This window comes from Micromonospora sp. NPDC049282 (assembly GCF_043197045.1).
Lineage (GTDB): Bacteria > Actinomycetota > Actinomycetes > Mycobacteriales > Micromonosporaceae > Micromonospora.
On sequence record NZ_JBICSL010000029.1, the window covers coordinates 1 to 57,671 of the forward strand.

Sequence of the window (57,671 nt, forward strand, 5' to 3'; positions counted from 1 at the left end):
CATCGACTGGTCGCCATCAATGGCGAATCTGCCGCAAGGCCACCAACCGGACGCAACGTATAGATCAGATCAAGTTACTGCGGACCGCCCTCTGAGACCTCGAAGATCGACCCCTGACCGGTGGGTTAATTCCGCTGGTCAGGGGTCGACTCGCAGCGTGCAGCTCGTCCATGACGTCTTGACGACACGTCCCCGCCTTCGCCTCGATGGGGTTCGCCGGCGTTGCGTTGAACGTCCTCTTCTGCCGCTGACAAAGCGCGGCGTCCGCGAGCGCGCTCGTCACCACCGATCCCACTGTCGTCGGGTCGCTTGCTTCGTGGGCCTCATCGATCAGGAACCGGTACCCGAACTTCGGGTCATCGCGGTGGGCGTCGACCAGGGCGTTCGCGCGGTAGGCGGCGACGAGTTCGGCGTCGCGGACGGGCCGGGCGAGCCACCGGTGATCGCGGGCGCCCGCAGGGCCAACCAGTTCGGTTGAGGCCACCTACACCCGTGATCAGGGTGTGCGTCACGTGATCGCTGCCCTCGACTTAGCCACCGGGCGCCTGCATTACCGCATCCGTGACCGCAAACGCTGGCGCGAGTTCCTGAGCTTCCTCAAGACTCTGCGTCGCCGCTGGCCCGAGCAGCGGCTCTATCTGGTCGTGGACAACTTCTCCCCACCCAAGCACCCCGAGGTCCGTGTTTGGTGCGCGGCCAACCGGGTGGAGCTGGTGTTCCTGCCGACCTACGCCTCCTGGTTGAACTGGATCGAGGCCGAGTTCGCCGCGGTGCGGTACTTCGCCCTCAACGGCACCGACCACCGCAGCCACGCCGAGCAGGATGCCGCCGTCGGCGACTACATCCGCTGGCGCAACCACCGCGTCGAACCGAAATCCGGATTCGCCACCGGCTCCAAGATCCGCCACCCGGATTACCCGTTCAAGGCTGCATGACGAGACACTGGCCAAGGAGGTTTTCGCTCCTTGGTGGTCACGCTGCCGGGTACGTCACGTGTTCGTCTGCGTCGACCGATGGCATCGCGCCCCACTGGCCCAGTTCGTGCCGTCGTGGCTCGGCGTCTCCGATCAGGTGCCACACCGTCCAGCTCTGGGCCGCGAGGGTGTTGGCGATGAGCAGTCGGTGGCAGCGCCACGGCATTGGCTCGCCGCACATGACCGCGACGCGGTGGTTTTCGGCGAGGCCGGTCAATGTCTCTATGCCTTTCCGATACTCGGGTGCGAGGGTGTAGTCGGCGTAGTTTTCGAAGCTTGGCAGGCGCCATCCGGCGTTGATTTCAGGGTCCACGTCCTGCTTGCGGCGCCGGCCTCCTAGTTCGGGCAGGTGGACGTAGTCGATGCCGGCCCGAGTCAGCCAACGCGGCATCGCGTCGCGCCCGAACTGCGGGTTGCGTCGCGATCCAGGCTGCGCGCGCACGTCGGCGAGCAGTTTGATGTCGTGCTCGTGCAATGGCTGCAGGAATGCCGATTCCGGACACGTCCAGTGCCCGATCGTCCAAATCTCTCGCGATGTCATATGCCGGCTTCCTTGGCGTAGAACTGGTGGTCTTCGCGCCAGCCGCTTGTCCCATGCCGCAGAGCATCCTTGACCCGTTGCGGCCGCAGCAGCGACCACACCTTCGGCTGGAGCCGGCCCCCCACACGATCCAGCGCGGACGCCCGCTCCAGTTTGTTCATCAGCCCACTGCGCATGGCGCCGCCCTTGCCCCGCCATTTGAGCCCTCAAACCCCACCGCCCGCTTCCTTCGCCTCCGACGAGGCCCACCACTCTCGAAGAACTCCGGCCAAGTGGTCCGCTGGCGTTCTCACGGCAGTCGGGCACCTCGGAGGCGTGGCTGCCGCGGTGGCTGGACCGGCTGCCGAACGTCGCCATTGAGGGCGAGGGTCTGCGCCGACGCCTGGCCGCCGAGCCGGGGTGGGAGGCCGTCCGGGTCTGATCCGGGCGGGCGACCGCGACCGGTCGCCCGCCCGGGACCGGCCCCGTCAGCGCGGGTGGTAGACGACCGCGCGGCTGACACCCCAGACCGGGCGGATCGACGCGGCGATGCGGCCGCGGTCATCGAGGTCGACGACCTCGCCGTCCGTGCTGACCCCGGCGAGGCTGAGGTCGTGCAGGACGCCGCGTCGCCACAGCGCCGGGCGGGCGCTTCTGTCGGTGGCCTGGGAGCTGGCCAGGATCTCGCCGCGGTTGTTGATCGCCCGCAGCTGGGTGAAGCTGCCGCCGAGGGTGCCGACGTCCAGAGCGCGGCCGTGCCGCCAGAGGATGCCGCGCTCGACCTGCTCGGCCGAGAACTGCCAGCCGATCACCCAGCCGCGGTCGTTGAGGGCGTACGTGTTGCTGCGGTCGAAGGGGCCGGCGCCGAGGTCGGTGACCCGGCCACTGTGCCACAGGGCGGCGTGGAAGCCGCCCGGCACGTACACCCCGCCGGAGACCTGGCCGCGCTCGTTGACGTCGGACACCTCGCCGAGGGCCAAGGGCCGGGCACGGCCGTTCGTCCAAAGGACGGGGCCTGCGTCGGTGCGGCCGAGGACCTGGCCGCGGTTGTTGATCGCCACGGGCAGGGTGGACGGGGCGCCCAGCGGCCGCAGGACACCGCGGTGCCAGACGTACCCGCCGGAGCCGTCGCCGCGGGTGCCGACGACCTGGCCGCGGTCGTTGACGTCGATCGGGTTGAAGGCGCCGAGATCGATCATCCGGCCGTGGCGCCAGAGGAACCCGCGGTAGGTGCCGTCGGCGGCTTGGGCGCGGCCGACCACGTCGCCGCGGTCGTTCATGGCGCTGGCGTAGCTGCTGTCGCCGCCGAGGGTGCCGAGGTCCACCATGCGATAGCCAGCCAAAGCGCCGGGCGTGGCAGACGCGGCAGCGGTGGGTGCGGCCGTCAAGGCGGCCGCGAGGAGAGCGGTGGCGAGGATGGATGGCATGGGACGGCTCCTTCCGGAGCTCGCCGGGCGAAAGGTGCGCTCAGCGTAGGCGCGTCCCACCGCTCCGCCAGGTTGCCGTCACGAATCCGACAGTCTCGCCGTCCGCTACGCGTCACTCGCACGCGATCGTGGGCGTGGCGCCCCCTTTCGTCGCCGGCGCGCCCACCGCGCCCGGCGTGCACCTGGTGCTCGGCGTTCCACGACCCACCGTTTGGTACCGAGGCCCGAGCCGTGGGGTGTGCCGCGTCGGGCGATGACGGGTGTGACGCCGCGGGCGCGGACCTGTTGACGGTGGCTGTCGTAGTCGTAGTCGTAGCCCCGATCGGCGTATAGCCGGTCGGGGCGCCGCCTCGGTGGGCCTGGCCGGCCGCCGATCGCGGGTATGGCGTCGAGCAGGGCGGTGGTCTGGGTGCAGTCGTGTCTGTTCCCGCCGGTCAGCGTAACGGCGAAGGGGATCCCGCCGGCGTCGGTGATGACGTGGTGTTTCGAGCCAGGCTTGCGGCGGTCGACCGGGCTCGGACCAGCCACAGTCGTCGATCCGGATGGCCACCGGCGTGCCGCAGCTGACGCAGACCGAGTTGGGCTCGCCGCCGGCGAGGCCACAGCAGGCGGAGTCTCCGACCAGCGCCGGGTCGATGACAGCACCTCGGACGTCTCCCGGGGTGATTAACACCTGGCCGGCCGGCCCGGCCGAGATGCTGAACCTCGGCGCGTACCAGCCGAGCGCCTCGGCTTCACCGGCGTCAAGTTCGGCCCACCGGCGCCATGGTGGACCGGAGAGCAGCGGATTCACCGCGAACGTGCCCGGCTCCAGTGCCGGGGCGAGCGATCCTGGCTCGTTGCCGTACTTCTGGTCCGCTCTCGAGGAAACAGTCCTCCCAGAGCCACAACTGTTCGAGGCCGGCCTCGGCGGCGCGCACGACGGACCGGAGACGTTCGGGTGGGTTCTGTGGGCGGGATACCACACCGAGAGTCGTCATGACGGCCGAGCGTGGCCCGCGCGGAGCCGCCACGGCGCCCGCTCGCGTGCGGCATCCGGTCCTTCCGGTCCCGGTGACGCGCCGTCCGGGACCTACGATGGTCTCGATGACCATTGCCGAACGGCGACCCGACCACGTCCCTGCCGACGGTGCTCGGGTCGACGAGGCCCTGCGGTTGCTCTCCGGCGTGCCGGTCGGACCCGATGTCGCCGTCAAGCGGCTCAGCCGTGGCAGCGGCGTCTACGCCTGGTGGGCCGCTCCCTCGATCCTTCCCGACCTCCCCGGGCCGCCGAACGAGAACGACCCGTCGCTACGGATGCTGTACCTCGGACGAGCGACTAGCCTCCGCGGCCGAATCCTGCGCAACCATCTGAGGCGTTCGGGCAGCTCGACGCTGCGCCGTACCCTGGCCGGGCTGCTGGTGGCCGAGGGCTACCGGACGACCTGGACCGACCGCGTCGTCCTGGTCTCCGAGGACGAGGCGCGGCTGACCGCGTGGATGCACACCCACCTGCGCCTGACCTGGGCGGAGGACACAGAGCCGGCGACCATCGAGGCCGAACTTGTCCGGCGTGTGCACCCGCCGCTCAATGTGCACGGCGTCGACCCCGAGCACCTCCAGGCGGCCGTGGTTTGCCGCCAAGAACTCGTACAACGCCAGCAGCCGTCCCGCCGAGCTCTCGCGAACGCCGTAGCTGGTTGCCCAGCACGCGTACGGGTGCGGGCGACTCACTCGCCGCGCCGTCGCCACGATGCCCCGCGCATCCGCCTCTGGCCATGCGCACGACTCTGGCCGATGTCAGGGTGCCGCACCCTCAAGCAGGACGCCCTGCCGATCACACGCCGCGCATCGCTGACGCGCCCACCACGCCTGGTCTTCGCCCGGCCGGAGCCCTGGAGGGGGTTTCGGACACTCCTAGTCATGGATGGAACGCCGTCGGGGTGCAGTCCTTCGACCGTGGGTGTGCGCCCGACGGCCAGTGCCCAGCCAGGCTGATGTAAAAAAAAATGGACACGGTGTCAAGTCTGGGTTACCTTTGCCGTGTCGAAGATTTTGTACATCGAGGAGCTGGTCATGGCGCACCGAGAGAAGCGCGCGTGGATCATGTTGGTCGTCGCTCTGGCGGCGTACGCGATCTACGTGACGATCGTCGTGGGCCGCGCGGGCGGGCGGCCTCTGGCCGACGTCCCCTACGCCGCGGCGCTGTTATGGACCGTGGGCGCGTCGATCGTGGCGAACATCGTGGCCGAGATGGCGATCGGCATGGTCAGCCCGAAGGCGGCGCGCGTGGCCGACGCCCGGGACCGGCAGATTGGCCAGCTCGGCGACCACGTCGGCCAGTCGTTCCTCGTGATCGGCGCGGTCGCGGCGATGCTGATGGCGATGGCCGGGTGGGACCGGTTCTGGATCGCCAACGTGATCTATCTGGCGTTCGTGCTGTCGGCGGTCCTCGGCTCGGTCGCAAAGATCGGCATGTATCACGGGCGGCTGCCGCAGTGGTGAAGCCAACCCGCGTGACCAACTCGATCCGGGCGCTGCGCTTCACTCATGGCGAGATGACCCAGGCCGAACTCGCCAACCGTATCGGCGTGACCCGGCAGACCGTGATCGCCATCGAGCAGGGCCGGTACTCGCCCTCTCTGGAGACTGCCTTCCTCATCGCGCACGTCTTCGGCGTGCGGCTCGACGACGTGTTCCAGTACCCCGACACCTCCGTGGAGGAGACGCCATGAAAGCCATCGTCCAGCACGTGTACGGCCCCGCCGACGTGCTGCAGCTACGCGACATCGACCAGCCGCCTGTCGGCGACGACGAGGTGCTCGTGCGGGTCCGCGCCGCTGGTGTGGACCCCGGCGTGTGGCACGTCATGACCGGCTACCCGTACTTGGTGCGCGCGTTCGGGTTCGGCCTGCGCCGACCCAAGGTGCCGGTGCGCGGCGTCGACCTCGCCGGGATGGTGGAGGCCGTCGGCGCGGCGGTGACCGACCTGCGCCCCGGCGACGAGGTCTACGGCGTCTGCGAGAGCGGCTCGTACGCCGAGTACGCCACCGCGCGCCGGTGGCGGCTGACGCGCAAGCCGGCGAACACCACGTTCGAGCAGGCCGCAGTTACGCCCATCTCCGGCGTGACCGCGCTGCAGGCGGTGCGCGACTGCGCCGGCGTCCAGCCGGACCAGCAGGTGATGGTCATCGGCGCCGCGGGCGGCGTCGGCAGCTTCGCCGTGCAGCTCGCCAAGGCGTACGGCGCCGCCGTGACCGGTGTGTGCAGCACCGGAAAGGCCGACCTCGTGCGGTCCCTCGGCGCCGACGTCATCGACTACACCCGCGACGAGATCGACCGCAACGGCGCCCGGTACGACGTCCTCATCGACACCGCCGGCAACCGGCCGCTGCGGCTGTTACGGCGCGCGCTCGCGCCCCGCGGAACGCTGGTCCTGGTCGGCGGCGAGAACGGCGGCGGTCCGCTGCTCGGCGGCTTCGACCGAGCGATGCTGCGAGCACCGCTGCTGTCGATGGTCACCCACCAGCGGCTGCGCAACCTGGTCGCCAAGGTGCGCGCCGCAGACCTCGACGAGCTGCGCCGACACATCGAGTCCGGTGCCGTCACGCCGGTCATCGACCGCGCCTACCCCCTCGGCGCTGCGCCCGACGCGATTCGGCACGTCGCCGCGGGCCATGCGAGGGGAAAGACCGTTGTCACCGTGTAGATACGCAACGCCTGCCGGCGACCGAACACGCAATGTGCAAGAAACCCAGAGCCGAGCACTTCGCGTAGCACATTGATGGTCCGTGATGTCCAACCTCACGGCCCTCGGCATGGGCGTGCGTCGTTCCGCTTGAAGGCCGCACGAACGGGCGGGGGCCTACCATCTCGCCGCCCTTTGCGCCGAAGACGCGGCCCACGTCCTGCAGCGCCTTCTCCGCGTTGCCCACCTCACACGCATGCAGGGTGACGGTGGCCCCGCCATTCGCTTCTGGAGATCGCCGAGCACTGGGCCCAGCCGGCGGGCGGCGGCCTGGAGCGAGTCGGACGACTGCTATCTCACCTCATCGCTCGGTAGGAAGAACGTCCCCAAGGTGTTGCCGTGCGTCCCGATCACCAGTTCCTTGATCGTGTCGCCCGGCGCGAGCTTGCAGTTGAGCTGCGCGACCATGTCGTCCGGACTTCTTGCCGAGATGTGCTCGACGGCGCCCTTGCCCGCGAGCTGATCGGCGTATGTGCCTATGTGCCTCAGGTAGCTGTTGGGATCCTGAGCCTCGTACAGCTCGTACGGAAGGGTCACGTAGAACGGGGACCAGGTCGCCCCGTCCGTCGTCGCGGCTGCCGACGCCATCCGACCTGGCCCGACGGCTCGCCCCGCCGCAGCAACTTGATCAAGTGGGGGTCGCGACGGCGTCAACCCTCCGCGCCGCCGGCCGTGAGGCGCGGGGTGCCAACGTGCTGCGCCAGAGTCGTTTCTTGAGCGGTCATGGTGGTGCGGACGCGGAGCTTGATCCGGTTGCGCTCACCAACAGTTTGACGCGCGCCTCGGTAGGGAATTTCGCGGACACCTCGATGAAGGAGGCTGTATGGAGACGTCCGCCAGCGCCGGGCGCAGCTATCGACTGCCGACACGTCCATGCGTGGCGCTGCCTGCTGCGGCGCCAACCGCGAGGGGGCGAGCTTGATGGCTCGCGTCGGTCGCTACGGGATCCCAGGGTTCGTGTGGTTCCTGATCTGGCTCGTCGTCTGCATCTTGATCGTCATCCTGTTAGCCATGCTCATTCACCACTTCGGAGGCGCCTCTCTTTCGCTCAAGCTCGGCCACTTCTACCTGAACATCGGGGTCACCTGACCTGCCGGATCGTCGACACTCCGGCGCCGGTACCGCACCAGCCGTGTTAGCCGTCACCGAAGATGACGGCTAACACGGCTTGAAGTGCCATGCTGCATCGGCGTACGGCTCGGGGATCCGCCGAGGCGGAGTCGGTAGGGATTCGGACAGCCAAGACTCGAATCCCACGGCAACCTTCGGACCAGGGCTCGGGTCTGCTGCACCGATGGGTGACCGGCTGGCCATCGCCTCAGACGACCTGCTGCTCGTGATCGGCATCGGTGAGCAGACGTCGGAGATCCTCCGAGAGCAGGTGGCGTGGTCAGACCCGGTGTGGTGCTGGGCGCCCGACCCCCATCAGTCTCCACCGCACCAGTGTGAGTGCTCGGCCCGGAGGCCGCGCGTCCGGTTACCCGACCAGTCCCGCCACCTCCGTGTCGGAGAGCGCCGCGATGTCCGCCTCGACCGCGGCCGTCACCGCCATGGCCAGGTCGGCGACCGTGCGTGACTCGAACAGGCAGCGCAGGGGCAGGCGCACCTGAAAGGTCTGGTGCAGTCGCGCCAGCACCCGGGTGGCCAGCAACGAGTGCCCGCCGATGGCGAAGAAGTCGTCGTCGGTGCCGACCGTCGTGCACCGCAGCACCTCGGCCCAGATGTCCGCGATGATCTGCTCGGTGGGGTCGCGGGGCATCCGCCGGGGACTGCTGTCGGTCACGTCGGGTGCGGGCAACGCCTTGCGGTCGACCTTCTTGCTGGCGGTCAGCGGCAGGCTCGGCAGCGTCGTCCACCACGACGGGATCATGTTCTCCGGCAGCAACGTACGCATGTGGTCGCGTAGCTCGGTCACGGTCGGCTCGGTGCCCGGCCGGGCGACCAGGTAGGCGGCGAGTCCCTTCTCGCCGGGCGCGACCTCGACGGCCTTCACGGCCGCGGCCTGCACGGCCGGGTGCCGGGCCAGGGCGGCCTCGATCTCACCGAGCTCCATCCGCAGGCCGCGGATCTTGACCTGTTGGTCGATGCGGCCGAGGAACTCCACCGTGCCGTCGCCGCGAAGGCGGACGAGGTCACCCGTGCGGTAGAGGCGCGCGCCCGGCTCGCCGGAGAGCGGGTCGGGCACGAACTGGGTCGCGGTCAGCCCGGGCCGGTTGCGGTAGCCGCGGGCCAGGCGTACGCCTCCCAGGCACAGCTCGCCCGGCACGCCCACCGGCACTGGCCGCAGGTCGCCGTCGAGTACGTAGGCACGGGTGCCGTGCACCGGCCGGCCGATCGGCAGCGCCGCCGACGGGTGCTGGTCGGCCAGCCCGCCCTGCACCGGGTGCAGGAAACAGGTCACGGTCGCCTCGGTCGGCCCGTAGTTGCACAGGAACTGGCCGGGCAACCCGGTGTCGTTCCAGCGCCGGGCGTCGGAGACCGTGACGACGTCGCTGCCGACGTTCATCAGCTTGAGCCCGCGCAGGTCGCTGACGTCGTACTCGAGCATCTCCCGGTAGTACGCCGGGGTGATCTCCATGATCGTGACGCCGTACCGGGCCAGCTTCCCGGGCAGCTCGGCGGGCGGCCAGAACACCGGGTCGCTCACCACGATCGTCGCGCCGGCCAGCAGGGTGGCCGCGATCTGGTCCATCGCCACGTCGAAGGTGAGCGCGGAGAGCAGGACCACCCGCTCGTCCGGGGTGATGCCGTAGGCGTCGGCGATGACCCGGCAGTGGTGGGCGTAGGCGCGGTGGTCGATCATCACGGCCTTCGGGCGGCCGGTCGACCCCGAGGTGTAGATGAGGTACGCGAGGTGGTCGGGACCCGCGACCGGGCGCGGGTCGTCCTCGACCCGACCCGAGAAGTGGGTCACCACCTCGTACGTGCCCCCGCTGAACCGGTGGGCGAGGTCCGCGGTGGTGACGACGATCCGCGCGTCCGCGTCGGCGATCATGAATTCGAGCCGGTCGGCCGGGTGCGTCGGGTCGAGGGGCGCGTACACGCCGCCGGACTTGAGCACTCCCAGCAGCACGACCACCGCCTCGATGCCGCGTTCGAGACAGACCGCCACCGCCGACTCCGGTGTCACCCCACGCCCGCGCAGGTAGCGGGCGAACGCGTTGGCCCGCTCGTTGAGCTGCGCGTAGGTCAGGGTCTCGGCGCCGAAGACGACCGCGGTCGCGTGCGGCGTACGCCGCACCTGGGCCTCGAAGAGCTGTGGTACGCACAGCGGCTCCGCCTCGGCGGGCGTCCACTGCCGCAGGAGGCGCCACTCCTGCTCGCCGAGCAGGTCCAGGTCACCCGTGCGGGTTCCGGGGTCGGCGACGACGCCCGACAGCAGCCGCAGGTAGTGGTCGGCCAGCCGTTCGATCGTCGCGGCGTCGAACAGCTCGGTGGCGTACTCGAAGACACAGCGCAGCCGGTCGCCGGCGCGCTGCTGCACGGTCAGCGTGAGGTCGAACTTCGCCACCGGCTCGCCGGCGCGGAGCGCCTCGATCGCCACGTCGCCCAGCGTGGCGGGGAAGCGGTCGAGGTGCTGCACGTCGAACATGATCTGGAAGAGCGGGTTGCGCGACAGGTCCCGGTCCGGCTGCAGGGCGTCGACCAGGTGCTCGAACGGCAGGTCCTGGTTGGCGAAGGCGTCCAGCGTCGTCCCCCGCACCTGCGCCAGCAGCTCGGTGAAGCGCGGATCGCCGGTCAGGTCGGCGCGCATCACCAGGGTGTTGGTGAGGAAGCCGACCAGCTCCTCCGTCTCCGGCCGGGTACGCCCGGCCACCGGGGTGCCCACCGCGATGTCGGTGGCGCCGGTGTATCGGGCGAGCAGCGCCTGGAACGCGGCGAGCAGCAGCATGAACGGGGTGGCGTCGTGGCTGCCGGCGAGCGTGACCAGCTCGTGCGCGAGCCCGTCGGGCACGTCCACGGCGAGGATGGCGCCGCGCGGGTCGCGTCGCGAGCCGCGCGGCCGGTCGGTGATCAGCTCCACCGGTGTCAGACCGTCGAGGCGTTCCCGCCAGTAGCCCAGTTGACCTGCGGTGTCGGCGACGCGGTCGAGCTGCCAGAACGCGTAGTCGGCGTACTGGATGGACGCGGCCGGACCCAGCGGGGCGTGGTAGGCGGCGTCCAGGTCGCGCAGGAAGACGCCCATCGACCAGGCGTCGAACGCGATGTGGTGCACCAGCATCAGCAGCAGGTGGTCGCCGTCGCCGAGCCGGATCAGGGTCACCCGCAGGGGCTGCTCGCGGGCCAGGTCGAACGGCCGGCTCGCGGCGCGTTCCAACAGGTCACGGCCCGTGATCTCGGCGTCCGGGAGGCCCGAGAGGTCGACCTCCTCGAACTCGACCGCGTCGGCGTCGTCGATCACCTGCACCGGTTCGCCGTTGCGGTCGACGTAGCGGGTGCGCAGCACCTCGTGCCGCCGGACGACGTCGTGCAGCGCCCGGCGCAGCCGCCGCGGGTCCAACTCGCCGCGCAGGCGCAGCGCCAACGGGATCAGGTACTCGGTGGTGTCCGGGGTGAGCTGGTCGAGGAACCAGAGCCGCTGCTGGCCGAAGGAGAGCGGCAGCGGCTTGTCGCGGGGCGCGGGCCGGATCGCGAGCCGGTCCTCGGCCGGGCCCGCCGGGGCGGTCTCGCCGAGCCAACCGGCCAGGCGCTCGACCGTCGGGCGGGCCAGGAAGTCACCCACCGACAGGTCGACGCCCAGTGCCCGGCGCAGCCGAAGCACCAGGCGGATCGCGATCAGGGAATGGCCGCCGAGCGCGAAGAAGTCGTCGGTGAGGCCGACGCGCTCGACGCCGAGCACCTCGGCCATCAGCTGCCCGATGTCGCGCTCCAGCGGCGTGCGCGGTTCGCCGTCGGTCGTCGTCGTGGCCGCCGGCGCGGGGTCGGGCAGCGCGGCGCGGTCGACCTTGCCGTTGACGGTCAGGGGCAACGCGCCGAGCCCGACGAACACCGCCGGCACCAGCGCGGCGGGGAGCCGCTCGGCGAGCCGCTCGCGCAGGTCGCCGGGGACGGCCGGTACGACGTACGCGACCAGCCGGATTCCGTCCTCGGCAGAGCGTCGGGCGAGCACCGTGACCGCATCCACCTCGGGGTGTTCCTCGATCGCGGCCCGGATCTCGTCCGGCTCGACCCGTACACCGTTGACCTTGACCTGGTCGTCGGTGCGGCCGAGGAACTCCAGTGCGCCGTCCGGCCGCCATCGCACCAGGTCGCCGGTGTGGTACCACCGGGCGCCCGGCTCGTCGGCGTACGGGTCCGGGCTGAATCGCTCGGCGGTCAGCCCGGCCCGGCCGAGGTAGCCGCGGGCCAGACCGACCCCGCCGATGCGCAGTTCACCGGGCGTGCCGATGCCGACGAGCCCGCCGTCCGCGTCCACCACGGAAACCCGGGTGTTGGGCAGGGGCGCGCCGATCGGGACGGTCGGTGCCGGGTCGGCGGGGCGGTACGTCCAGGCGGTGGCGTCGATCGAGGCCTCGGTCGGGCCGTACGTGTTGACCACCTCGACGTCGAGCACGCCCGCCAGGCGCCGGCACAGCTCGGCCGGAAGCGCCTCACCGGCCGAGCAGACCACCCGCAGCGAGGTGCACTCGCCCAGCCGTGGATCGGCGACCAGCAGCCGCAGCACCGAGGGCACGACCTGGAGCATCGTCGCGCCGCTGCGGACGATCGCGTCGATCATGACGGCCGGGTCGCGGTGGCCGTCGGGTGGCGCCATCACCACCGAACCGCCCGACACGAGCGGGGCCAGGATCTCCCACACCGCGGCGTCGAAGCCGATCGTGGTCTTGTGCAGCAGCCGGTCGGCGGCGGTCATCCGGTAGCGCTCGACCGACCAGAGGACGCGGTTGCGGATGCCGGCGTGGGTGATCATGACGCCCTTGGGGCGGCCGGTCGAGCCCGACGTGTGGACCAGGTACGCGGCCTGGTCGTCGACGGCGTCGGGCAGCTCGCGACGGTCCCCGGACCGGACCGCCGGCAACGGCTGGTCCAGCCGTACCGTCGGGACGCCGGCCGGCAGGGCAACTCTCGTGGTGCCGTCGGTGAGGATCAGCGCGGCACCGGAGTCGGCGGTCAGGTAGGCCAGCCGTTCGGCCGGGTACTCGGGTGGCAGGGGCACGTACACCCCGCCGGCCAGCAGGACGGCGAGCACGGCGACGGCGAGGTCGCCGCTGCGGTCCACGGCCACGCCGACCGGGGTTTCCGCGGCCACGCCCTGTGCGCGCAGATGATGGGCGAGCGCCGTGGCGCGGTCGGCGAGCTCGGCGTAGGTGAGCTCCCCGGCGTCCGAGCGGACCGCCACCGCGTGCGGGGTCGCCTCCGCCCGCGCCAGGAACAACCGCGGCAGCGACCGCGCCGGCCGGTCGAGGGCGGTGCGGTTCCACGCCGCGAACCGGCGCCGGTCGTCATCGGGTACGAGGTCCAGGGCGCCGACCGGCTGCCGGTGGTGCTCGGCGATCGCGGTCAGCAGGCGTACGTGGGCCGCCGCCATGCGCTCGGCGCGGGCGCGGGTGAACAGGCTCGTCGGGTACACGAGCTGTCCGGTGAGCGACCCGTCGGCGTTCTCGGCCAGGTACAGCGACAGGTCGAAAGGCGAGCTGGCCCAGACCGGCGGGCAGATCTCGACCTCCAGGCCGTCCAGGGTGAACGCCTGCCGGCGGCGACCGGCGAGCCGGAACGCGGCCTGGAAGAGCGGGTTGCGCGAGGCGTCACGGGTCGGGGCTACGGCGGCCACGACCTGGTCGAACGGCACGTGCTGGTGGCGGAGCGCGGCGATGGTCCGCTGCCGCGCCTGCTCCAGCAACGCGGGGAAACCCGCCGTGGGGTCGATCGCCGCGCGCAGCACGACCGTGTTGACGAACATGCCGATCAGGGCTGCCTGCTCGGCGCCGGCGCGGGTGTCGACCGAGACGCCGACCGCGACGTCGCCGCGCCCGCTGAGGCGGCCGAGCAGCAGCTGGTACGCCGCCAGGTGCACCATGAAGGTCGTGGCCCGCCCCGCGCGGCCGATCTCGCGCAGGCGCTCGGCCACGTCGGCGGGCACGGTCAGCTCGACGCTGTCGCCGGCCGGATCCCACTCGGGCGGCCGGATGCCGTCGGTGGGCAGGTCCAGCGGCTGCACCCCGGCCAGGTGCTCGCGCCAATAGCGCAGGCCGGCGGGGTCGTGGCCGTCGGGCCGCCGCGCGACCTCGCGATACTGCCGGGCCAGCGGCGGCAGGCCGGGATCCTCGCCGCGCCGGGCGGCGGCGTACCGGACGTCGAGTTCCGCCGCGAGCCGGTCCCAGGACCGGCCGTCGAAGGCGATGTGGTGCACGGTGATCAACAGCACCGTGTCGTCGGGACCCAACCGGACGAGACCGGCCCGCCAGGGCACCTGCTTACGCAGGTCGATGGGGGTACGCAGCTCGGTGACCCGGATGTCGTGCAGCCGCCGCTCGCGCTCCTCGGCCGGCAGCCCGGAGAGGTCGACCGTGGACAGCTCGACCTCCGCGTCCGGGTGGACGACCTGGACGACGGTGTCACCGTCTGCCTCGTAGCGGGTGCGCAGCACCTCGTGGCGGGCCGCGACCTGGCCCAGCGCGGTCGTCAGCGCGGCCTCGTCCAGCGGCCCGCGCAACCGCAGGGCGGCCGAGAGCAGCTGGTCGATCGCCGCACCCGGGCGCAGCTGGTCGAGGAACCACACCTGCTGTTGGGCGTAGGAGAGGGCAGCTCCCGCCTCGGCCACGGCGATGGTCTCAGTGCTGGTCGTCACGGTCGCCTCCGGCGTGCTCGTCGTCGTACGCCTCGGTCATCGCCACCGCGATGCGGCGTGGTCCGGTGAAGGGCTCGCGGCCGTGCGCGGCCAGCATGTTGTCGACCACCAGCACGTCGTCCTGCTGCCAGTCGAAGCGGCGCAGCGCGGCGCGGTAGCAGTCGCGCAGGTGCGCCACCACGTCATCGGGGATCGGCGCGCCGTCGCCGTAGTAGGTGTTCGTCGGCAGATCGGCCTCGTCCATCATCTCGCGTAGCGCCTCGGCGACGTCGGGGGCGAGCGTCGTGACGTGGAAGAAGGTGAGGTGGTTGAACCAGACCATCTCGCCGGTCACCGGGTGCCGGTGCACGGCCCTGCGCCGGGCCCGGGTCCGCAACCCGTTCGTCCCCACCCACTCCGCGACCATGCCGTTGGCCGCGCAGTACGCCTCGACGGCCGCCCGGTCCTCGGTGCCGAACGCCTGCCGCCAGGGGACCCCGTACCCGTCGGTGAAGTTGCGGACCACCATCCAGCCGCGGGCGGCGAACTCGTCGCGGACCGCCGGGTCGATCAACCGCAGCACCGTACGCGTGTCGGCCAGCGGCGTGGCGCCCTGCGTCTCGGGTGGCTGCGCGCAGTAGAAGAACAGCGTCAACGGCCACCGCGCCTGGTACGAGTTCTCGTTGTGCAGGAAGATCTCCTCCGCCGGCGGGTAGTCGGTCGAGGTGTACACCTGCCCCTTGATCGTGCTGCGCGGCGACGAGCGCTCGGTGTACGCCAGCGGCTGGCCCCCGATCGCGCGTACGACGCGGTCGAACCCGTCCACGCCGTCGACATCGAAGCCGCGCAGGAGGACGGCGCCGTGCTCGTGCAGTCTGCGGCGCACGGCAGCGGTGTCCAGGGCACCGGGGTGGGTGGCCGGCGGCGTGTGATCGTCCGGTGACATGACGTAGGGCAGGGCCAGGTCAGGTCCGGCTTCGGCACCCGTGACCGGCGCGACTGGGGTCCACATCAGCCCAGCGTCGTGGCTGCCCCCGGGCACCCGGCAGAGAACGATCGGCGGTCCTCGGCCGCAACACCGGTGCGTCTTCTTCTCTGGGCAGCGCGGGGAAACCGGGGAAACCTGGGTGTCAACTACGCATGTCCCGCCCCCGGCCGCTCTGACAGAGTCGCCCGCATGACCGAGTCGTCGAACGATGCGCCTCCCGCCCCGCGCGGGTCCATCGGTGACGACGTGATGGCGGCGCTCACCGTATCGTTGCGCGGCCTGGTCGTTCCCGCTCGCGACCGCCTCGTCGAGCGGGTACGCGACGTCCCCGCCGCCGACCTCGACGCCCTGGCCGACGAGTTCGCCGCTGACCTCGGTGCCCGCCTGGTCCGTCTGGCCGGGCGCACCCTCGCCGCCGAGTTCGAGCGCCTGCAGCAGCGCGGCGACCTGGCCGGGGCCGGCGGGCCGCAGCGGTTCGCCGCGTTCGTGGCCTGGCTCGACACCGGCCTCGACGACATCCTCACCCGTCATCCGGTGCTCGGCCGGCGACTGTCGGAGACCGCGTCCACGGCCGTGCAGACCCACGCGGAGCTGCTGGAACGGTACGCCGTCGACCGGTCCGACCTCGTCCGGGCGCTGCTCGGCGGCGGGTCACCGGGAGCGCTGACCGGGGTGCACGCCGGCCTCGGCGACCCGCACCACGGCGGCCGTTCGGTCACCCGGCTCACCTTCGCCGACGGGCGGCACGTCGTGTACAAACCGCGCGGGATCGCCGCGTACGCGATGCTGGCCGAGCTGACCGCCTGGCTCAACCGGGCCGTTCCCGGCCTGGACCTGCGCACCGCCGCGACCCTCGCCCGCAGCGGGTACGGCTACGCCGAGTTCGTCGCCCACCTGCCGCTGGACGGGCCGGCGTCGGCCGAGCGATTCTACCGCCGGATGGGCGCCCTGCTCGCGCTGCTGCACGCGGTACGCGCTGTCGACCTGCACCACGAGAACCTGATCGCCTGTGGCGAGCACCCGGTGCTGATCGACGCGGAGGCGCTCTTCCACCCCGCGTTGGCGACGCCCGTCCTCGGCGCCGACCCGGCCCGTCGGATGCTGTCCGCCTCGGTCTACCGCACCAGCCTGCTACCCACGGTCACGGTCGGCCCGGCGGGGATAGTCGACTGCTCCGGTCTCGCCGGTCGCATGGGCAGCCGCGCCGTGGACCGCCTGGACTGGGAGCTGTCCGGCCACTACCGGGACCGGTTGCGGCCACGACCGCGTGACGCGGGCGCCGGCGGGCTGAACCTGCCCCGCCTCGGCGGGCGGGAGCTGGACCCGGGCGACTACGACGAGGCCCTGCGCGCCGGACTGCGCGCCGGGTACGACGCGATCAGCGCCGGACGCGAGAGCTTCCAGCAGTTGCTGGACAGCGCCGCGAACCTGGAGGTACGCGTCGTGTTCCGCCCGACGCTCACGTACGCGACGCTGCTGGAACGGGCCGCCGACCCGCACCTGCTGCGCGACGACGCCGGACCGGAACAGGCGCTGACCGCCGCCCTGCGACAGGACCCGATGTGCCGCCCGCTGGTCCCGTACGAGCTGACCGACCTGCGCCGCGGCGACATCCCGGTCTTCACCGCCGTCCCGGGCCGCCGCGACGTGTGGTCCTCGACCGGTGAGCGCCTCGCCGGGCTGCTGCCCACCACCGGGCTCGACGACGCCAGCGCGGTGCTCGCCGGCATGGGCACGGCCGACCGCCGGGACCAGGAGTGGATCGTCTCGGCGACACTGGCCGCCCGGCAGCCGGCCGACGGCCACCGCGCCGCCGGCGCGCTCGCCGGCCCGGTGACCGGGCACGAGGCCGGCCCGGACCGGCTTCTCACCGCCGCGTGCGCCCTCGCCGACCAGATCCTCGCCCGTGGCGTCACCGACGGGGAGCGGGTGAACTGGCTGGGTCTGGAGGTGGTGGACGGCAGCCACTGGATGGTCCTGCCGATGGGCGCCTCCCTCGCCACCGGCTACCTCGGTGTGGCCCTCTTCCTGGCCCAACTCGCCGAACTGACCGGCATCGACCGCTTCCGCGACACCGCGCAGCGGGCCGCGCACGCCGCCGTCCCGCTCTGCCGCACGCTCGCCGAGCGGCCCGAACTCGCGGTCCACGTGGGTACCGGCGGCTATCAGGGCTTCGGCGGCATCTGCTACAGCCTGGCCCGGCTCGCCACGCTGCTGAACGATCCGGGGCTCCGCGAGGGGGTACGCGACGGCGTCACCGCCGCCGCGACGGCGGTCGCCGCACCCGGTCCGCCGGGCGTGGCGAACGGCATCGCCGGTTGCCTGGCCGCGATGCGCGCGGTCCACGCCGAACTCGCCCTGGAATCCGCCGCGGACCTCGCCCGGGTCTGCGCCGACCGGCTGGACACCTCGCGCACCTCGGCGGGAGGGCTGGCGGCCGGCTTCGCCGACGGCCGCGCCGGCGTCGCCTGGGCCCGCCGCGACGACGCCGCCGTGGCGGCCCTGAGCCTGCCCGACACCGCCGACCACGGCTGGTGCGGCGGAGCGGCGGGCATCGTGTCGGTCCGCGGCGTGCAACCGGGGGACGATCCCGCACGGATCATCCGGCGGTTCGCCCAGCGGCCGGTGCTGCGCGACCTCAGCCTCTGCCACGGCGAACTGGGTGTCGTCGAGGCGCTCGTCGTGCTCGCGGCGTTCGAGCCGGACCGGTCCGTGCAGCGCGCGCTACGTTGGCGGGCCGGTCTCGTGCTCGACGCCATCGAACGGTACGGACCCTGCTGCGGCACCCCGGACGGGGTAGCTACGCCGGGGCTGCTCAACGGACTGGCCGGCATCGGGTACGGGCTGCTGCGTCTGGGCTTCCCCGCCCAGGTGCCCTCGGTACTGCTACTCAAGCCGGGCCGGCCCGGCAAGTGAAAAGGTATGAACCCCGCGTACGTCGCGGGCCGAAAAGGAGGAACCCAGTGTCTGAAGACCAACTTGTCCAGTCCGCGGAGATCGGCGAGCAGGATGTGCACGACACCGACCGGTGGCCGGGCATGCTGGACGTCGTGTCCAAGGTGCCCTTCGGCATGCAGGCCGCCGTACTGGCCGGTGCCCTCGTCGTCGGTGCTGGCATCGCCGGTATGATCGGCGAGTCGACGATCCCCGGGACGACCTGCTGCCCGCCGCTGCCCCACTGATCCACATACCTGGACAGTGCCGGCCCGGTCGGGATAGGCGTTGGTCGTGAGACAGCTGCAGCGGTTCGGCGCCTCGCGCCGCCGCGCGTCGGTCCTGGTCGGTCGCGACGACGAGCTTGACGCAATCAAGCAGGCACTGTGCGGGACCCGCGCCGGTGAGGGTGCAGCCCTGTTCGTCGTCGGCGGCGAAGGAATCGGCAAGTCCCGTCTCGCGGCTACCGCCGTTGACCTGTCCTTCGCCGCCGACATGAGCCTGCTCCGTGGGCGGGGCAGCATGGTCGGGTTGACCGTGCCGTTCCGTTCGCTCACCGAGGCACTCCTGTCGCTGGTGCACAGCGGTGATTACATCGACATCACCGAGCTCGGCCCGTACCAGCACGCCCTGGGCCGGCTCATCCCGGACTGGGCCGACGGCCCGGCCGACCCGGGCAGCGGCTCGCTGATGGTGCTCGCCGAGGCCGTTCTGCGGCTGACCTCGCTCGCCGGGCGTGACCGGGGCTGCCTGATGGTCCTCGACGACCTGCAGGACGCCGATGCCGAGACCCTCGCCGTCGTCGAGTACCTCACCGACAACATCCACCGCCAGGCCACCATGTTGCTCTGCACGGTCCGCAGCGAGCCCTGCCGTGCCCTCGACCTGGCGCTCGCCGCCGAGCAGCGCGGCACCGCCACCGTCGAGACGCTGCGCCCGCTCGGGGCGGACGACATCGGCGCCATGGCGGCGTCCCGCCTCGGCTGTGCCCGGGGCGACCTGCCACAGTGGCTGGTCGACCGGCTCTTCGAGGACAGCGCCGGCAACCCGCTGCTCGCCGAGGAGCTCATCGACGCGATCAGCGACAGCGGGCAATTGGTCCGCGAGGGCGAGACCTGGACGATGACCGGGACGCTGCGGCCCAACGTGCCCGACACCCTGGTGCGTACGGTGGCCCGGCGCGTCGAGCAGCTCGACCCCGCCGCCCGCGACCTGCTGTCGATCGGCGCCGTGCTGGGCAAGCGGTTCCCGCTCGGGCTGGTCCAGGCGGTGTCCGGCCTGGACGACCGCACGCTCCTCAACCACCTGCACGGCGAGGTCGCCAGCCAGTTGGTCGCACCCGACGAGCAGACCCCCGGCTGGTACGCGTTCCAGCAGCCCCTCTACGGTGAGGCGCTGCTGCAGACCCTCACACCGGGGCACCGCATCGTGCTGGCCGGGCACGCCGCGGCCGCGGTGGAGCAGGCCTACCCGGGGTTGCCCGACGAGTGGTGTCAGGTGGCCGCCTCGCTGCGCCTGCAGGCCCAGGAACCGGGCGCCGCGGCCCGCCACTACCTCGAAGCCGGCCGCCGTGCGCTGGCCAAGGGCGCCGCCTCCTCCGCCGTCGACCTGCTCGACCGTGCGCGTGAGCTGCTCGACGGCGACAGCGACCAACTCGTGCCCGGTGACGTCGTGGAGGCCCTGGTCTCCGCGCTGGCCGAGGCGGGTCTGATGGAACGCGCGCTCGCGCTGGCCGACCAGTTCGACGAGGCCCCCTCCGACGGTGGCCGGCGCCGCCGCGCCGAGCTGCACACCCGGCTCGCCTGGGCGGCGAACGTCGCCGGCCGCACCGACGACGGCCTGCGGCAGGTGGCGCTCGCCCGCGCGGCGCTCGGCCCCGATGCGCCCGCGCGGGACACCGCCCCGATCGACGTGGTCGAGGCCCACTTGCTGCTCGACCGGCCCGGGTCCGAGGGATTCGCCCTGGCCGAGAGCATGACCCGCCAGGCGGCCGCGGTGGCCGAGGCCGTACCGCTGCCGGTGGTGGCCTGCCAGGCGTGGCAGCTGCTCGGCGCGCTCACCCGCGGCCGTGACCTGGCCGAGGCGACCGCCTGCCTCGAACGCGCCCGCGCCCTCGCCGTCCGCTACGACCTGCCGATCTGGGAGATCCACGCGTTGGTGCGCCTCGGCCACGACCAGGCGTTGCGCGACGGCACCATCGAGATCCTGGAGCGGACCCGGCAGGCCGCGCTGAGCCGGGGCGCGGTGACCGCCGGCTTCCACGCCGAGACCAACATCGCGCTGCACACCGTGCTGCACGGTGACTTCGCGACGGCCGGCGAGCTCATCGACCGGTCGCTCGGCTCCACGATGCGGCTCAAGCTCTTCGAGACCACCCAGTTGTTGCTGCTCTCACGGGCCATCCTCGGCGCCCACCAGGGCCGGCGCCGCGAGATGAACGAGGCGCTCGCCGAGTTCCGGCGCTGGGGCGGTGAGCCCGACCAGCACATACCGCGCGTGTACGGCCTGGCGCGCATCTTCTGCGCGTTGCTGGAGGAGGATCGCGGGCGCGCGATCGACGAGGTCGCCAGCGGCCGGCGCAGCGGCGCCAACCTCAGCGCGCACCTCGACGCGGAGCACGGCATCGGCCCGTTGCTGCAGGCGCTGGCAGCGCCGGGCCGGCGGGCCGAGCCCGAGCCCGACGCGACCGGGCTGCCCGGCGGCGAGCTGCGCTGGAACCGGCAGTTCGCTCTGCTCACCCGGGCCGTGCTCGCCGGCCGGGCGGGCCGGGCCGAGGAGGCGAGGGCGGCGTTCGACGAGGCGATCGAGGCGGCGGCGCCGTACGCCATGGCCCGGCACCTCTGCCTGCGGTTGGCCGGCGAGGCCGCGCTCGACGACGGCTGGGGCGACCCGGTGCCGTGGCTGCGCGCGGCCGAGGAGTACTTCCACCGGGGCAACGTCGTGCCGGTGGCCAGTGCCTGCCGGGCGCTGCTGCGCCGTGCCGGCGCGCCGGTCCAGCAGCGTCGCACCGGCGTCGACGACGTGCCGAAGGAGCTGCGCGACGCCGGTGTCACCGTACGCGAGTACGAGGTGCTCTGCCTGCTCGTCGAGCGGCTCGGCAACCGCGAGATCGCCAACCGGCTGCACCTGTCGCCGCGGACGGTGGAGAAACACGTCGCGAGCCTGATCGCCAAAACCGGTCAGGCCAACCGGATCGAACTCGGTGGCTACGCCGTGCAGATCGTCGGTAGCGCTGCCGGTTCTTCTCTGCTGTCCCGCTGACCCAGCGGGCAGGCTCCGGGTAAGCCGAACAGCCGGATCGCCCGGCACCGAACCGAAGGGACGGCACTCATGGCTCAGGAGCAGGCGGACGAGCGCACCTACCGGGTGGTCGTCAACGACGAGGAGCAGTACTCGATCTGGTTGGCCGACCGCGATCTGCCGCTGGGCTGGCGCGCCGAGGGAACGACCGGGGACCGGGCCGCGTGCCTCGCGCACATCGAGCGGGTCTGGACCGACATGCGGCCGCTGAGCCTGCGCCGCCAGATGGCCGGGACCGGCGCCTGAGCGGCGTACCCGGGTCCGGACGTGCCGAGTCCCGCAGGAGCGTCGCTCCTGCGGGACTGGGCTTTCCGGGCCGCGTCAGAAATCGGCCAGGGTGGTGCCGACTCCCTGGTCGGCGGCTCGCCGGCGGACCAACCGGGCCACCGCCAGGTCCAGGATGCCCAGCCCGAACGGCGAGAACACGGTCAGCCCGTCGTCAGGCCGGCGGTACGGCGCCCCGGACAGCAGCGACCCCAGTGACGCCGTGACGAAGTCCCGGTGCCCGACCTCCTGCTCGGCCAGGTGCAGCGACGTCGAGGCCCGGCAGACGTGGTCGGCGTCGTCCACGATGTTCGTGCTCGCGAGCACCGTCGCCGGTGACAGGTCACGCAGCGACAGGTGCAGCACGAGCGTCCCCGGCGGGCAGTAAGCCGCGTCCAGGTGCGGCGTGCCGGCCGTCGTCGCGAGCGACACCAACCGGTGCGCGCGCAGCGCCGCCGCCGCGCTCTCCGCGACCTCGACCGTCAACGTCGGATACCGGGCCGCGGACGCCTCGGCGAACGAACGCGCCCGTCCCGCGTCGAGGTCGAAGACCGTCACCGCGGTCAGGCCCGGCAGCGTCGTACGCAGGAACCGCAGCACCTCGCCGTTGATCACCCCGCAGCCGAACAGCGTGACCCCGGTGTCGGGGGTGCCGGCGGCCAGGGTGGCGGCGGCCAGGGCCGCGGAGGCTGCGGTCCGCCGCGCCGAGATCGTCGCGGCCTCCACCAGTGCCTCCGGCTCACCGGTACGCACCGAATTGAGGATCATGACCGCGTTGGCGCGCGGCAGGTCGGTCTCGATGTTCGCCGGGAACGACGCGATCCACTTGACGCCCGCCACCGGGTCCTCGCCACCCAGGTAGGCCGGCAGCGCGATGATCCGGTTGCGGTCGTCGTCGGGGAACCGCAGGAACACCGAGTGCGGCACCGCGGTAAGGCCCTGCTGGTGGCACAGGTACGCCTCCCGTACCGCCCGCAGCACCTCCTCGTCGGCGTCCTCGAGGACCTCGCGGACCTGCGCTCTACCCAGCATCAACATGTGCTGACCTCCACGGCCTTCTGCTTCCACAGGTGGGAGATGTCGCCGAACCGCTCGGCGACCCAGTCGTCGTCGAAGATCGTGTCCAGGTAGCGCTCGCCCCGATCCGGGAAGATCAGGACGCAGGTCGAGCCCGGAGCGATCCGCTCGCGAATCCGTTCCAGCGCCGACACCACCGCGCCCGAGGAGCCGCCGGCGAGGATCGCCTCCAGCCCGACGAGACGCCGGCAGCCCACCACGCACTCGGCGTCGTCGACGTGCACCACCTCGTCGGCGAGGCCGTCGCGGTACAGCGCGGGACGTACGGCCGCGCCGTGGCCGGGGACCAGTCGCGGTCTGGTCGGGGTGCCGAAGATGGCGCTGCCGACCGCGTCCACCGCCACGACCCGCACGTCGAGGTCGTGCTCGCGGATGTACTCGGCGCAGCCGCGCAGCGTCCCGCACGAACCGGTGGCGCAGAGCAGCACGTCGGGCGGCCCCTGCAGCGCCTCGACGATCTCGCGCATGGTGGCGTGGTGGGCCCGCGGGTTGAACGGGTTGGAGTACTGGTCCGGGCAGTAGCCGCCCGGCAGCGTCGCCGCCAGCTCGCGGACCCGGGCGACACGTACCGGCAGGTACGCCCCGGTGGCCGGGTCGGTGCGGGTGACGATCTCGACCTCGGCGCCCAGCGCACGCATGATGGCGATGTTCTGGGCGTTGGTGCGGGGGTCGGCCACGCACACGAACCGCACCCCGTAGTACGCGCACACCTGCGCGAGCCCGATGCCCAGGTTGCCCGAGCTGGATTCCACCACCACCGAGCGGCCCGGCACGATCCGCCCGGTGTCGATGCCGTGGCGGACCATCGCGAGCGCGGACCGGTCCTTGATGCTGCCACCCGGATTGTGGCCCTCCAGTTTCGCGAAAACCCGGAAGGAACTGCTCTCCTCAAGCCTCGTGAGCTCGACGAGCGGGGTCAGACCGACCGTGTCGATCGTCCCGCGGGCGAATGCCGGCGTCTTCATGGATCGAGCCTTGCCGCGTCCCACCGCGCCCTCGCAGAGAAGGACGCGCAGTCATGCCGGCATCCAGGCCGCACCGGTTGTTCTCTCACCGGCCGCGCGCGCGGACGACACGCTGATGGTCCGACCAGTGTGGCCAGCTACCTCGGAGGGTACGCGATGACCGACACCATGGATCCGGCGTCACTGCGGGCTGAGCTGATGCGCCGCCGGCTGAGCGGCGCCGCGGCCGCACCGGCGCCGCCCGCGGGCCCACGACGGGCCGACCGCCGCGTGCCGCCCCCACTGTCCTTCGCCCAGCAGCGGCTGTGGACGCTCGACCAACTCCAGCCCGGCAGCACCGAGTACCTGGCCAGCACGGCTCTGCGCCTGTCCGGGCCGCTCGACGAGACCGCGCTGCGCGGGGCGCTCGACGCCGTCGTCGCCCGCCACGAGGTGCTGCGTACCCGTTACCGGCTCGTCGACGGCGACCCGGTCCAGGTGATCGACGAACCCACCGCCGTCGACCTGCGGATGCTCGACCTGAGCACGGTGGATCGTGCGGAGGCCGAGGCCCGGGTCGCTGCCCTCGGCACGACCGACCGGCAGCCGGTCGACCTCGCGGACGGCCCGGTGCTGCACGCGACCCTGGCCCGGCTCGGCCCGGAGGAGCACGCCCTCGTGCTCACCATCCACCACATCGCCACCGACGGCTGGTCCGAGGGTCTCGTCGTCGACGAGCTCGCCCGGCACTATGCCGCCCTGGCCGCCGGGCGCATCCCGGACGAGCGGCCGCCGGCCCTGCAGTACGCCGACGTCGCGAGCTGGCAGCGCGCCCACCCGCCGATAAACGAGCACCTCGACTACTGGCGTGATCGGCTCGCCGGCCTGACCCCTCTGGAACTGCCCACCGACCGGCCCCGCCCGCGGGTGCGGGACGCCGCCGGCGCGTTCGTGCCGTTCGAGGTCCCGGCCGTCGTCGCGCGGGAGCTGTCCCGCCTCGCCCGGCAGCGCGGCGCCACCACCTACCAGGCGGCTCTCGCCGCGTACGCGGTCCTGCTGTCCCGCTACACCGGGCTCGACGACATCGCGGTCGGCACCCCGCTCGCCGGTCGCGACCACCCGCAGGTCCAGGACCTGGTAGGCCTCTTCGTCAACACGGTCGTGCTCCGCACCGACCTGTCGGGCGACCCGTCCTACCTGGATGTCGTCGACCGGGTGCGCGAGGCGGCCCTCGACGCCCATGCGCACCAGGAGCTGCCGTTCGAACGGCTGGTCGACGAGTTCGCGCCGCAGCGTGACCTGTCCCGGACCCCGCTGTTCGCGACGATGTTCCTGATGGACGACGCGCCGGTGACCGCTCGCGAGGCCGGTGGACTGCGTATCGAGCGGATCCCGGTCGGCGAGAGCAGCGCGAAGTTCGACCTGACCATGGCGATTACCCAACGCCCGGACGGCTCGCTGGGGGGCGGTATCACCTACGCCACGGCGCTCTTCGACCGGGCGACCGTCGAGCGGCTGGCCGGGCACTTCGTACGGCTGCTCACCGGCGCCGTCGCCGCCCCACGGTCACCGGTCGGCCTTCTGGAGCTGGTCTCGCCGGGCGAGCTGCGGCAGCTGACCGTCGAGTGGAACGACACCGCGGCGGCGTACCCGGGTGGCACGCTACCCGCGCTGATCGAGGCTCAGGCGGCCCGCACACCGACGGCGGTCGCGCTGCGTTTCGAGGGGCGCTCGTGGACGTACGCCGAGGTCAACGCCCAGGCCAGCCGGATCGCACGCCACCTGCGGAACCTACGGGTCGGCCCGGAGTCGGTGGTGGCGGTCGAGCTGCCGCGCGGCGCCGACCTGGTCCTCGCGCTGCTCGGCGTACTCAAGGCCGGTGCCGCCTACCTGCCACTCGACCCCGAGCACCCGGCCGAGCGACGCGCCTTCATGGTCGAGGACGCCGGCGCCGTCGTCGTCGTCACCGAGCGACTGCTCGCCGAGGCCCTCGCGGGCACCGACGACGGCAACCCGGACAGCGGAGTCTCGCCCGAGCACGCCGCCTACGTCATCTACACCTCTGGCTCGACCGGCCGCCCGAAGGGCGTGCTGATCGAGCACCGCGCCATCGTCAACCGGCTGCACTGGATGCAGCAGGCCTACCAGCTCGACGCCGGCGACCGGGTCCTGCAGAAGACCCCGGCCGGCTTCGACGTCTCGGTGTGGGAGTTCTTCTGGCCGCTGCTCACCGGCGCGACCCTGGTCGTGGCCCGTCCCGGCGGCCACCGCGATCCCGCGTACCTCGCCGACCTGATCACGTCCGAGGAGATCACCACCCTGCACTTCGTCCCGTCGATGCTGCGGGCCTTCCTCACCGAGCCGTTCGACACCCTGCCCTCGGTGCGGCGCGTCATCTGCAGCGGCGAGGCGCTCACCGCCGACCTGGCCGCCGCCGTCCACGAGCGGATCGGCTGCGAGCTGCACAACCTCTACGGGCCCACGGAGACCGCCGTCGACGTCACGGCGCTGCGCTGCCTGCCCGGCGAGCCGGTCACCATCGGGCGGCCGGTGGCCAACACCCAGGCGTACATCCTCGACGACCGCCTGCGGCCGCAGCCGGTGGGCGTAGCGGGCGAGTTGATGATCGGCGGGGTCCAGCTGGCCCGCGGCTACCTCGGCCGGCCCGGTCTGACCGCCGACCGGTTCCGCCCGGACCCGTTCGCGACCGAACCCGGCCGGCGGCTCTACCGCACCGGCGACCTGGCTCGCTACCGGCCCGACCGCTCCATCGAGTACCTCGGTCGGCTTGACCACCAGGTCAAGATCGCGGGACAACGCATCGAACTGGGCGAGGTCGAGGCGGTCCTGCGCGAGTGCCCGCAGGTCACCGACGCCGCGGTCGCGGTGGTCGACGAGCAGCTCGCCGGCTACGTCGTCACCACGGCGAGCATCGACGACATCCGTGCCCACCTGCGCCAACGGCTGCCCGAGGCGATGATCCCGAGTCGCTGGGCCGTCCTGGCCGCGCTCCCGCTCACCAGCAGCGGCAAGCTCGACCGCCGCGCGCTGCCCGTCCCCGCCGAGCACCGGGCCGTGGCCGGCGACTACGACGCGCCCCGCGACGAGGTCGAACAGCTCATCGCCGACGCGATCAGCGGCGCGCTCGGCGTCGAGAAGGTGGGCCGCAACGACAGCTTCTTCCAACTGGGCGGCGACTCCATGCGGGCGATCCGCGTGGTGGGCACGGTCCGCGCGGCCGGCATCGCCCTGCGGGTACAGGACCTGTACACCCACCAGAGCGTCGCCGAACTCGCCGCGCTGGCCGGTCCGCGCGTCGCGGCGCCCGCGCCCGAGCGGACCGTCGAGCGGTTCGCCCAGATCAGCGACGCCGACCGGCGTCTGCTGCCGCCGAACCTGACCGACGCGTACCCGATCACCCAGAACCAGGCCGGCATGCTCTACGAGATGCTGGCCGGCGGCGAGCAGGCTGTCTACCGCAACGTCTCCTGCTACCGCGTACGCGACACCGCGCCGTTCTCTGCCGACGCGCTGGAGCGGGCCGGCCGGCTGCTGCTCGACCGGCACGAGATCCTGCGCACCTCGTTCGACCTGGGCACCTACTCGGAGATCATGCAGCTGGTCCACGAGCGCGCCGAGCTGCCGATCACCTGCCACGACCTGCGGGCCCTGCCACCCGGGAAGCAGCGGGAGACCGTCGCCGAGTTCCTCGCCGCCGAACGGGCGGTGCCGTTCGACATCGCCGTGGCACCCCTGGTCCGCTACACCGTGCACCTGCTCGGCGACGAGGAATGGCTGCTCACCCACTCCGAGTGCCACGCGATCCTCGACGGTTGGAGCCACACCTCCACCGTCGCGATGTTGATCGACCTCTACCGGGGCCTGCGCGACGGCACCCCGCGCGAGCTGCCCGCGCCGCCCGACGTACGCTTCGCCGACTTCGTGGCCCTCGAACGCGCCGCCCTCGACTCGGCCGAGTCCCGCGACTTCTGGGCCGCCACCGTCGCCTCCAGCGAACGGTTCACGCTGCCCCCCGAGTGGGCCACCGGGCCCGCCGGTGCCCCCGCCACCATCGTCGACGTCCCGTGGGCCGATCTGGCACCCGGACTGCGGCGCCTGGCCGCCGCCGCGAACGCCTCCCTCAAGAGCGTGCTGCATGCCGCCCACCTGAAGGCGCTGAGCATCGCCACCGGCAAGGACCGCTTCTTCGACGGTCTGCTCTGCAACGGCCGTCCCGAGCGGCTGCGCGGCGACGAGGTTTTCGGCATGTACCTCAACACGGTGCCGTTCGCCGCGGACACCACCGCGGCCACGTGGCGCGAGCTGGTCACCGAGGTCTTCGCCGGGGAGGCGCGGCTCTGGCCGCACCGGCGCTACCCGCTGCCCACGTTGCAGCGTGACTGGGGGTCGGCCTCGCGGCTCATCGCGGTGGCGTTCGGCTACCTCGACTTCCACGTGCTCGCCGGCGAGAGCGAGTCGGGCGTACGCATGATCGACGACTTCAGCCCCGGCAGCCTCGCACTCGAGGTGTGGACGTTCCCGGGCGTGCTGCGCCTCGGCGCCGATCCCGCGCGGATCGACCGGCCCTACGTGGAGCTGCTGCAGCGGACGTACCGGCACGTCCTCGAAGCGATGGCGGCCGACCCGGACGGCGACGCGCGGCGGGTGGGGCTGGCGCCCGACGACCGCCGTGACGCCCTGGACCGTTTCCAGAATCCCGCGGACTTCCCGCGGTTCCCGCTGGTCCACGACCTGACCCCCACCGGTGACGCGGTCGCGCTGCGGCACGGCGGGACCGCCCTCACGTACGGCGAGGTGCACGAGCTGGCCGGGCGGCTCGCCACCCGGCTGAACCACCTGGGCGTCGGACCGGACACCGTGGTCGGTCTGCTGCTGCCGCGCGAGCCGGACCTGATCGTCGCCATGCTCGCCGTGCTCAAGGCCGGAGGAGCCTTCCTGCCGCTCGATCCCGCCTACCCGGCCGAGCGGATCCGCTACATGCTCGACGACGCCGCTCCCGTGCTCGTGCTCACCGACGCCGCGCACGCCGGCGGTGTCCCGAGCGCGACCGTACGCGTCGAGGTCGTCGACCACGACGCCTGCCGCACGCTTCCCGCCGGCCCGCCGGCGCACCCGGTCGACGGCGAGAGCCTCGCCTATGTGATCTACACCTCCGGCTCGACCGGTCGGCCCAAGGGGGTCGGCGTTCCGCACCGGGCGCTGCTCAACCTGCGCCACGCCCAGAACCAGCACCTCGACGTGCGCCCCGGCGACCAGGTGTTGCAGTTCGCCTCGCCCAGCTTCGACGCGTCGGTGTGGGAGCTGACCATGTCCCTCAGCAACGGCGCCACGCTGGTGCTGCCCCCGCCGGACGCCGACCCCGGCGACCTGCGTGCGCAGGCGGACGTCGTCACCCACATGACCCTGCCGCCGTCGCTGCTGGGTCGCCTCGACCCGGCCGGGTTCCCGCGCCTGCGGGTGCTGGTCACGGCGGGAGAGGCGGTCACCGCCGAGCAGGCCGCCCGGTGGGCGCCACACGTCCGGTTCCTCAACGGGTACGGGCCCACCGAGACCGCCGTCTGCGCGTCGGCCGCCGAGATCCGGACACCCGTGCCCGCCGGACCGCCGCCGATCGGGCAGCCCTTCGCCAACGCCCGCGTGTACGTCCTCGACGACGACCAGCGGCCCCTGCCCGCCGGGGTGCGTGGCGAGCTGGTCATCGGTGGTGCCGGAGTGGCCCGAGGCTACCTGGGCCGGCCGGCGCTGACCGCCGAGCGTTTCGTCCCCGACCCGTACGCGCTGCGGCCCGGCGACCGCATGTACCGCACCGGAGACGTAGCCTCCCGCGCGGCCGACGGGACCCTGCACTTCCACGGCCGCCGCGACCACCAGGTCAAGATCCGGGGCTTCCGGATCGAGCTGGGCGAGATCGAGAACACCCTCGCCGCCTGCCCGGGGGTCACCGGGGCCGTGTGCACCGTGCACCGGCCGGGTACGCCGGACGCGACGCTGGTCGCGTACACCCGCGGTGGCGTTCCGGCACGCGAGCTGCGCGCCCACCTCGCCGACCGGCTGCCGCAGCACCTCGTCCCGGCTCACTTCATCGCCGTCGACGACTTCCCGCTGACCCCGGCCGGCAAGGTCGACCGCGCCGCCCTGCCGGCACCGGACGGCTCCCGTCCGGCCACCGGCACCGCCTACGTCGAGCCGGGCACCGACGCGGAGCGGGCGATCGCCGAGGCGTGGAGCGAGGCGCTGGGTATCGACCGGATCGGTGCCGAGGACGATTTCTTCGAGATCGGCGGGCACTCGCTGGCCATGATGCGGGTGATCGCGTCGGTGCGTGCCCGGCACGGCTACCAGCTGACCTTCCGGTCCTTCCTGGAACGGCGGACGGTCGCCCGACTGGCTGCCGCCCTCGCCGAGGAGAAGCCGAAGGAAGCGCTGTTGTGGCTGCGCGCCGAAGGGTCCCGTACGCCGCTGTTCTGCGTACATCCCGGTGGCGGCAGCGCCCACTGGTACCTGCGTCTGGTCCCGCACCTGCACCCGGAGCAGCCGGTGGCCGCCTTCGAATGGCCCGGACCGCATCCGCAGGGTACGCCGGGCACCGAGCAGATCGCCGAGCGCTACCTGGCCGAGCTGCGGCGGGCCCGCCCGCACGGTCCGTACCTGCTCTTCAGCTGGTGCGGCGGCAGCGGGATCGCCACGGAGATGGCCCATCGCCTGACCGACGCGGGGGAGCGCGTGACCCTGATGCTGCTCGACCCCGGCCTGGACATGCACAGCCGGGCCGACGGCTGGAACGAACTGGGCCTGATGCGCCGCCTGGAGAAGCTGCTCGACGAGGTCGTCAGCGGCGGCGCGACCGCGGACACCCCGCGACGCCGCGCGGAGATCCTGGAACTGCTCGACCACCTGGTCGACGACGTGGACCCGGAGATCGGCATCGTGCTGCCCGAGGAGGGGGTCGGTGACGCCTGGCCCGCCGCCGTACGCATCTGGCGCGAGGTCATGGAGATGGACCTGACCTACCGGCACCGCACCTATCCGGGCCGGCTGGAGCTGATCGTCAGCGATGAGCTGGCCAGTGGTGACCACGAGGTCGCCTCCGGGCAGAGCTACGGCGAGTACCTCGCCCGCTGGGAGGAGCTGACCCCGTCGGGGGTGCGGGTGCACCGCATGGCCGGCGACCACTTCAGCGTCATGCGGGAACCCCTCGTCCGCGAGTTGGCCGAGGTGGTCACCGCCCTGGTCGACCAGGACTGAGCACAGAGACAGGGAGGGGCCGCCCACCGGGCGGCCCCTCCCTACGTGTTCGCAGTGCGAATCAGTCAGCGGTGTCGTACGCGACGAAGCGCAGCTCCGACGTGTACCGGTTGCCCTGGTCATCGGTGAGCCACGCCTGCTCCGGGGTGGGCAGCATCTCGCTCACCGTCAGCCGGGCCTGCGGGTCCGTGCGTCCCAGGCGGCGCACCGCCTTGACGAAGAGGTTCACGTAGACCGGGCTGTCGAAGTCGACGAACAGCGGCCGTGGCTCGGCCGGCGAGGTCACGAACACGAACCGCGGCAGCCCCTGCTCGCGCGCCCAGCGGCGGGCGCCGGCGAACCGCAACGCCTCCGACTTCTCGCCTGCGAACGCCGGCGCGACACCAGGAAAGCGCCAGGTCTCCCGGGCGATGACGAACCGGTCGACGGTCACCCGGGGCGTGTGGTCACGCTCGGGCAGGATCCGCCACCGGTCCATCACCAGCGTGGTCAGCACGTGGGAGAACGCGTCGACGACGTCGAACTCCGTGCCGCACGGCAACACCGCGACCAGTTCGTCGCCGTGTAGGCGTACCGCGACGTCCGCGCTGTTGACCGTACGCGGGCGGCGCGGGTCCGCGGTGAACCCGGTCAGGGCGACGTGGTGGTCCTCGGGGCGGTCCAGGCTGTAGCGGATGCGGATGGACAGCCGGGAGCGGTTTTCCTTGGCGATCATCGGCAGCAGCCGCGGAGCCGGGTGGTCCCGGCCGGTCAGGTCCCGCAGGTCGTCCGGGTGGGGGTGCTGGTTGAGGTACAGCGCCGCGCCCAGGGTGTTGATGGCGATGTGCAGCTCCCCGAGGACCAGCTCGAACTCGCCGCGGTCGACCGCCTCCGCGCTGGGCGCGGCGATCATGACGTCGGGGCTGAGGTACCGGGCCGAGGGCCACCCCCCGCCGGGGGCGGGGAAGCTCTCCCGTACCCGGCCGGCGATCTCGGTGAGCGGCAGCCGCACCTGGCGGGCGTCGGCGGGCAGGTCGAGCACCCGTTCCCAGCGCCGCCAGAACTCCTGCTGCAGCTCGGCGGCGTCGGCCGGGGCGTCCCGGTGCAGGATCGGCATGCAGGCGAACCAGAAAGCGGCCAGGTTGGTCGGCCGCTGCTCGTCGAAGACCTGCCGGGCCCGGGCGCGGAACCGGCCGGCCAGCTCCGAGGTGAGCCAGGTCGCGCTGGTGAACAGCGGGTCCAGCGGGGCGAGGGCGGCCAGCACGTCGCCGCCGATCCGCACCGACGCGGCCCGTCGGCAGTCGGAGTAGACCACGCCGCGGCCGGGCGCGGTGGTGGCGCTCTTCTCCCGGGCGCCCACCACGTCGGTCAGCGCCGCGAAGTCCCGCTCCAGCGCCTCGATGGCGGCTGCCAACTCGTGCGGCCCGCCGGCCGCGCACACCCGATCCCGGCCGTGCTCGATCAGGTCGAGCCGGTCGAGGCCGAGGCGGCGGGCAGCGGGGTCGCCGACGCTCTCCAGCCAGGCGCGCAGGTGCCGCTCCGGGTGCGCGTCGGCGGGCAGTTCGAGCCGCCAGGTCACCAGCCGGCGGCGGACCAGCTCGTCCAGGGCCTCGGCGGGATCCTCGCCGATCAGCTCTCCGATCGCCACGGCCGGCCGGATCCCGTCGCAGAGTTCGAGGACCCGCCGCAGCCGCGGCGTCAGCTCCTGCGGCGGGCGGCCGGGCAGCGTGGCGCCGGTGGCGTCGACGCCGACGAACGGGACCCGGCGGGGTGCCACCCATCCGGACAGCGCCGGGTCGGTGCCGAGGCTGCGGGCCAGCGCGTCGATCGCCCAGCCGGCGAAGTAGATCCTGGTCTCCGCGACCAGGCCGGTGCCCGGGTCGACGGACAGCCCGGTGACCGTCGGGTCGTGGCGGCCCCAGCCGACCGGGCCGAAGAACCCGATGGTGTCGTTCTTGACGCAGAACCGCTGCCAGTAGTGGGCCACCAGCTCCTCGCGCTGCCGGGTCGGGCTGGTCCGGCCCGACTCCGGCTGCCACCGCACGAACGGCCGTACGGCCCGGTCGAGCAGCGCCCGGTTCTGCCACGTCACGGCTGCCTGGTAGTCGGGTCCGGCCGCGATCTCCTGCAGGGTGAGCGCGTTCTTGACCGCGGCGGCGTCGTACGCCTGCTGGAACTCGCGTACCTCGTCCGCGCGCCGGCCCAACCGGTCGGCCGCCGCCAGCAACTCCTGCGGCACCAGCCGCAGCACGCCCTCGGCGGGGAAACCCGGGCCGCGCAGCGCGAACTGGTCCCACAGCCGCCACCGGCCGCCGAGCAGCAGCGGCTCGCCGTCGGAGTCCGCCATGTCAGCGAACCCCCTCGGCCAGGTCGGCCTCGACGGCGGCGGCCAGGTCGGCGGGGGCGGGGTAGGAGAACACCAGCGCCACCGGCACGTCGACACCCAGCTCCTCCTGCAGCCCGGCGGTGATCTGAAACGCCGCGAGCGAGTCGCCGCCGGCCTCGAAGAAGTCGCAGTCGGGGCCGATCGCCGGGTCCGCGAGCGCCTGCCGGTAGAGGCCGGTGATCAGCGTCGTGAGGTCGGTGCGGACACTGTTCGGGGTGGTCATCGTCTGGTCCCTTCAGGATGGTCCGGGGCGTCGGGGGCGCTGGCCAGGGCCAGGCGGTCGACCTTGCCGGTGCGGGTGGTCGGAAGGTGGTCCCGCCGGTGGAAGCGCCGGGGGATCATGTGCGGCGGCAGGGTCTGCGCGAGGTGGGTGCGCAGGGCCCCGTCCGCCACGTCGGACAGGGCGCCGGTGAGGTGGGCGACCAGGTGCGTACGCCCCTGCTCGTCGGCGCTGGCGGTGATGGCGGCGCCGGTCACGGCCGGGTGGGTCAGCAACGTGCCCTCGACCTCGCCGGGGTCGATCCGGTAGCCACGGATCTTGATCTGGTGGTCGCGGCGGCCGAGGTACTCCAGGGTGCCGTCGGGTCGCCACCGGGCCAGGTCGCCGGTGCGGTACATGCGGGCGCCCGCGGGTCCCTCCGGGTCCGGCACGAAACGTTCGGCGGTCAGGGCCGGCCGGTCCGCGTACCCGCGGGCGACACCGGGCCCGGCGATGCAGATCTCGCCGGCGGCGCCGGCCGCGACCGGCTCGATGTCGGCGGTCACCAACCGCACGGCCGTCCCGTCGACGGGTACGCCGATGACGTCCCGGCTGGTGTCCGGTTCGCGCGGCACCTCGAAGCGGGTCGTGGTCATCGTGCACTCGGTGGGGCCGTACTGGTTGATCAACCGTCCGGGGACGAGTTGGCGCCCGCCCGCCACGAGGAACGGACGGATCGGCTCACCGGTGGTCGCGACGAGCCGCAGGCCGCCGAGAGCGGCCGCGGCACCGGGCTGGTTGGCGAGGAAGCTCAGGAACGAGGGCGTGACACTGAGCATCGTGTTGACGTGGTACGCGGCCAGCGCGGCGAAGAACTCGGCGGGCCGCAGCAGCGTCGAGCGGGGCAGCACCACCAGCCGGCCACCGGCGATCAGCGGAGCGAACGTGTCCCGCAGCGCGGCGTCGAACCCGGGCGGGGCGAGCTGCACCGCCACGGTGTCCGGCCCGAGAACGTAGTCCCGCACGATGCCACGCAGGTACGGGTGCATCCAGCGGTGCTCGATCAGCACCGCGTTGGGCGTGCCGGTGGAGCCGGAGGTGTGGCTGACGTAGGCGAGCGTCCGCGGCTCGACCCCGGCCGGCAGGGGCACCTCGGGCGCGGTGTCGTCGAGCAGGACGGCCGGGGCGGGCAGTCCCAGCGCGGCGAGCCGGGGCGCCAGCGCGGGGCTGGTGATCGTGGCGTGGGCGCCCCGGCTGAGGGCCTGGACGCGCCGGTCCGGCAGGTCGGTGTCGACGACGAGGAACGCGGCCCCGGCCCGCAGGGCGGCGATGACGGCCACGATCCGGTCAGCGCCGTGCTCCAGTGCGACGACGCAGACCCGCTCGGGGCCGATGCCGCGACCCGTCAGCACCCGGGCCAGCGACCCGGAGCGGCGGCGCAGCTCGCGATAGCTGACCCGGCCCTCGGGGGTGACGAGCGCCGGACCGTCGTGGTCCGGCAGGTCGGACACGAAGGTGGTGATCACTTTGACGCTCCGGGTGTCTGGACGGGTGCCGCTCCTGTCTGGTCGACGGCCACGAACCGCAGTTCGCTGCAGTAGCGGTCGCCCTGGTCGTCGACGAGCCAGGCCTGCTCCGGGCTGGGCAGCATCTCGCTGACCGTCAGCACGGCCGCCGCGTCCGACTTGCTCAGCCGTCGGATCGCCTTTGCCAGGATGTTGACGTAGACCGGGCTGTCGAAGTCCACGTAGAACGGTCGCGGCTCGGCGGGGGAGACGACGAAGACGAATCGGGGCAGCCCCTGCTCCTCGCGCCACCTGCGGGCGGCGACGAAGCGGCGCGGCTCGGACTTCTCGGCCGCGAACGCCAGGGTGCCGGTTTCGAAGCGCCACGTCTCCCGGGACAGCACCATCCGGTCGACCGTCACCCGGGGCGTGTGGCCGGTGTCGGGCTGCAGCGCGAACCGGTTCATCACCTGGTTGGTCAACGCGTGACCGAAGACCTCGAGCAGGCCGAAGACCGCGCCGTCGGGCAGTACGGCGACGAGTTCGCCGTCGCGCTCCCGCACCAGCACATCGGCACCGGCGACCGTACGCGGTCGACGGGGATCGGCGGTGTGGTCGACGATCCCGACCAGGTAGTCCTGCGGGCGGGTCAGGGCCGGTCTGCTGCGCGTCGACCAGCGCAACGCCTTGGACTCCTTCGGCAGCATCGGCATCAGCCGGGGGCCGGGGAAGTCGCGGTCCGTCTCGGTGATCAGCTCGCTCGCGTCGGGGTGCTGCATCACGAACAGCGACTGTGTCAGCGTGTTGGTGCCCACATGCATCTCACCGAGCACGAGCTCGAAGTCGCCGCGCGCCACGGCGTCGGCGGTCTCGGCCAGCACGAACACGTCCGGGCTGACGTAGCGGGCGAGGCTCCAGCCACGGCCCGGCTCGTCGAACGCCTCGCGGACCCGATCGGCGATGTCGCCGGCGCGCAGGCGTACGCGACGGGCGCCGGGCGGCGCGTCGATGATCGCGGTCCAGCGCCGCTGCAGCTCCTTGCGGACCTCCTCCGCGTCGTCGGGCGCGCCCGGGTACGGGTTGGGCATGCACCGCATCCACAGCGACGCGAGGTCCACCGTGCCCTGTTCGTCGCGGAGCCGCTCGTACCGGCTGCGGATCCGGCCCTCGGCGATCTCGGCGAACCGGTTGACCAGCCACCGCGCCGCGAGCAGGCAGAACGAGAGAGGCGTCAGCTCGGCGAGGACGGCTTCGCCGACGCGTACCGACGCCGCCCGCCGGGAGTCGGAATAGGTCAGCGCCCGGCACGGTGCCGTCCGCCCGTTCTTCTCGCGCTGCGCGGCCAGCTGGGTCAGCTCGACGAACGACGCCTCCATCGCGTCGAGGGCATCGGTCAGCGCCCCGGGGTCGCGACCGGCCGCCCGTACCCGCTCCCGGCCCCGCTCGACGACGGCCAGCTTCGCCAGGGCGTCGGCCCGGACCCGGGTGTCCGGGATGCGCTCCAGCGTCGCCCGCAACTGCCGGTCGGGGTGCGGGCTCGCGGGCACCTCGATGCGCCACACGATCCAGCGCCGCCGCACCAGCACCTCCAGCAGGCGCAGCACCTCGCCGACCGGAAGGCCGGTGTCTCGGGCGATCGTGGCCGGTGCCCGGGTGCCGTCGCACAGCTCCAGGACCAGACGCTCGTCCGGATCGACCGGTTGCTTCCGGCACCCGGCGAGCGTGACACCGTCGTCGTCGAGCCGGGCGAAGGAGACCCGCCGGGGTGGCACCCACTCGCGTACGCCGGGGGCCTGCTCGATGGTCGTGGCCAGAGCGTCGATCGCCCAGCTGGAGAAGTACACCTCCGACTCGGCGATGAGGCGGTCGCCAGGCTCGACCTCAAGACCCGCCACCGCGCGGTCGAGGCGGCCCCAGCCGACCGGGCCGAAGAACCCGATGGTGTCGTTCTTGACGCAGAACCGCTGCCAGTAGTGGGCGACCAGCTCCTCGCGTTGCCGCGGCATGCTGGTCCGCCCGGCGACCGACGGCTGCCAGGAGAGGAACGTCCGGATCCCGGAGCCGAGCACGGCCCGGTTCTGCCACGCGACCGCCGCCTGGAACGCCGGCAGGGCGGCGATCTGCTGCAGCTCCCCGGCCGTGGCGATCGCGGCCGCGCCGAAGCGTTCCACGAAGCCCTCCCACTCGGGACCGGTCGGGCAGGCCCGTCCCACCCCGTCGGCCGCGGCGGCGAGACCGGGCGGGGCCAGCCGGAGCACACCGGCGGCCGGAAAGCCCGGCCCGCGCAGCGCGAACTGGGTCCACAGCCGCCAGCCGCCGGCCAGCAGCACCTTGTCAGACATGTCCCAGCGTCCTTTCCTGGGCGGGAGCGGCAGGAGCGTCGGTCAACCGCGAGAGGGCGACCAGGACGTTGACCGTGGCGAGCGTCGCCGTCACCGCGATGACCAGCAGGCTCGCCCCGATACCGACCCAGTCGGTAAGCACGCCGGCGAGGAGCAGGCCCGCCGGCCCGGCGATGTTGCCGATCGTGATCACGGTCTGGATGACCACGGGCAGCACGGCGGCCGGCGCCCGGGTGCTCACGATCGCGGCGTAGGGAGCGTTGGAGACGGTGACCGCCGCTGACGACACGGCGACGGCCGCCGCCAGCGCCGGCAGCGGCACCGGCAGCAGCAGGAACCACAGGGGTACGGAGATCGCCACCATGGCCACCCGGGCAAGGGGTACGGGCGCTATCCGGCTCGATACGAGGTAGGTCAACAGGGAGCCGACCAGCGCACCCGCTCCCGACGCGGCGACCAGCAGGCCACCGGAGCGGGCGTCGCTGCCGAACCGGGTGTACGCCAGCAGGGGCAGCGTCAGGGCCAGCACCCGCAGCACGAAGCCGAAGAGCACCGTCGAGATGACCGCCTGGCTGAGGAAGCGGTCGGTGCGGAGATACCGCAGCCCCGCCCACGCGCTGCGGTGCGCGGCCTCGGGCGCGGCCCGGTCCGCCGTCCTGGGCACCATCACGAGCAGGATCAGGAACGAGCAGAGGTACGAGGCGGCGTCGATCCAGAGCACCCCGCTCGCCCCGATCACGGTGATCAGAGCGCCCGCCATGGCCGGACCGGCGAACGACGCCGCGTTGTGGACGCCGTCCAGCACGCCGTACGCCCGGGTCAGGGCGCGCGGCGAGTCGCCGATCAGGTCCATGGCCAGCACCCGTTGCGACGCCGCGTAGGGCACGCCGCAGACCCCGATCAGCGCGACCACGGCGAGCAGCAGCTCGAGGCTCAGCGCGTCGGCCGCGTGCAGGATCGGCACCGTGGCCACCAGCGGGGCCCGGGCGGCGTCGCCCAGCAGCATGGTGCGCCGGGCCCCGAGCCGTTGCAGCACGCTGCCGCCGGCGAAGCCGAGCAGGGCCAGGGGAAGGATCTGCACGGCGAAGACCAGGCCGGCCCGGGCGGCCGAACCGGTCGTCTCCAGCACCAGCCAGGGCAGCGCGAGCATCGTCATCTGGGTGCCGAACGACGAGATGCCGCCGGCGACGTACATGGCCGCCCGCGGGCCGGCGCCGGTCACATCGAGCACCATTCGAGCACGGCCCGCGCGCTGTGGTACTTGTTCTCGGCCTGCTCGAAGGCGATGCTCCGCGGCCCGTCGAGCACCTCGGAGGTGACCTCCTCGCCGCGGTGGGCGGGCAGGTCGTGCAGGAAGACGCGGGCGGCGCTGCGGTCCAGCACCGACTGGTCGGCCTGGAAGGGCGCGAACAGGTCCCGCCAGTGGGCGACCGGCTTGGTCGTGCCGGTGGTCTGCCAGCGGGTCGTGTAGACGACATCGACCTCGGGCAGGTCGTCCATGTCGTGGCGCTGCACCACCCGCGAGCCGGCCGCCCGGGCCGACACCGCGGCCCGCTCCAGGAAGGACGCGTCGACGCCGAACCCGGCCGGCGTACGCAGGTGCAGCTCGGTGTCGGCGAACCGGGACAGCGCGAGGCAGAGCGCCGAGGCGGTGTTGTTGCCCTCGCCGAGGTAGAGCACCCGCAGGCCTTCGACGGCACCGAAGTGGCGGGTCAGGGTGGTCAGGTCGGTCAGCGCCTGGGTCGGGTGCTCGGCGGCGCTCATCGCGTTGACCACCGCCATCCGCCGCGAGGTCGCGTACGCTCGCAACTCGCTGTCACCGCTCGCGGTGCGTACCACCAGCACGTCGAGCATGCGGGACAGCACCTCGCCGGTGTCGGCGGCGGTCTCGCCGGTGTTCTCCTGCAGGTCCTGCGGACCGTACGTGATGAGCCGCCCGCCGAGCCGCAGCGCCGCCGCCGAGAAGGCCGTCCGCGTCCGGGTGGACGTGTCGCGGAACAGCAGGCCGACGAGGTCGCCGTTCAGCGGCTGGGTGTCGACCACGCCGCCCTCGCCGTACTTCGTCCCGCGGTGGACGATCCAGCGCAGGTCCTCGTCGGTGAGGTCGTCGATCGAGATGAGATGACGTCGCTTACTCATGTCTCCTCCGGAGGATCGGGCTCACGTGCACCGGTCAGGCCGCGTCGAGGGCGTCACGCAGCACGCGGAGCCCACGGTCGAGCCGGGGGATGTCGATGTTCAGCGGAGGCAGGACCTTGACCACCTCGTCGTGGCGGCCGCAGAGTTCCACGACCACGCCGTGGTCGAACGCGTACCGCTGCACCCGCTCGGCCCGTCCGCTCCCGCCGTCGCGGCCGAGGTCGATACCCAGGGCCATGCCGAGCCCGCGCACGTCGACGCCCGGGCAGGCCCGGACGACCTCCTCGCGGAAACGCTGGAGCCGGTGGGCGGCGACCGCCCGGTCAGTGTTGAACTGGGTCTGCTGCCACAGCTCGCAGGCCGCGGTGGCGGCCACGAAAGCGAGCTGGTTGCCGCGGAAGGTCCCGGTGTGCTCACCCGGCTCCCACACGTCCAGGTCGCGGCGGAGCAGGGTGAGCGACAGGGGCAGGCCGTACCCGCCGATGGACTTCGACACGGTCACGATGTCGGGTGTGATGCCGGCCTGCTCGAAGCAGAAGAACGTGCCGGTACGCCCGCATCCGGCCTGGATCTCGTCGAGGATGAGCAGCACGCCGTACCTCTCGGTCACCTCGCGCAGGCGGCGTAGCCACTGCGGGGAGGCCGGGTACATCCCACCCTCCATCTGCATCGGCTCGACGATGACCGCGGCCGGGCGTGCCACGCCCGAAGACGGGTCATCCAGCAGCCGCTCGATCAACGAGATCGAGTCGAACGATCCCAGCGGACCCTCCTCGAACGGGACGAAGGTGACGTCCTGGCCCGTGACGCCCCCGGCCCGGCGCGCGCGAAGCCCACCGGTGACACCCAGGGATCCGCGCGACATGCCGTGGTACGCCCCGGTGAAGGCGAAGAAGCCGGTGCGTCCGGTGACCTTCCGCGCGAGCTTCAGCGCGGCCTCCACGGCGTCGGTGCCCGTCGGGCCGCAGAACTGCACCTTGACGTCGAGATCGCGCGGTCCCAGCACGATCTCGGCGAACGTGGACAGGAAATCCCGCTTGGCGACCGTGTGCATGTCGAGGCCGTGCATCAGCCCGTCACCGGTCAGGTAGTCGGTCACCCGCCGCTTGATGTACTCGTTGTTGTGGCCGTAGTTCAGGGTGCCGGCACCGCAGAAGAAGTCGATGAACGTCCGGCCGTCCTCGGCGTACATCTCGGCGCCCTTGGCCCGGTGGAACACCACCGGGAACTTGCGGCAGTAGATGCGGACGTCGGACTCGAGTTCCTCGAAGACCGAGAAGTCATTTGCCCTCGTGACATGCGGGGTGACGGGTGCGATGGCCATGAGGTCCTCTTGATCGGTGGGATTTCCCCTAGGTTTCGTCATCGACGCGGGCGGGCGGCAGAGAAGAAAAGGCACTCCCGCAGCTCAGAGAAGACCGGCCCGTAGGGCGTACGCGACGGCGTGCGCCCGGTTGCGCAGCCGGTACCGCTGGGTGATGTCGTGCACGACGCTGGTCACCGTGCGCGGCGAGTACGACAACGTCTGCGCGATGTCGCACGTCTCCCGGCCCTCCGCGACCAGACGCAGCACCGCGCGTTCGCGCTCGCTGAGCCCCGCGCCCGTTGGTGCCGGTCCCCGCGAGCCCGGGTCGAGCAACTCGTCGAGCAGGTCGGGTGGGACCGTGCAGTCGCCGCTCGCCGCCGCCAGCACGGCCCGGGTCAGCCGCGCCGCGTTCGCCTCGCGGCGGCGCAGCAGCCCCCGGGCGCCCGACGCGATCGCGTGCAGCGCCTGCGGCTGCGCCATCTCCGTGGCCACCACGACGACCTCCGGCCGGTGCGGCGCGGCCCGGGTGACCCGGACGAGGTCGAGTACCCGCTCGTCGACGTCGTCGACGATGATGACCGTCACCGCCGCTGAGTCGTCCGCCCCGACCATGAGCACGTCGGGGCGGTCGCTCAGGGCGCTGCGCGTGCCGGCCTCGAGTACGGGATCGAGCGCGATGACGCTGACGCTCACGGGTTCACCCATCACCAGTCCCTCCGCTTCCGTCGGTCGATGCAAACAGCCAATACACCGACGGGGCCGGAGGCAGGCGTAGGAAGTACCCGGATTCGGATCGGCGGGCTCTGCCGGGACCGCTCAGATCAGGCCGGTGCGGATGCCGAGGGCCACCGCGTGCGCTCGATTGTTGACTCGCAGCCGGGTCATGAGTTCGTAGATGACGTTCTTGACGGTGTGCGCCGAGCAGGACAGGTCCCGGGCGATGGCGCCGTTGCTCTGCCCGTCGGCGATCATTCGCAGCACCAGCGCCTGCCGCCGGGTCAGGCCCTCCGGGGGCAGGTCGCGGGTGGGCGGGTTCGCCGGGGTGAGCAGCTGGACCAGCACCGGGTACGGGATCCGCCGGTCGCCGTGCCCGGCGGAGTGCAGTGCCGCCCGCAGCCGCGCGGGCGTCGCCCCGGATCGGGGCAGTATCGCGTGCACCCCGGCCCGGATGGCCTGCCGTACGCAGGCGGCGTCGAGGGTGTCGGCGACGACGAGCAGGCCGTGCTCCGGCTCCCGGCACGCCTCCCGGCAGACGTCGACGGCCTCCGTGACGGTGTCACCGGCCGCGATCACCGTCGCCTGTGGTCCGTCCGCGAGCGGCAGCACCGTGATGCCGGCCCGCCGGAGGACCCGGTCCAGGCCCTCGCCGTAGCGCCCGGTGAGGTGCGCCCGCAACGGCTCGGTGGTCTCGGTTCGCATCGCGATCCCCTCCTCCTGCGTGGCCCACCACCCTTCCAACGGCCCGGCGGCCCCACATCGGTCGGTGCTGCCCACATTCACCGACCGTTGCCACCAGCGGTCGGAGTCACGGGCCGGGGGTAGGCGGTCGCCATGGCGCTACCGCGTGCTCAGGCCCGGTGCGCCTCGTCCGCCGCCCGCGTCGAATCCGGGTAGGTGTCCCCCATCCGCGCTCGGTTTCGTCGGGCCGGTTGTGGAATGCCTCGACACGGCTTCGGGTAGGCCGGTGTGGTCGGTGATGTCGAGGAGACCGGCTTCGCCGAGTGGCTGGGGGCGAAGAGGCGGTGCCGCAGGGCGTGTTGCACGACGAGGTTTGCCAGTTGTCGAGGGGAGAGCCGCCGCACGGCTTCGAGATAGTGAGCGTGTTCGGGCTCACCAGGGGCGGCGCCAGGTGGGGTCGCCGCGCCCGAGAAGGCGGTGCCGGCGGGGAATGCGGTGAGTGCGGTGGCGACCGCGTGGGCGCAGCCTCCGCGCGTCGGTGGATTGACGTTCGAGCAAGAAACCGTAGATCGCCGGTCGCGATGCTTCTGGACGTGCCGGGTCAACCCGAGCAGTCAAGCCCCATCCAGGAGGAGACCATGCCGATCCTCGAGAGTCGCACCGGACGCCGTGGCGTAGCCGCCACCCTGCTGGCCGTGCTGGCCAGCGCCGGCCTGGCCGTACTCGCGCCGACCTCGGCGCAGGCGGCCAGCACCTGCACCAGCCTGACCTACTACCGCGTCGGCGGCTACCCGGGCGGCGCCGACATGCACGTGCCCACCATCGGCTGGCAGGACGGTAACAAGACCTGCTACCTGAAGTACGGCAACTCCAACAGCGCGGTCAAGGTGCTGCAGGAGGCGCTGAACAACTGCTACGCCCAGTCCCTGAGGCTCGACGGCGAGTACGGGACCAATACCCGCAATGCCGTCCGGGCCGCACAGCACCAGATCAATCAGACCTTCGTGTACGCGAACATCGCCGAGGACGGCGAGTACGGCCCGCAGACCCGGGCGTACATGGGCTTCGCGATCTTCGGGGTCAACGGTGGTCCCGTCATTCCGAACACTTGCTACTACCCGGGCTGACCCATCGCAGGCGCCGGCCGGAATCCCCCCGTTGGATTCCGGCCGGCGTCTGCCGTGGCGCCTCCGGCCCCCCCCCCGCGACGGAGGCACCGACCGTCAGCAGACCCGCACGGCCTCGATGCGCCGGTCCCAGTTGCCACCGATCGCGGCCGAGTCGTACGCCAGGTTTGCGCGGTAGCCGTAGGCGTGCTGGTAGCCGAGCAGCCCGGTGGCGTTGGCGTTGTCCCAGAAGGTGGAGACGGTGCCGGACGGCCGGTTGTTAATGATCGACCGGGCCTTGTTGGCGAAGTTCGACGGCACCGGAATGTCCCGGCAGTCGTTGGCGAACCCCACCTCGAAGTAGGCCACCCTGCCGGTGAAGTTGATGCCGTCGTACAGGCAGAGCAGGTTGGCGTAGCAGGGGTAGCTTTCCGCGGCGGCGCGGGGCGGGGCGGCCGCCGCGGGGGACGCCGTCACGGCGGTCAGAGCCGCCACGCCGACCACGGCGGGGATGAGCCTTCGTAGAGCGCTTCGCACGTTGTGACCTCCGGATGTCGTCACGACCGCTCCGGCCGTGAGTCGAATGAACGACATCACATTGATAGATGCCGCGGTGCCTACGATGATCTGCGCGGAAGGTCGACGGATTCCTGCCGGAACCTCAATCCGACCGCCCCGGGGCCGGGTTGCCCGACCGGCGGCACAGGCGAGTGGCGGTTCATGGAGATTCGGGTGCTCGGGCCGGTCGAGGTGTGGACGGACGGCCGGCTGGTTGATGCGGGAGCGACGCGCCAGCGCGCCGTCCTGGCCGCGCTGGCGGTCGACGTGGGCCGGCCGGTCCGCGCGGAGTCCCTGATGGATCGGGTCTGGGGCGACACGTCCCCTCCTCGGGCCCGGCATAACCTGCACGTCTATCTCGCCCGGATCCGCCGGGTGCTGGCCGACGCCGGAGCTCCGGAGGCACTGGTACGACGCTCCGGTGGGTACCTGCTCGACGTGCCGCCGGCGACAGTGGACGGTCCCCATTTCGACGCGCTGCGGCAGCGGGCCGACGTGCTGGCCGACGACGACCCGCAACGGGTCGAGCTGCTGCGCCGGGCGCTGGCGCTGTGGCGGGGTGAGCCGCTGGCCGGGCTGCCCGGCGAATGGGCGGCCCGGATCCGGCAGGACTGGCACCGTCGGCACACCGACACCGCCGTGCTGTGGGCTCGCAGCCTGCTACGCCGGGGCGAACCGGAAGCGGTCATCGACCCGCTGACCCGGCTCGCCGACGACCACCCCTTGGACGAACCGGTCGCCGCCGCGTTGGTGCACGCGCTGGCCGCGGCCGGGCGCGGCGCGCAGGCGCTGGCGTACTACGCCCGGGTTCGGGACCGGTTGGCCGACGCGCTCGGCACCGACCCGAGCGCCGAGCTTCGCCAGCTGCACCAGGCCATCCTGCGCGGAGAGATCACCGTGCCTGCGGCCCCCGCCGAGCCGGGCCCGCCACCCGGTACGGCAGGTCCCGTCGCACGGCCGGACCCGTCTCGCCCGGTCCCGGCGCAGCTACCGTCGGACGTACGGGGTTTCGCCGGGCGGCGGGCGGAACTGGTCCGCTTGGACGCGCTGCGCGCGGCTGCCGACGTACGCCCCGGGGCGGTGCCGGTGGCGCTGCTCTCCGGACCGGCCGGGGTGGGCAAGACGGCGCTGGCCGTGCACTGGGCGCACCGGGTGGAGGGGCATTTCCCCGACGGGCAGCTCTACGCGAACCTGGAAGGCTACAGCCACAGCGGCGTGGTGCGCAGCGCGGATCAGGTCCTGCGAGGTTTCCTGGCCGCGCTCGGTGTGGCGCCCCGGGAGCTACCGGTCGACCCGCAGGAACAGACGGCGCTCTACCGGAGCCTGCTGGCCGGCCGACGAATGCTGGTCCTGCTGGACAACGCCCGGGACGCCGCGCAGGTTCGTCCCCTGCTGCCCGGGTCGGCCCGCTGCCTGGTGCTGGTGACCAGCCGGGACCGGCTGACCGGCCTGGTGGCCACCGAGGGTGCCGAGCCGCTGGTGCTGGACCTGCTGTCTGCCGAGGACGCGAGGGCACTGCTGCACGCGCGGATCGGAGCGCGGGCCGAGGCGGAGCGGCCCGCCGTCGGTGAACTGGTCCGGCTCTGCGACCGGCTGCCGCTGGCTCTGGTCGTGGTGGCGGCCCGGGCGGTGGTCCGCCCCCAGCTCACCCTCGCCGAGTTGGGGGCGGAGCTGCGTACCGGCGGCGGGCTGGACGGGCTGGACGCGGGCGAGGACGCCAGCAGCGTGCGGACGGCGTTTTCCTGGTCCTACCGGCTGCTGACCGAGCCGGCGGCCCGACTGTTCCGGCTGGTCGGGGGCAGTACGGACGTGCCGGTCGGTACGGCGGCCGGGGCCAGCCTCGCCGGTGCCGAGCGCCGCGACGTCCGGGCGTTGTTCGCCGAACTCGCCGACGCGCACCTGATGATCGAGCGCGGACCGGACCGGTACGGGATGCACGACCTACTGCGGGTCTTCGCTGCCGAGCTCTCGGGCGAGCAGGACCGGGCCGGCGACCGGGCCGAGGCGCGGGCCCGACTCTTCGACCACTACCTGCACAGCGCACACGGTGCGGCCGTGCTGCTGCACCCGCACTGGGATCCGGTGGCGCTGCCCCCGCCCGCCGCCGGTGTGCGACCGGAGAAGGTCGCCGACCACGACGAGGCGGCGGCGTGGTTCGCCCGGGAGCGGGAGGTGCTCATCGCTCTGGTCGAACGGTGCGCGGCCAGCGGGTTCGACCGGCACGCCTGGCAGTTGGCGTGGAGCCTGACCAGTTTCCTGGACCGGCAGGGCGGCTGGCACGACCAGCTCGCGGTGCAGCGTACGGCGCTCGTCGCCGCGCGCCGCAGCGGCGATGCGGCCGGTCAGGCGCACGCGCACCGCAGCCTCGCCCGGGCCCAGGCCCGGCTGGGCCGGCTCGACGAGGCACTCGGTCAGCTCCAGCGGGCACTGGACCTGTTCCGGGCCCTGGACGACCTGGCCAACCAGGGGCACACCTGTCTGGACCTGGCCGAGGTGGCCGACCGGGAGGGCCGACGCGTCGAGGTGGTCGAGAACGCCGAGGCGGCGCTCGGGTTGTACCGCGCGGCCGGACACCGGTACGGGCAGGCCATGGCGTTGAACGCGATCGGTTGGTACCGGGCCCAGCTGGGCGAGCACGACGCCGCGGTCGAGGCGTGCCAGCAGGGGCTGGCGCTGCTGCGCGAGTTCGACGACCGGCACGGCCAAGCGGCCACCTGGGACACCCTCGGGTACGCGCAGCACCGTGCCGGGCGGCCGGCGGAGGCGGTGGCCGCGTACCGGCACGCGCTGGCGCTGTACCGTGAGTTCCGGGACCGGTACTACGAGGCGGACACGCTGGGGCACCTGGCGGAGGCGCTCGTCGACGCCGGTGACCCGGGCGAGGCCACCCGGAACTGGCAGGCGGCGCTGGACATCCTCGACGGCCTCGGGCACCCCGACGCCGAGCGGGTCCGTCGCCGGCTCACGGACGCCGAAGAGACGTGACCGGCCGGCGGGGCCCGTCGATCCGGCGGGCCCACCGGCCGTGTGTCGTTCGCCTGAAGGGTGCGGGCCAGCTCTGCCGGAGAGATCGTGGTTGGCCGGACAGCTCGACAAGCCAGTGGAAGCGGCGGAGGCCCACCTGTTCGCCGTCGATCCGTAGCGCGTAGCCGGGGCCCCGTTTGGTCTCCAGCTCAGCAGGCCCGAGGTCGATCCGACGCTTCGCTGCCCAGAGCTCAATCGGCCCGAAGGCCCTGAACCCCACCACGGTCTCATCAAGTTCCAGGATCACAACGTCAGCAAGGTTTCGGCAAGCTTTTGGCGAGACGTGTGGGTGACGGTGGCAGCAGTCATCCGGCCGCCGGCCGGACATACCGGAGGGACCTCCATGCGCAGTCGAGTTCGCCGCGTCGCGGCAGCCGCCACCACCGCCGCCTGCCTGGGGCTGATGATGCCGACCCCAGCCCAAGCCGCAAGCGGGGGTGGCTGCACGGGTGACTATCCAATCAGCTCGTGCATCTCGTTCAGCGGTAGCAACGCCATTGGCGACTTCTACATGAATGCGACGCCGGACGGGAGCCGATGCACCGCTTTGTGGCGCATCGAGAGCACCACCACCGGCAACAGCAGTTGGCGGACCGAAGCCCTGGGTCGAACGGGCCGATTTGGCCCCCGGACCCATCCGGTCGTCACCATGCCCTACCGGAACGGATCCGCTGTCACCGTGGTCGAGGTGTACACCTGCAGCGGCGCCTTCCACGGCCGGTACGTCAGTCCCCGGGTGTATTGGTGATCATCTGACGGTAGGTCCGCACACCTTGTACGGCGGCCTGATCCGACCATGAGGCAGGATGCCCGAGTGCAGGTGATCACGGCAGCCCGCCCGAGACGGATCCTCCCGTTCACCGGGTTGCAGCCCGCTCAGTTCCGTAAGTTGGTCCGGCTGGTCACGGAGGGCATCTCTGATGGCCGGCCGGGCTGGCAGTGGGCCCTGGATCTCAATGAGCCATTTTCATCGTGATCAAAGGGCCTGAGCAGCTAATACTCCAGCAGGAGATCCGTCCTGGCCTGCTGCCGACGAAGAACTGCTGGACGATCGCGGAACACGCTGGTGACGACGGACCGGGCGGGATGCAGGACCTGATCGGTCGGGCCAGGTGGGACGCCGATGACGAACGGCGTGGTCGCCTCTGCTACCGGCGGTCACGGTCGCCGGTCTCGACGGCCAGTTCCGCCCGGAGCGCGGCCAGCACCAGCAGGTTCACCGCCAAGCCGACCAGCGCGAACAACTGAACGGCGATGAAGGCGACGAACTGTCCGACGAACAGCGCCACCAGCGCGGCCCAGTAGAAGAGACGAAGCGCCGTGGCCCGTGCACCGCGCAACAGCCGCACGACCCCGAGCAGGCCGCACACCCCGACGCCGAGGACGGTCGCGGCCGTGCCGATGGTCACGGCGTTCAGCGGTGGTGTGGTGTCGCCGCGCCGGATGAACTCGGTAACCGGGGCGGCGACGATGCCTGCGGCAAGAACGAAGAACAGGCCGACGGCGGCACGGCGTACGACGGGATGGGTGGCAACCGCCTCCAGGCTGGTCAGCGCACGGTCCACGAAACGTGTGAGGCTGGTCCATCGACTCGGCCGCCGGGCGCGCCCAGGGGCCTGATCAAGGAGCGCGCAGACCTCTGGCGCCGGCCGATCGTCGTCGCTGAGCAGGTTCAGCGCTCGCCGGCGGCGGCGCTCACTGAGACGTCCCACCGCCAGGTCGGTCAGTGCGCCGTAGGCATAGCTCAGTTGCTCGGCCCGGGAGGGGGGACGGCGCTCGGACAAATATCGTACGAACAGGAAGACGGCGATGAACACGGCGTAGATCAGCGCGATCGTCGGTTGAAAGAAGTAGTTGGTGTCCTGGGTGATGAACTTGCCCAACTCGTCGATGAAGGTGCCGAAACCGGCGCCCCCGATCCAGGCCGCCGCGTTCCGCACCCGACTGCCCACGAACAGCAACAGCAGCAGCAGTGCGACCAGCATCCCCAGCCCGCCCCACAGCATGTGCGAGATGTGCAGCCCCGAGCCGCCCACCTGGGGATATCCGGTGGCCGCCAGGAAACCGCGGATGGCCAGAACGGCGACCACAGCGGCGAGCAGGAACGCCTCTGCCAGCTCGAAGCCGGTCAGGTCCCGGGTCAATCCAGAACGCTGCTCGACGGCGGACTCGCCGTGGGCGCCGGTCCATCCCGCACTGTCGTCAGCCATCACCGCCGGCCCGGCGGTGATGGCCGGGAACTGCGCCCCGCACCGGTTGCGAATCCACGTTCCGACCGTACCGGCGTCGACCTGCGCGGCACGTCAAACCGGCCCCTTCCGCGGCAGCGGCAGTGACGCTGCATTCACCCCAACTTGGACCGGGTGTTCTGATTTAGCGGCCGCAACCGGGGGATACCCGGTGGCATGCGCAAGCTGCACCGATTGCGGCAGGCACCCGAGCCGAACGCCCCATACCGTCCGTACGCGACGCAGGTCGACGAGGCCCTCGACACTTGGCGGCAGCGGACTCGGGCCACTGGACGAGACCGAAGGCGGCAACTGGGCATCTACTCCGTGCTGGCCGTTCAAGCGGGTTTCGCGGCCGGCCTTGCGTGGGTCGTGGCGGGAAGGATCGGGATCAGTACGCACAACCCGGTGTTCGCGCCGATCGCGGCCGTCGGCACGGTGGCGGCCGCCATCGGCCAGCGGCTCCGCCGGGTCGTCGAACTCGTCGTCGGCGTCGTGCTCGGCATCGGGATCGCGAACGCCATCCTGGCGATCGTCGGACACGGAGCGGCGCAGACAGCTCTTATCGTCACCGCCACGATTCTGATCGCGATCGCACTGTCAGGCCGTGGAGGTCTGGTGACACAGGCGGGTGGAACTGCCGTGTTGGTTTCCGCGGTCCCACCAAACGCCCCGAGCGTGGAGTTGACCCAACTGGTCAACGCCGTGACCGGCGGCGTGATCGGCCTGGTGGTGGTCATCGCACTCTTCCCGCTGAACCCGCTACGGATCATGCACAAGGCCGCTGCTCCTGCGATGAGACGGCTGGCAGAGCAACTGACCGCAACGGGACGAGCGCTAGCAGACCAGGACGTCTCGCGCATTGAGAAGGCGCTTCAGGAGCTTCGCGACATGGGCGGTGAGCTGGCCCGGCTGTCCGACGCCATTCAGGGCGCCCGCGAGGTTGTGCAGTACTCACCGCAACGGCGTCACTGGCGGAGCCCGCTTCAGCAGTACAGCGAGGGCGCAGAGCACCTCAACCGGGCGGTGCTGGCCAGCCGAGGTCTCACTCGCAAGGCGATCGCTCTCATCGTCGACAGTGAGAAACTTCCGCCTCCGCTACCCGAAGCAGTCACCAGCCTCGGCCTGGCAGTCCATGACCTGGACCAGGACTTCAGCGCCGGACGAGAGCCTCATCGAGCACGCCACCGGTCCCTGACTGCCGTCTGCCAGGCCAGCGATGCATGCCGCACCGGTCTCGGGCTGTCCGGCACAGCGATGGTCGCACAAGTCCGCACGATCGCCGGGGAACTCCTCCAAGCAACGTCGGTCGGTCGCGCCGATGCCAACCGGCTGGTCCGCCAAGCCGCGGACTGACCTGCCGTCAGAGGGGCATGTCATCGATCGTCGGACCCTGCCCCTGGGGCAGGGTCAAGTCCTGCGGTGGTGGTTGTTGGTGTAGGGCTGTTGTCGGTCAGTGTTTCCTGCCAGGCGCAGCTCCGCCATGCGCTCGAGGTCACCGGTGGTCAGGTCGACGGCCATCCCGATCACGACCGTCGTCGTCAGTAGGCGACGACGGGCTTGATGACGGCGCCGGAGGCGGAGTCCTCGAAGCCGGTGTTGATGTCCTCCAGGGAGTAGGTCTTCACGAGCTTCTCGAAGGGGAACTTGCCCTGCTTCCAGAGGTCGATCAGTCGCGGGATGAACACCTGCGGCACCGCCGACCCCTCGATGACCGTCTTGAAGGTCCAGCCCTTGGTCAGCGAGCTGCCGACCTCGAAGCTGACCTCCTCGCCGGGCGCGGCCGCGCCGACGGCGACGAGCACACCCCGCGTGCCGAGCGCGTCCGCAGCGTCCCGGACGACGCTTGAGATGGCGGTGGTGTCCAGCGCGTAGTTCACGCTCCGCCCGCCGGTGATCTTCTCCAGCTCGGCGTGCAGGTCCTGGGTCGAGGAGTTGATCGTGTGCGTCGCGCCCAGCTCCCGGGCCAGCTCCAGACGGGAGTCGTGGATGTCGACGCCGATGATCGTGGAGCACGACACGGCCGCCGCCGCCATCAGCGCGGCGAAGCCGACGGCTCCGCTCCCGAAGACGACGATCGATGTCCCGGGCTCCGGCCGCATCTCGTTGAGCACGGCCCCGGCGCCGGTGTTGAGCCCGCACCCCAGCGGGCCGAGTAGCTCCAGCGGGGCGTCCTTGTCGACGACGATGACGCTGTTCTCGCTGACGTTGGCGTAGGTGGCGAAGGACGACTGCCCGAAGAAGTGGGAGCCGACCATCTCTCCGTCCTTGCTGAAGGCCGTGGTGCCATCGGGCCGGCGACAACCGAACAGCTCGGCGAAGCCGTTCTCGCAGTACATCGGCTCACCGCTGCGGCAGAAGGTGCACTTGCCGCAGTACGACGGCCCCAGCACGACGTGGTCACCTACCTGGACGCCGCGTACATCGGAGCCGACCTCTTCGACGACGCCAGAGCGGGTGCTCGTACCTGCCCGGGCAGGATCGCGCGGAGCCGGTGGAGCGGTAGCGCCACCTCGCTGCGGTGGGGCTTTCTGTATTGGGCTCGATGCTTGAACGGGATCGACAGCGAGAGGTGCAGACGATGGACGAGCATGCCGGTATGCAGGAGGGGCCGTCCGCGGAAGAACTCGCGAGCCGCACCAGGTGGTTTGAGCAGTACGTCGAGGCGTTGAACCAGCGATCTGTAGTGGCTGAAGCGGGTGGCGAACCGTACGCGTGTCCCTGCTGTCGGCACCCGACGCTTGAGGGGCGAGGTCAGTTCGAGATTTGCTTCGCCTGCGGCTGGGAGGACGACGGGCAGGATGACGAAGACGCTGACACGGTGCGAGGCGGCCCCAACGGTTCGCTCAGTCTGACGGATGCCCGGCGTGCCTACGCCGAACGGCCGGTCAGCCTGGCAGATGCGCGGCGTGCCTATGCCAGACGACAAGCCCGTTGGGAAGAGCGCAGACGCCGATCGGCGCCCGAGACGACTTGACGTGATTGGATCGCACGCCGATCGGCCCTTGATGGCAGCGCCCGTACGTACGTCAAGGCCCGCTTGACGTGGCGGACCGGGCGGCGGTCCGCGCCCCGGTCAGCGGGGGCCGTCCGGCACCGCGTCGAAGGTTCCCGGGACCGGGAGCCAGCGGGCCCGGCTGAACGGCCAGAAGAGGGTGAAGGCGCGCCCCACCACCGCATTTTCGGAGATCGTCGACTCCTGGATGTCCTTGGACCCCTTCCAGTGCTGCAGAGAGTCGGCGGAGGCGGAGCGGTGGTCGCCCATCACCCAGAGCCGACCGGCGGGGATGGTGACGTCGAAGTCCTGATCGGCCGGCTTGTCCTGGATGCCGCTCGCGTCGGTGTAGACGTAGGGCTCATCGAGGGGCTTCCCGTTGACCATGATCCGGCCCTGGGCGTCACAGCACGTAATGTGATCACCGCCCACGCCGAGCACCCGCTTGATGAAGTCTTCTCCCTCGGAGGTGCTCCACCGCTCGGGGGCCTCGAAGACGAGGATCTCCCCGCGCCTCGGCGAGCGGAAGTCGTAGACGAGCTTGTTGACCAGCACGTGGTCGTGGATGTTGAGCGTGTGCTCCATCGACTGCGACGGGATCCAGAATGTCTGCATAACGAAGGCGCGGACCAAGAACGCGACGAGGACAGCGACACCCAGCAGGATGGGCAGCTCCTTCCAGAAGGAGCTGCGCGGCTTCGTCTTCTCGGTTTGCTCGTCAATCACGGGTGGAGCCTACGACGCCGAGGTCCGCGCGCACGCCGATCGTGGGGCGCGAAATGCGGCGGCGCCATCGGCGGGCTGCCGCCGTGGCCTGGCCCCGGCTGGATGGCAGGGGACGGCGGGTACCACGCTGTCCCGGGTGGACGCTCGGCGCCGAAGCCGGCCTGCCCGCCCCAATCCGTCTTTTGCCACCTACTGACCGGCTTTCCGCCGGCCGCCGCCGACGGGGCAACGAAGCCTGAGACCGGCTGCTATACACCCTGCATGTCAAACGCCCCCATCGGCATGCTGGCCCGTGCGGCGCTCGCCGTCGTCACCTCGGTGGCCGCGCTCGCCACCGCCGCGCCACCGGCCGCCGCCGCGGCCAGCACCCTCAGCCTTCAGGCCCTTAAGTTCTCCCCCGCCGCGGTGGACGCCAGCGGCGACGGCGCCGTCGTGCCGCTGACGTTCAGCGTGCGCAACCGCGACGACGCCGCCCAGGACATGTACGGCACCCTCCTGCTCCAGCAGGCCGGCCCCACCCCCGGCAGCTACGTCGGCCAGACTTACGAGGTCGACTTCCGATTCAACGAGACCTGGTACGCCAAGGCCCGCTGGTTGTCCGGCACCCCGCAGAAGTCGACCTACCAGTACGACTTCGTGGTGCCGCGGTACGCGGCCACCACCTCCGCCCGCTGGGTGGTGACCCGCTTCGAAGCGCACGACGAGCGCGGGGGCTCGCTCGTCCTGGGCTCGGCCGCACTGCGGGAGGAGTACGGCGGCAAGCTGACCGCCAAGACCCGGGTCGACTCAACCGCCCCGTCCCTGAGCTGGGGCTACCTGGAGCCGATCAGCGGCGCCCGGCCTTATGCATACGTACGTGGCCATGAGGCGGCGCTGCGCTACAACCTCTCGATCACCGACACCGAGTCCGGCTTCTGGAAGGGCAGCCTGACCCTCACCGGACCGGACGGTCGCACCGCCGTGGGCCGGTTCGAGGCGGACTTCTACCGGCCGGACCCGCATTGCGGGACGTACACGGCCAACGACCCCAACTACCCCAGCTGCAACGTCGAGGTGCGCATCCCGGCGGACGCGGCATCCGGGACCTGGCGGGTCACGGAGCTGGCGCTGACCGACAACGCCGGCAACCGGGGCGTCGTGACCGAGCACGGCCTGGAGTCGATCACCGTCACCTCCAACGAGACCCTGAGCGCCAGCGAGTTCGCGGCCAACCCGAACCCGGTCGACAACTGGCGGAGCACGGTCGAGGTCCAGGTGGGCATGGCAGTCACCGGTGCGCGGGACGGCGTCCGGGAGATCGTGCTCGACTTCGACAACCACGGTTGCCTGCAGACCTCGACGACGCCGACGATCCGGACCGACGGCACGGTGAGCGTGCCGGTACGGGTATACAGCACCACGAAGAAGTGCACCGTGACCGGCATCGCGCTCCGCGACGGCGCTGGTGCCCTCGCCCTTTACGGCAGCCGGTACGACGCCTCGGACCCGAAGGTCACCATCACCCAGCTGGCCAACACGACCCCACCGACCGCCAGTGACGTGTCGCTGACCCCGACCAGCGTGGCCAGCAGCGCGGCGGCGAACACCACGCCGGTCGTCACCATGGCCGTCACCGCCCCGGTCGCACCCTTGAGCAGCTGCTGGCTCTACCTGTACGGGGCCGACGGGCAGGTGGTGGCCCAGCAGGGCGGCGGCTGCGGTACCGGCCCGGACGGGCGGCTCGCCATCTACGGGTACCTGCCGTGGGGCATCGCTCCCGGCGTATACACGTACGGTTTCACGCTCGGCGACGCCAGCCGGCTGAGCACCACGTACGGACCGGAGGGCAAGGCCATGCCGGGCGGCCCGCTCACCCTGACGGTCACCGAGGGCTGACCCCCCGGGGCCGGTCCCGCGCACCAACGGGCGCGAGGCCGGCCCCGGTCTCAGCGGCGGTCACCGAACCTCAACGGCCCCGACGGCGGCATCGCAGCCGCCGCGCCGCTGGCGACGAGGACGCGGTACGGGTACGTCCGGTGCTCTGACAGCCGAGAAGGCCGCAGACTCATCGGCCGACGCGGCGCTCTCCGCGAGCCGGACGCGACGACGGAACTCGTTCACGTTGCAGCGCCAGTTCCACTCATGCTCGGTAGTCGGCTTCGTGAGCCCTGTTAGGCCGATACGCCCGTTCCTGCTGTAGGGGTAGTCGAGGACGACCTGGCCCAGGGACGGCTTTCCGCTGCCGAATTGCCGGAAGCGGGAAGCGTTCGTAGACGACTTCGGCGAACCCCGGGCCACCGACGGCGCGCGGCCGATCGCCTTCCTGCGCGTGCTGGTCACCAGTTGGTCGGCGGGTCACTGGCCGGGAACGACTGGCGGCCCCACTCGTCGACGATGTCACCGGTGAGGCGGAGTGCACCGGTAGCCGCGCCGGATGGCGTTCCCCCCGAATCGCGTGACGGTTCCTCGAACTCAATACCTACCGGGTGTTCCGGGCTGCTGAAGGGTGCCGGTTCCGCGATGCCGGTGGCCGTGGTGTCACGAGTACCGCCCGTGGGGGGTGTGTCGTGACGCCGGCCGTCCCACCAACCGTGCATCGCGTCGAGTGCCGGTGGCTGCGGCGCTGGCGTTCGGGTGATGTCATCGGTGTCGAAGGTGAGCCGGTCGACGACCTCGGTGACGCCGGCGACCGCTTGGGTCAGGCCAACCGCTGCCAGGACCGTGCTCTTGCGGGCGACGTGTCCGACGAGCGTGACCACGCCGTCGTCGACGGCGACGTCCACGCTGCTCGGCTCGAGCACAAGTATCCGGCGCAGGATCCGTTGGGCCACCTCATCGAGAATGACGGAGTCCAGCCGCGCGTGCACCTTCAGCAGGTCGCGGCGGGTGATGATGCCGAGCAGGTGGTTGTCAGCGTCGGTGACCAGTAGCCGTCCGATGTTGTAGCGGTGCATCCGCCGACCGGCGACGGCCAGCGACGCGTCCGGTCCGACGGTGATCGGAGGCCCGCTCATCACCTCGATTGCCGCCTGGTCAGGCCAGCGCACCTGGACAGGACGGTCGCGGCGCATCCATCCGCCACGAATGCCCCCTTCCAGTTCATCCGGGTCTATGGTGCGGCGCAGGTCGGTCCACGACACCACGCCGACGACGATGTCGAACTGGTTGACGATCGGCACACCGGTGATGTCGCGCTCGGTCAGGATGGCGGCCACTTCGGCGATGGACGCGTTGGCAGGGGCGCTGGTCACGTCGGTGGTCATTACGTTCCGTACGGGCCACATCGGCATAGCGCTTCTCCAGTTCTGGCCTAGACGGTACTGCTGACTGCTCGTAGTGGCTGGTTACGGGCTGGTGCCGCACTCACGCACGGTCGTGGTGCAGCCTGGGACTGCCTGTGGGGTCCGCAGTTGTAGAGGCCCTGGTGTTTGGCAAGCGTACGAGTGTGGGGCTTGATGTGCACGCATGATCAGTCGCCTCCGCGGCCGCGGACGGCGTCCCCAGCGGAGGCGCTCGGGATAGCGGTGGTTTTGTCCATCCTTCGAGCTGTTGCGTGGTGGCTGGTCCAGCACGCCGTCCATGCGCCGGGAGCGGCCAGCGGAATACCATGACAGCGTGAAACTCTTGCCGCTCGACTCGTTCTCTGCCTCTGCTGCGGCCGGACCAGGCGTCGCATGATCAGCGACAGCGTGTTCCCGGTCGAGGCATGGCAGGTCCGGGAGGCGGCACTGGTTCTCGATCAGCTTGCCCAGACGGAGTCCGTGCTCGCTCTGTCCAACGGTCATATCGGGTTGCGGGGCAACCTGGACGAGGGCGAGCCGCACGTCATCCTGGGCACCTACCTCAACTCGTTCTACGAGCAGCGGCCCCTGCCCTATCCAGAGGGCGGCTACGGCTACCCCGAGCAGGGGCAGACCGTCGTCAACGTCACCGACGGCAAGGTCATCCGGCTGATGGTCGACGACGAACCGTTCCAGGTGACGCGTGGCCAGTTGGTCGCCCATGAACGCGTACTGGACCTTCGTGCCGGACTGCTGCGGCGGTGCGTCGAGTGGATCTCGCCGGCCGGGCGCCGGGTGCGCATCCGCAGTCAGCGGCTGGTCTCCTTCACCCAGCGTGCCGTTGCCGCCATCGACTACGAGGTCGAGGCGGTTGATCACGAGGTCCGCATCACGGTGCAATCCGGGTTGGTGGCCAACGAGGAGCAGCCGCAGGAGTCCGCGGACCCCCGGGTAGCGGCCGCGCTGGACCGTCCACTGCTCGCGGTGGCGCAGGATCGCGAGCAGCACGGCGCGGTGCTGCTGCACCGCACTCGCGAGAGCGCCCTGTTGATGGGCGCGGGCATGGACCACGTGGTCGAGGCGCCCGGAGAGTACGACGAGGAGACCGACGTGCGCGGCGACTGGGCGCGCACCACCGTGGTGACCGTGCTGCGGCCCGGTGAGCGGCTGCGGATCACCAAGTTCCTCGGGTACGCGTGGAGTTCGTCGAGCTCGGCGGAGGCGTTGCGCGACCAGGTGGCGGCGGCGCTCAACAGCGCGCGATACGCCGGCTGGGACGGACTCGTGGCCGATCAACACGCCTACCTCGACGAGTTCTGGAACGCCGCCGA

General features: G+C 71.8%; 41 protein-coding genes and 3 pseudogenes (1 of these 44 running past the window's edge). 19 read left to right on the forward strand and 25 right to left on the reverse strand.

The window, feature by feature from the left end; translation table 11 throughout:
- Positions 1-64 precede the first annotated feature (64 nt).
- Positions 65-484 (reverse strand): hypothetical protein, encoded by a 420-nt coding sequence (locus ACGFI2_RS29435; RefSeq protein ID WP_393523128.1) that lies wholly within the window; start codon positions 482-484, stop codon positions 65-67.
- A gap of 19 nt (positions 485-503) precedes the next feature.
- Here ACGFI2_RS29435 and ACGFI2_RS29440 point away from each other — a divergent pair, with 19 nt between their 5' ends.
- Positions 504-935 (forward strand): transposase, encoded by a 432-nt coding sequence (locus ACGFI2_RS29440; RefSeq protein WP_393523131.1) that lies wholly within the window; start codon positions 504-506, stop codon positions 933-935.
- A gap of 37 nt (positions 936-972) precedes the next feature.
- Here ACGFI2_RS29440 and ACGFI2_RS29445 read toward each other — a convergent pair whose 3' ends face one another.
- The 5 genes and pseudogenes from ACGFI2_RS29445 to ACGFI2_RS29465 form a co-directional block, all read right to left on the reverse strand.
- Entirely contained in the window at positions 973-1,515 is a 543-nt protein-coding gene (locus tag ACGFI2_RS29445; protein ID WP_393523134.1) for a DUF488 family protein, read from the reverse strand.
- Complete coding sequence (locus ACGFI2_RS29450; RefSeq protein ID WP_393523137.1) at positions 1,512-1,676, reverse strand: hypothetical protein; 165 nt, start codon at positions 1,674-1,676, stop codon at positions 1,512-1,514. The genes ACGFI2_RS29445 and ACGFI2_RS29450 overlap by 4 nt, the downstream gene beginning before the upstream one ends.
- Before the next feature lie 306 nt (positions 1,677-1,982).
- A complete protein-coding gene (locus ACGFI2_RS29455; protein WP_393523139.1) occupies positions 1,983-2,981 on the reverse strand; it encodes a hypothetical protein in 999 nt (332 codons plus the stop codon).
- A 132-nt stretch (positions 2,982-3,113) separates the two neighbouring features.
- A pseudogene (locus ACGFI2_RS29460) lies at positions 3,114-3,443 on the reverse strand (transposase); the annotation flags it as partial.
- Positions 3,433-3,780, reverse strand: a pseudogene (locus ACGFI2_RS29465) (hypothetical protein); the annotation flags it as partial. The pseudogenes ACGFI2_RS29465 and ACGFI2_RS29460, both read right to left, overlap by 11 nt.
- A gap of 227 nt (positions 3,781-4,007) precedes the next feature.
- Here ACGFI2_RS29465 and ACGFI2_RS29470 point away from each other — a divergent pair.
- The 4 genes from ACGFI2_RS29470 to ACGFI2_RS29485 are packed head-to-tail and all read left to right on the forward strand — an operon-like array spanning position 4,008 to position 6,609.
- Positions 4,008-4,898, forward strand: coding sequence for a GIY-YIG nuclease family protein (locus tag ACGFI2_RS29470; RefSeq protein WP_393523142.1), 891 nt, complete (start codon positions 4,008-4,010; stop codon positions 4,896-4,898).
- A 45-nt stretch (positions 4,899-4,943) separates the two neighbouring features.
- Positions 4,944-5,405, forward strand: a complete 462-nt coding sequence (locus tag ACGFI2_RS29475) for a hypothetical protein (protein WP_393523145.1) — start codon at positions 4,944-4,946, stop codon at positions 5,403-5,405.
- Positions 5,399-5,635 carry a helix-turn-helix transcriptional regulator gene (locus tag ACGFI2_RS29480; RefSeq protein ID WP_393523148.1) on the forward strand — a complete coding sequence of 79 codons (237 nt, stop codon included), beginning with the start codon at positions 5,399-5,401 and terminating at the stop codon, positions 5,633-5,635. Before ACGFI2_RS29475 ends, ACGFI2_RS29480 begins: the two co-directional genes overlap by 7 nt.
- On the forward strand, positions 5,632-6,609 hold the full coding sequence (locus tag ACGFI2_RS29485) for an NAD(P)-dependent alcohol dehydrogenase (protein WP_393523150.1): 978 nt from the start codon (positions 5,632-5,634) through the stop codon (positions 6,607-6,609). Before ACGFI2_RS29480 ends, ACGFI2_RS29485 begins: the two co-directional genes overlap by 4 nt.
- 330 nt (positions 6,610-6,939) lie before the next feature.
- Here the strand turns inward: ACGFI2_RS29485 and ACGFI2_RS29490 are convergent, their stop codons facing one another.
- Positions 6,940-7,236, reverse strand: coding sequence for a hypothetical protein (locus ACGFI2_RS29490; RefSeq protein ID WP_393523153.1), 297 nt, complete (start codon positions 7,234-7,236; stop codon positions 6,940-6,942).
- 285 nt (positions 7,237-7,521) lie between these two features.
- Between ACGFI2_RS29490 and ACGFI2_RS29495 the strand changes: the two genes are divergently transcribed.
- Positions 7,522-7,737 carry a hypothetical protein gene (locus ACGFI2_RS29495; protein WP_393523156.1) on the forward strand — a complete coding sequence of 72 codons (216 nt, stop codon included), beginning with the start codon at positions 7,522-7,524 and terminating at the stop codon, positions 7,735-7,737.
- 388 nt (positions 7,738-8,125) lie between these two features.
- Here ACGFI2_RS29495 and ACGFI2_RS29500 read toward each other — a convergent pair whose 3' ends face one another.
- Both ACGFI2_RS29500 and ACGFI2_RS29505 read right to left on the reverse strand, forming a co-directional pair.
- Positions 8,126-14,416, reverse strand: a complete 6,291-nt coding sequence (locus tag ACGFI2_RS29500) for an amino acid adenylation domain-containing protein (protein ID WP_393523243.1) — start codon at positions 14,414-14,416, stop codon at positions 8,126-8,128.
- A gap of 4 nt (positions 14,417-14,420) precedes the next feature.
- Entirely contained in the window at positions 14,421-15,428 is a 1,008-nt protein-coding gene (locus ACGFI2_RS29505) for a TauD/TfdA family dioxygenase (protein WP_393523159.1), read from the reverse strand.
- A 165-nt stretch (positions 15,429-15,593) separates the two neighbouring features.
- On the opposite strand from ACGFI2_RS29505, the gene ACGFI2_RS29510 reads away from it, so the two are divergent.
- From ACGFI2_RS29510 to ACGFI2_RS29525, 4 genes are all read left to right on the forward strand, one after another.
- Positions 15,594-18,320, forward strand: a complete 2,727-nt coding sequence (locus tag ACGFI2_RS29510) for a type 2 lanthipeptide synthetase LanM family protein (RefSeq protein WP_393523161.1) — start codon at positions 15,594-15,596, stop codon at positions 18,318-18,320.
- Positions 18,321-18,367: 47 nt separating this feature from the next.
- A complete protein-coding gene (locus tag ACGFI2_RS29515) occupies positions 18,368-18,586 on the forward strand; it encodes a hypothetical protein (RefSeq protein ID WP_393523164.1) in 219 nt (72 codons plus the stop codon).
- Positions 18,587-18,632: 46 nt separating this feature from the next.
- Entirely contained in the window at positions 18,633-21,599 is a 2,967-nt protein-coding gene (locus tag ACGFI2_RS29520) for an AAA family ATPase (RefSeq protein WP_393523167.1), read from the forward strand.
- Between the two features lie 69 nt (positions 21,600-21,668).
- On the forward strand, positions 21,669-21,884 hold the full coding sequence (locus tag ACGFI2_RS29525; protein ID WP_393523170.1) for an MbtH family protein: 216 nt from the start codon (positions 21,669-21,671) through the stop codon (positions 21,882-21,884).
- Positions 21,885-21,959: 75 nt separating this feature from the next.
- Here ACGFI2_RS29525 and sbnB read toward each other — a convergent pair whose 3' ends face one another.
- Both sbnB and sbnA read right to left on the reverse strand, forming a co-directional pair.
- The gene (sbnB, locus tag ACGFI2_RS29530) at positions 21,960-22,940 is read right to left on the reverse strand and encodes a 2,3-diaminopropionate biosynthesis protein SbnB (protein ID WP_393523173.1); all 981 of its coding nucleotides are present in this window, start codon (positions 22,938-22,940) and stop codon (positions 21,960-21,962) included.
- Positions 22,934-23,944 carry a 2,3-diaminopropionate biosynthesis protein SbnA gene (sbnA, locus tag ACGFI2_RS29535; protein WP_393523176.1) on the reverse strand — a complete coding sequence of 337 codons (1,011 nt, stop codon included), beginning with the start codon at positions 23,942-23,944 and terminating at the stop codon, positions 22,934-22,936. Before sbnA ends, sbnB begins: the two co-directional genes overlap by 7 nt.
- 156 nt (positions 23,945-24,100) lie before the next feature.
- Between sbnA and ACGFI2_RS29540 the strand changes: the two genes are divergently transcribed.
- Positions 24,101-31,189: an amino acid adenylation domain-containing protein gene (locus tag ACGFI2_RS29540; protein WP_393523179.1), complete on the forward strand. Its 7,089-nt coding sequence runs from the start codon at positions 24,101-24,103 to the stop codon at positions 31,187-31,189.
- Between the two features lie 61 nt (positions 31,190-31,250).
- On the opposite strand, the gene ACGFI2_RS29545 is transcribed toward ACGFI2_RS29540, so the two are convergent.
- The 9 genes from ACGFI2_RS29545 to ACGFI2_RS29585 form a co-directional block, all read right to left on the reverse strand.
- Complete coding sequence (locus tag ACGFI2_RS29545) at positions 31,251-33,515, reverse strand: lantibiotic dehydratase (protein WP_393523182.1); 2,265 nt, start codon at positions 33,513-33,515, stop codon at positions 31,251-31,253.
- Between the two features lies 1 nt (position 33,516).
- A complete protein-coding gene (locus tag ACGFI2_RS29550; protein WP_393523184.1) occupies positions 33,517-33,777 on the reverse strand; it encodes a phosphopantetheine-binding protein in 261 nt (86 codons plus the stop codon).
- On the reverse strand, positions 33,774-35,276 hold the full coding sequence (locus tag ACGFI2_RS29555; protein ID WP_393523246.1) for an amino acid adenylation domain-containing protein: 1,503 nt from the start codon (positions 35,274-35,276) through the stop codon (positions 33,774-33,776). Before ACGFI2_RS29555 ends, ACGFI2_RS29550 begins: the two co-directional genes overlap by 4 nt.
- Positions 35,276-37,600 (reverse strand): lantibiotic dehydratase, encoded by a 2,325-nt coding sequence (locus ACGFI2_RS29560; RefSeq protein ID WP_393523187.1) that lies wholly within the window; start codon positions 37,598-37,600, stop codon positions 35,276-35,278. The genes ACGFI2_RS29555 and ACGFI2_RS29560 overlap by 1 nt, the downstream gene beginning before the upstream one ends.
- A complete protein-coding gene (locus ACGFI2_RS29565) occupies positions 37,593-38,834 on the reverse strand; it encodes an MFS transporter (protein ID WP_393523190.1) in 1,242 nt (413 codons plus the stop codon). Before ACGFI2_RS29565 ends, ACGFI2_RS29560 begins: the two co-directional genes overlap by 8 nt.
- Positions 38,819-39,739: an ornithine carbamoyltransferase gene (locus ACGFI2_RS29570; RefSeq protein WP_393523192.1), complete on the reverse strand. Its 921-nt coding sequence runs from the start codon at positions 39,737-39,739 to the stop codon at positions 38,819-38,821. The genes ACGFI2_RS29565 and ACGFI2_RS29570 overlap by 16 nt, the downstream gene beginning before the upstream one ends.
- A 34-nt stretch (positions 39,740-39,773) precedes the next feature.
- Positions 39,774-41,063 (reverse strand): aspartate aminotransferase family protein, encoded by a 1,290-nt coding sequence (locus ACGFI2_RS29575; RefSeq protein ID WP_393523195.1) that lies wholly within the window; start codon positions 41,061-41,063, stop codon positions 39,774-39,776.
- Between the two features lie 84 nt (positions 41,064-41,147).
- Complete coding sequence (locus ACGFI2_RS29580) at positions 41,148-41,750, reverse strand: DNA-binding response regulator (protein WP_393523197.1); 603 nt, start codon at positions 41,748-41,750, stop codon at positions 41,148-41,150.
- Between the two features lie 111 nt (positions 41,751-41,861).
- The gene (locus ACGFI2_RS29585; protein WP_393523200.1) at positions 41,862-42,464 is read right to left on the reverse strand and encodes a LuxR C-terminal-related transcriptional regulator; all 603 of its coding nucleotides are present in this window, start codon (positions 42,462-42,464) and stop codon (positions 41,862-41,864) included.
- Between the two features lie 617 nt (positions 42,465-43,081).
- Here ACGFI2_RS29585 and ACGFI2_RS29590 point away from each other — a divergent pair.
- Positions 43,082-43,570, forward strand: a complete 489-nt coding sequence (locus ACGFI2_RS29590) for a peptidoglycan-binding protein (RefSeq protein ID WP_393523203.1) — start codon at positions 43,082-43,084, stop codon at positions 43,568-43,570.
- A 96-nt stretch (positions 43,571-43,666) separates the two neighbouring features.
- Here ACGFI2_RS29590 and ACGFI2_RS29595 read toward each other — a convergent pair whose 3' ends face one another.
- Positions 43,667-44,044, reverse strand: coding sequence for a peptidase inhibitor family I36 protein (locus ACGFI2_RS29595; protein WP_393523206.1), 378 nt, complete (start codon positions 44,042-44,044; stop codon positions 43,667-43,669).
- 225 nt (positions 44,045-44,269) lie between these two features.
- On the opposite strand from ACGFI2_RS29595, the gene ACGFI2_RS29600 reads away from it, so the two are divergent.
- The 3 genes and pseudogenes from ACGFI2_RS29600 to ACGFI2_RS29610 form a co-directional block, all read left to right on the forward strand.
- Positions 44,270-47,092, forward strand: a complete 2,823-nt coding sequence (locus tag ACGFI2_RS29600) for a BTAD domain-containing putative transcriptional regulator (protein WP_393523209.1) — start codon at positions 44,270-44,272, stop codon at positions 47,090-47,092.
- A gap of 382 nt (positions 47,093-47,474) precedes the next feature.
- Entirely contained in the window at positions 47,475-47,879 is a 405-nt protein-coding gene (locus ACGFI2_RS29605; RefSeq protein WP_393523212.1) for a hypothetical protein, read from the forward strand.
- A 66-nt stretch (positions 47,880-47,945) separates the two neighbouring features.
- A pseudogene (locus tag ACGFI2_RS29610) lies at positions 47,946-48,086 on the forward strand (IS5/IS1182 family transposase); the annotation flags it as partial.
- A gap of 193 nt (positions 48,087-48,279) precedes the next feature.
- Here ACGFI2_RS29610 and ACGFI2_RS29615 read toward each other — a convergent pair.
- Positions 48,280-49,341 carry a hypothetical protein gene (locus ACGFI2_RS29615; RefSeq protein ID WP_393523215.1) on the reverse strand — a complete coding sequence of 354 codons (1,062 nt, stop codon included), beginning with the start codon at positions 49,339-49,341 and terminating at the stop codon, positions 48,280-48,282.
- Positions 49,342-49,536: 195 nt separating this feature from the next.
- Here ACGFI2_RS29615 and ACGFI2_RS29620 point away from each other — a divergent pair, with 195 nt between their 5' ends.
- Positions 49,537-50,715, forward strand: coding sequence for an FUSC family protein (locus ACGFI2_RS29620; RefSeq protein ID WP_393523218.1), 1,179 nt, complete (start codon positions 49,537-49,539; stop codon positions 50,713-50,715).
- 185 nt (positions 50,716-50,900) lie between these two features.
- Here the strand turns inward: ACGFI2_RS29620 and ACGFI2_RS29625 are convergent, their stop codons facing one another.
- Entirely contained in the window at positions 50,901-52,040 is a 1,140-nt protein-coding gene (locus ACGFI2_RS29625; protein ID WP_393523249.1) for a zinc-binding dehydrogenase, read from the reverse strand.
- On the opposite strand from ACGFI2_RS29625, the gene ACGFI2_RS29630 reads away from it, so the two are divergent.
- Positions 51,941-52,336 (forward strand): CPCC family cysteine-rich protein, encoded by a 396-nt coding sequence (locus ACGFI2_RS29630; protein ID WP_393523220.1) that lies wholly within the window; start codon positions 51,941-51,943, stop codon positions 52,334-52,336. The genes ACGFI2_RS29625 and ACGFI2_RS29630 overlap by 100 nt on opposite strands.
- A gap of 99 nt (positions 52,337-52,435) precedes the next feature.
- Here ACGFI2_RS29630 and lepB read toward each other — a convergent pair whose 3' ends face one another.
- Positions 52,436-53,080 carry a signal peptidase I gene (lepB, locus tag ACGFI2_RS29635; RefSeq protein ID WP_393523223.1) on the reverse strand — a complete coding sequence of 215 codons (645 nt, stop codon included), beginning with the start codon at positions 53,078-53,080 and terminating at the stop codon, positions 52,436-52,438.
- Positions 53,081-53,341: 261 nt separating this feature from the next.
- Between lepB and ACGFI2_RS29640 the strand changes: the two genes are divergently transcribed.
- Positions 53,342-54,955, forward strand: coding sequence for a hypothetical protein (locus tag ACGFI2_RS29640; RefSeq protein ID WP_393523226.1), 1,614 nt, complete (start codon positions 53,342-53,344; stop codon positions 54,953-54,955).
- Positions 54,956-55,395: 440 nt separating this feature from the next.
- Here the strand turns inward: ACGFI2_RS29640 and ACGFI2_RS29645 are convergent, their stop codons facing one another.
- On the reverse strand, positions 55,396-56,322 hold the full coding sequence (locus ACGFI2_RS29645; RefSeq protein ID WP_393523229.1) for an HPP family protein: 927 nt from the start codon (positions 56,320-56,322) through the stop codon (positions 55,396-55,398).
- 411 nt (positions 56,323-56,733) lie between these two features.
- On the opposite strand from ACGFI2_RS29645, the gene ACGFI2_RS29650 reads away from it, so the two are divergent.
- Positions 56,734-57,671, forward strand: partial view of a glycoside hydrolase family 65 protein gene (locus tag ACGFI2_RS29650; RefSeq protein WP_393523232.1) — the start only. It continues 1,438 nt past the right edge of the window; the window shows 938 of its 2,376 coding nt (coding positions 1-938); it begins with the start codon at positions 56,734-56,736; its stop codon lies off the right edge, out of view.

Excerpts from the sequence above, each read along its gene's own strand:
- ACGFI2_RS29445 (WP_393523134.1), bottom strand. The coding sequence starts at position 1,515 with ATGACATCGCGAGAGATTTGGACGATCGGGCACTGGACGTGTCCGGAA.
- ACGFI2_RS29450 (WP_393523137.1), bottom strand. The coding sequence starts at position 1,676 with ATGAACAAACTGGAGCGGGCGTCCGCGCTGGATCGTGTGGGGGGCCGG.
- ACGFI2_RS29470 (WP_393523142.1), top strand. The coding sequence starts at position 4,008 with ATGACCATTGCCGAACGGCGACCCGACCACGTCCCTGCCGACGGTGCT.
- ACGFI2_RS29485 (WP_393523150.1), top strand. The coding sequence starts at position 5,632 with ATGAAAGCCATCGTCCAGCACGTGTACGGCCCCGCCGACGTGCTGCAG.
- ACGFI2_RS29490 (WP_393523153.1), bottom strand. The coding sequence starts at position 7,236 with ATGGCGTCGGCAGCCGCGACGACGGACGGGGCGACCTGGTCCCCGTTC.
- ACGFI2_RS29495 (WP_393523156.1), top strand. The coding sequence starts at position 7,522 with ATGCGTGGCGCTGCCTGCTGCGGCGCCAACCGCGAGGGGGCGAGCTTG.
- ACGFI2_RS29505 (WP_393523159.1), bottom strand. The coding sequence starts at position 15,428 with ATGTGGACCCCAGTCGCGCCGGTCACGGGTGCCGAAGCCGGACCTGAC.
- ACGFI2_RS29510 (WP_393523161.1), top strand. The coding sequence starts at position 15,594 with ATGACCGAGTCGTCGAACGATGCGCCTCCCGCCCCGCGCGGGTCCATC.
- ACGFI2_RS29525 (WP_393523170.1), top strand. The coding sequence starts at position 21,669 with ATGGCTCAGGAGCAGGCGGACGAGCGCACCTACCGGGTGGTCGTCAAC.
- sbnB (WP_393523173.1), bottom strand. The coding sequence starts at position 22,940 with ATGTTGATGCTGGGTAGAGCGCAGGTCCGCGAGGTCCTCGAGGACGCC.
- sbnA (WP_393523176.1), bottom strand. The coding sequence starts at position 23,944 with ATGAAGACGCCGGCATTCGCCCGCGGGACGATCGACACGGTCGGTCTG.
- ACGFI2_RS29540 (WP_393523179.1), top strand. The coding sequence starts at position 24,101 with ATGACCGACACCATGGATCCGGCGTCACTGCGGGCTGAGCTGATGCGC.
- ACGFI2_RS29545 (WP_393523182.1), bottom strand. The coding sequence starts at position 33,515 with ATGGCGGACTCCGACGGCGAGCCGCTGCTGCTCGGCGGCCGGTGGCGG.
- ACGFI2_RS29550 (WP_393523184.1), bottom strand. The coding sequence starts at position 33,777 with ATGACCACCCCGAACAGTGTCCGCACCGACCTCACGACGCTGATCACC.
- ACGFI2_RS29560 (WP_393523187.1), bottom strand. The coding sequence starts at position 37,600 with ATGTCTGACAAGGTGCTGCTGGCCGGCGGCTGGCGGCTGTGGACCCAG.
- ACGFI2_RS29565 (WP_393523190.1), bottom strand. The coding sequence starts at position 38,834 with ATGGTGCTCGATGTGACCGGCGCCGGCCCGCGGGCGGCCATGTACGTC.
- ACGFI2_RS29570 (WP_393523192.1), bottom strand. The coding sequence starts at position 39,739 with ATGAGTAAGCGACGTCATCTCATCTCGATCGACGACCTCACCGACGAG.
- ACGFI2_RS29575 (WP_393523195.1), bottom strand. The coding sequence starts at position 41,063 with ATGGCCATCGCACCCGTCACCCCGCATGTCACGAGGGCAAATGACTTC.
- ACGFI2_RS29580 (WP_393523197.1), bottom strand. The coding sequence starts at position 41,750 with ATGGGTGAACCCGTGAGCGTCAGCGTCATCGCGCTCGATCCCGTACTC.
- ACGFI2_RS29585 (WP_393523200.1), bottom strand. The coding sequence starts at position 42,464 with ATGCGAACCGAGACCACCGAGCCGTTGCGGGCGCACCTCACCGGGCGC.
- ACGFI2_RS29590 (WP_393523203.1), top strand. The coding sequence starts at position 43,082 with ATGCCGATCCTCGAGAGTCGCACCGGACGCCGTGGCGTAGCCGCCACC.
- ACGFI2_RS29600 (WP_393523209.1), top strand. The coding sequence starts at position 44,270 with ATGGAGATTCGGGTGCTCGGGCCGGTCGAGGTGTGGACGGACGGCCGG.
- ACGFI2_RS29605 (WP_393523212.1), top strand. The coding sequence starts at position 47,475 with ATGCGCAGTCGAGTTCGCCGCGTCGCGGCAGCCGCCACCACCGCCGCC.
- ACGFI2_RS29615 (WP_393523215.1), bottom strand. The coding sequence starts at position 49,341 with ATGGCTGACGACAGTGCGGGATGGACCGGCGCCCACGGCGAGTCCGCC.
- ACGFI2_RS29620 (WP_393523218.1), top strand. The coding sequence starts at position 49,537 with ATGCGCAAGCTGCACCGATTGCGGCAGGCACCCGAGCCGAACGCCCCA.
- ACGFI2_RS29630 (WP_393523220.1), top strand. The coding sequence starts at position 51,941 with ATGGACGAGCATGCCGGTATGCAGGAGGGGCCGTCCGCGGAAGAACTC.
- ACGFI2_RS29640 (WP_393523226.1), top strand. The coding sequence starts at position 53,342 with ATGTCAAACGCCCCCATCGGCATGCTGGCCCGTGCGGCGCTCGCCGTC.
- ACGFI2_RS29645 (WP_393523229.1), bottom strand. The coding sequence starts at position 56,322 with ATGACCACCGACGTGACCAGCGCCCCTGCCAACGCGTCCATCGCCGAA.